The organism is Nocardiopsis flavescens (genome assembly GCF_900141985.1).
In the GTDB taxonomy this organism is placed as follows: Bacteria; Actinomycetota; Actinomycetes; order Streptosporangiales; family Streptosporangiaceae; genus Nocardiopsis; species Nocardiopsis flavescens.
The window spans coordinates 109,802-165,285 of the sequence record NZ_FQZK01000012.1 but is presented as its reverse complement, the minus strand read 5'-3'; the positions used below and the strand labels follow the sequence as shown (position 1 = coordinate 165,285).

The 55,484-nt window shown below is 75.2% G+C and carries 52 protein-coding genes and 1 pseudogene (1 of these 53 cut by a window edge); 28 read left to right on the top strand and 25 right to left on the bottom strand.

Annotated elements, in window-relative coordinates; genetic code table 11:
* On the bottom strand, window positions 1–326 hold the 5' end (the start) of the coding sequence (locus BUE45_RS19755; protein WP_073380838.1) for a hypothetical protein. It extends 841 nt beyond the left edge of the window; only the first 326 of its 1,167 coding nucleotides appear in the window; it begins with the start codon at window positions 324–326; the stop codon falls past the left edge of the window.
* Between the two features lie 126 nt (window positions 327–452).
* Here BUE45_RS19755 and BUE45_RS19750 point away from each other — a divergent pair, with 126 nt between their 5' ends.
* Window positions 453–1,706 (top strand): flavin monoamine oxidase family protein, encoded by a 1,254-nt coding sequence (locus BUE45_RS19750; RefSeq protein WP_073380837.1) that lies wholly within the window; start codon window positions 453–455, stop codon window positions 1,704–1,706.
* Between the two features lie 153 nt (window positions 1,707–1,859).
* Window positions 1,860–2,657 carry a bifunctional hydroxymethylpyrimidine kinase/phosphomethylpyrimidine kinase gene (gene thiD, locus BUE45_RS19745; RefSeq protein WP_073380836.1) on the top strand — a complete coding sequence of 266 codons (798 nt, stop codon included), beginning with the start codon at window positions 1,860–1,862 and terminating at the stop codon, window positions 2,655–2,657.
* Between the two features lie 376 nt (window positions 2,658–3,033).
* On the opposite strand, the gene BUE45_RS19740 is transcribed toward thiD, so the two are convergent.
* Window positions 3,034–5,235, bottom strand: coding sequence for an alpha-galactosidase (locus BUE45_RS19740; RefSeq protein WP_084737522.1), 2,202 nt, complete (start codon window positions 5,233–5,235; stop codon window positions 3,034–3,036).
* A gap of 195 nt (window positions 5,236–5,430) precedes the next feature.
* Between BUE45_RS19740 and BUE45_RS19735 the strand changes: the two genes are divergently transcribed.
* From BUE45_RS19735 to galK, 4 genes are read left to right on the top strand one after another with little or no spacing between them, the layout of a single operon-like run.
* Window positions 5,431–6,264 (top strand): DeoR/GlpR family DNA-binding transcription regulator, encoded by an 834-nt coding sequence (locus BUE45_RS19735; protein ID WP_073380835.1) that lies wholly within the window; start codon window positions 5,431–5,433, stop codon window positions 6,262–6,264.
* Entirely contained in the window at window positions 6,261–7,379 is a 1,119-nt protein-coding gene (gene galT / locus BUE45_RS19730; protein ID WP_073380834.1) for a galactose-1-phosphate uridylyltransferase, read from the top strand. Before BUE45_RS19735 ends, galT begins: the two co-directional genes overlap by 4 nt.
* Window positions 7,376–8,344, top strand: coding sequence for a UDP-glucose 4-epimerase GalE (gene galE, locus BUE45_RS19725; RefSeq protein ID WP_073380833.1), 969 nt, complete (start codon window positions 7,376–7,378; stop codon window positions 8,342–8,344). Before galT ends, galE begins: the two co-directional genes overlap by 4 nt.
* Window positions 8,341–9,468 (top strand): galactokinase, encoded by a 1,128-nt coding sequence (gene galK, locus BUE45_RS19720; protein ID WP_084737520.1) that lies wholly within the window; start codon window positions 8,341–8,343, stop codon window positions 9,466–9,468. Before galE ends, galK begins: the two co-directional genes overlap by 4 nt.
* Window positions 9,469–9,519: 51 nt before the next feature.
* Here galK and BUE45_RS19715 read toward each other — a convergent pair whose 3' ends face one another.
* Window positions 9,520–11,265: a serine/threonine-protein kinase gene (locus BUE45_RS19715; RefSeq protein WP_073380832.1), complete on the bottom strand. Its 1,746-nt coding sequence runs from the start codon at window positions 11,263–11,265 to the stop codon at window positions 9,520–9,522.
* Between the two features lie 165 nt (window positions 11,266–11,430).
* Between BUE45_RS19715 and BUE45_RS19710 the strand changes: the two genes are divergently transcribed.
* Window positions 11,431–12,345, top strand: a complete 915-nt coding sequence (locus BUE45_RS19710; RefSeq protein WP_073380831.1) for a Gfo/Idh/MocA family protein — start codon at window positions 11,431–11,433, stop codon at window positions 12,343–12,345.
* Window positions 12,346–12,377: 32 nt separating this feature from the next.
* On the opposite strand, the gene BUE45_RS19705 is transcribed toward BUE45_RS19710, so the two are convergent.
* Window positions 12,378–12,644 (bottom strand): GlsB/YeaQ/YmgE family stress response membrane protein, encoded by a 267-nt coding sequence (locus BUE45_RS19705; RefSeq protein ID WP_073380830.1) that lies wholly within the window; start codon window positions 12,642–12,644, stop codon window positions 12,378–12,380.
* Between the two features lie 253 nt (window positions 12,645–12,897).
* On the opposite strand from BUE45_RS19705, the gene BUE45_RS19700 reads away from it, so the two are divergent.
* On the top strand, window positions 12,898–13,293 hold the full coding sequence (locus tag BUE45_RS19700) for a helix-turn-helix domain-containing protein (protein ID WP_073380829.1): 396 nt from the start codon (window positions 12,898–12,900) through the stop codon (window positions 13,291–13,293).
* Between the two features lie 49 nt (window positions 13,294–13,342).
* Here the strand turns inward: BUE45_RS19700 and BUE45_RS19695 are convergent, their stop codons facing one another.
* The 3 genes from BUE45_RS19695 to BUE45_RS19685 form a co-directional block, all read right to left on the bottom strand.
* Window positions 13,343–13,948, bottom strand: a complete 606-nt coding sequence (locus tag BUE45_RS19695; RefSeq protein ID WP_073380828.1) for an ATP-dependent Clp protease proteolytic subunit — start codon at window positions 13,946–13,948, stop codon at window positions 13,343–13,345.
* Window positions 13,945–14,607 carry a ClpP family protease gene (locus BUE45_RS19690; protein ID WP_178378589.1) on the bottom strand — a complete coding sequence of 221 codons (663 nt, stop codon included), beginning with the start codon at window positions 14,605–14,607 and terminating at the stop codon, window positions 13,945–13,947. The genes BUE45_RS19695 and BUE45_RS19690 overlap by 4 nt, the downstream gene beginning before the upstream one ends.
* 235 nt (window positions 14,608–14,842) lie before the next feature.
* The gene (locus BUE45_RS19685; RefSeq protein ID WP_073380907.1) at window positions 14,843–15,307 is read right to left on the bottom strand and encodes a MarR family winged helix-turn-helix transcriptional regulator; all 465 of its coding nucleotides are present in this window, start codon (window positions 15,305–15,307) and stop codon (window positions 14,843–14,845) included.
* A 332-nt stretch (window positions 15,308–15,639) separates the two neighbouring features.
* On the opposite strand from BUE45_RS19685, the gene BUE45_RS19680 reads away from it, so the two are divergent.
* From BUE45_RS19680 to mnhG, 6 genes are read left to right on the top strand one after another with little or no spacing between them, the layout of a single operon-like run.
* Window positions 15,640–18,591, top strand: a complete 2,952-nt coding sequence (locus tag BUE45_RS19680; protein WP_073380826.1) for a Na+/H+ antiporter subunit A — start codon at window positions 15,640–15,642, stop codon at window positions 18,589–18,591.
* A complete protein-coding gene (locus tag BUE45_RS19675) occupies window positions 18,588–19,418 on the top strand; it encodes a Na(+)/H(+) antiporter subunit C (protein WP_073380825.1) in 831 nt (276 codons plus the stop codon). Before BUE45_RS19680 ends, BUE45_RS19675 begins: the two co-directional genes overlap by 4 nt.
* Window positions 19,419–19,420: 2 nt before the next feature.
* Complete coding sequence (locus tag BUE45_RS19670; protein WP_178378584.1) at window positions 19,421–21,079, top strand: Na+/H+ antiporter subunit D; 1,659 nt, start codon at window positions 19,421–19,423, stop codon at window positions 21,077–21,079.
* The gene (locus BUE45_RS19665; protein ID WP_073380823.1) at window positions 21,076–21,684 is read left to right on the top strand and encodes a Na+/H+ antiporter subunit E; all 609 of its coding nucleotides are present in this window, start codon (window positions 21,076–21,078) and stop codon (window positions 21,682–21,684) included. The genes BUE45_RS19670 and BUE45_RS19665 overlap by 4 nt, the downstream gene beginning before the upstream one ends.
* The gene (locus BUE45_RS19660; RefSeq protein WP_073380822.1) at window positions 21,681–22,019 is read left to right on the top strand and encodes a monovalent cation/H+ antiporter complex subunit F; all 339 of its coding nucleotides are present in this window, start codon (window positions 21,681–21,683) and stop codon (window positions 22,017–22,019) included. Before BUE45_RS19665 ends, BUE45_RS19660 begins: the two co-directional genes overlap by 4 nt.
* Entirely contained in the window at window positions 22,016–22,402 is a 387-nt protein-coding gene (gene mnhG, locus BUE45_RS19655; RefSeq protein WP_073380821.1) for a monovalent cation/H(+) antiporter subunit G, read from the top strand. The genes BUE45_RS19660 and mnhG overlap by 4 nt, the downstream gene beginning before the upstream one ends.
* Window positions 22,403–22,517: 115 nt before the next feature.
* Here mnhG and BUE45_RS19650 read toward each other — a convergent pair whose 3' ends face one another.
* The 3 genes from BUE45_RS19650 to BUE45_RS19640 all read right to left on the bottom strand — a co-directional run bounded on the left by BUE45_RS19650 (window position 22,518) and on the right by BUE45_RS19640 (window position 25,854).
* Window positions 22,518–22,907 (bottom strand): DUF779 domain-containing protein, encoded by a 390-nt coding sequence (locus tag BUE45_RS19650; protein ID WP_073380820.1) that lies wholly within the window; start codon window positions 22,905–22,907, stop codon window positions 22,518–22,520.
* Window positions 22,907–24,430 (bottom strand): acetaldehyde dehydrogenase ExaC, encoded by a 1,524-nt coding sequence (gene exaC, locus BUE45_RS19645; protein WP_073380819.1) that lies wholly within the window; start codon window positions 24,428–24,430, stop codon window positions 22,907–22,909. The genes BUE45_RS19650 and exaC overlap by 1 nt, the downstream gene beginning before the upstream one ends.
* Window positions 24,431–24,567: 137 nt before the next feature.
* Entirely contained in the window at window positions 24,568–25,854 is a 1,287-nt protein-coding gene (locus tag BUE45_RS19640; RefSeq protein ID WP_073380818.1) for a GAF domain-containing protein, read from the bottom strand.
* Window positions 25,855–26,149: 295 nt separating this feature from the next.
* Between BUE45_RS19640 and BUE45_RS19635 the strand changes: the two genes are divergently transcribed.
* Window positions 26,150–26,764 carry a hypothetical protein gene (locus BUE45_RS19635; protein ID WP_073380817.1) on the top strand — a complete coding sequence of 205 codons (615 nt, stop codon included), beginning with the start codon at window positions 26,150–26,152 and terminating at the stop codon, window positions 26,762–26,764.
* A 19-nt stretch (window positions 26,765–26,783) separates the two neighbouring features.
* Here the strand turns inward: BUE45_RS19635 and BUE45_RS19630 are convergent, their stop codons facing one another.
* On the bottom strand, window positions 26,784–28,313 hold the full coding sequence (locus tag BUE45_RS19630) for a PucR family transcriptional regulator (RefSeq protein ID WP_073380816.1): 1,530 nt from the start codon (window positions 28,311–28,313) through the stop codon (window positions 26,784–26,786).
* Window positions 28,314–28,499: 186 nt separating this feature from the next.
* On the opposite strand from BUE45_RS19630, the gene BUE45_RS19625 reads away from it, so the two are divergent.
* The 4 genes from BUE45_RS19625 (at window position 28,500) to BUE45_RS19610 (ending at window position 32,015) form a co-directional block, all read left to right on the top strand.
* On the top strand, window positions 28,500–28,991 hold the full coding sequence (locus tag BUE45_RS19625; protein WP_073380815.1) for a GreA/GreB family elongation factor: 492 nt from the start codon (window positions 28,500–28,502) through the stop codon (window positions 28,989–28,991).
* A 241-nt stretch (window positions 28,992–29,232) separates the two neighbouring features.
* Window positions 29,233–30,291 (top strand): medium chain dehydrogenase/reductase family protein, encoded by a 1,059-nt coding sequence (locus BUE45_RS19620; RefSeq protein WP_245833359.1) that lies wholly within the window; start codon window positions 29,233–29,235, stop codon window positions 30,289–30,291.
* A 27-nt stretch (window positions 30,292–30,318) separates the two neighbouring features.
* Window positions 30,319–31,410 carry a sensor histidine kinase gene (locus BUE45_RS19615; protein ID WP_073380814.1) on the top strand — a complete coding sequence of 364 codons (1,092 nt, stop codon included), beginning with the start codon at window positions 30,319–30,321 and terminating at the stop codon, window positions 31,408–31,410.
* Window positions 31,407–32,015 (top strand): response regulator transcription factor, encoded by a 609-nt coding sequence (locus BUE45_RS19610; protein WP_073380813.1) that lies wholly within the window; start codon window positions 31,407–31,409, stop codon window positions 32,013–32,015. Before BUE45_RS19615 ends, BUE45_RS19610 begins: the two co-directional genes overlap by 4 nt.
* Before the next feature lie 6 nt (window positions 32,016–32,021).
* Here BUE45_RS19610 and BUE45_RS19605 read toward each other — a convergent pair whose 3' ends face one another.
* The 3 genes from BUE45_RS19605 to BUE45_RS19595 all read right to left on the bottom strand — a co-directional run bounded on the left by BUE45_RS19605 (window position 32,022) and on the right by BUE45_RS19595 (window position 34,547).
* Entirely contained in the window at window positions 32,022–32,744 is a 723-nt protein-coding gene (locus BUE45_RS19605) for a DUF6882 domain-containing protein (RefSeq protein WP_073380812.1), read from the bottom strand.
* Window positions 32,745–32,823: 79 nt separating this feature from the next.
* The gene (locus tag BUE45_RS19600; RefSeq protein ID WP_143173416.1) at window positions 32,824–33,615 is read right to left on the bottom strand and encodes an ABC transporter; all 792 of its coding nucleotides are present in this window, start codon (window positions 33,613–33,615) and stop codon (window positions 32,824–32,826) included.
* A complete protein-coding gene (locus BUE45_RS19595) occupies window positions 33,612–34,547 on the bottom strand; it encodes an ABC transporter ATP-binding protein (RefSeq protein ID WP_073380810.1) in 936 nt (311 codons plus the stop codon). The genes BUE45_RS19600 and BUE45_RS19595 overlap by 4 nt, the downstream gene beginning before the upstream one ends.
* 498 nt (window positions 34,548–35,045) lie before the next feature.
* On the opposite strand from BUE45_RS19595, the gene BUE45_RS19590 reads away from it, so the two are divergent.
* Complete coding sequence (locus BUE45_RS19590; protein WP_073380809.1) at window positions 35,046–36,227, top strand: beta-1,3-glucanase family protein; 1,182 nt, start codon at window positions 35,046–35,048, stop codon at window positions 36,225–36,227.
* A 138-nt stretch (window positions 36,228–36,365) separates the two neighbouring features.
* Here the strand turns inward: BUE45_RS19590 and BUE45_RS19585 are convergent, their stop codons facing one another.
* Both BUE45_RS19585 and BUE45_RS19580 read right to left on the bottom strand, forming a co-directional pair.
* Window positions 36,366–37,442, bottom strand: a complete 1,077-nt coding sequence (locus tag BUE45_RS19585) for an enoyl-CoA hydratase/isomerase family protein (protein ID WP_073380808.1) — start codon at window positions 37,440–37,442, stop codon at window positions 36,366–36,368.
* Between the two features lie 399 nt (window positions 37,443–37,841).
* Complete coding sequence (locus BUE45_RS19580; RefSeq protein WP_245833358.1) at window positions 37,842–38,288, bottom strand: MarR family winged helix-turn-helix transcriptional regulator; 447 nt, start codon at window positions 38,286–38,288, stop codon at window positions 37,842–37,844.
* A 74-nt stretch (window positions 38,289–38,362) separates the two neighbouring features.
* Between BUE45_RS19580 and BUE45_RS19575 the strand changes: the two genes are divergently transcribed.
* Together BUE45_RS19575 and BUE45_RS19570 are read left to right on the top strand one after the other, a co-directional pair.
* On the top strand, window positions 38,363–38,737 hold the full coding sequence (locus BUE45_RS19575) for a nuclear transport factor 2 family protein (RefSeq protein ID WP_073380807.1): 375 nt from the start codon (window positions 38,363–38,365) through the stop codon (window positions 38,735–38,737).
* A gap of 308 nt (window positions 38,738–39,045) precedes the next feature.
* Window positions 39,046–39,564: pseudogene (locus BUE45_RS19570) on the top strand (MFS transporter); the annotation flags it as partial.
* 181 nt (window positions 39,565–39,745) lie between these two features.
* Here the strand turns inward: BUE45_RS19570 and BUE45_RS19565 are convergent.
* Window positions 39,746–40,348, bottom strand: a complete 603-nt coding sequence (locus BUE45_RS19565) for a TetR/AcrR family transcriptional regulator (RefSeq protein WP_073380806.1) — start codon at window positions 40,346–40,348, stop codon at window positions 39,746–39,748.
* A 453-nt stretch (window positions 40,349–40,801) separates the two neighbouring features.
* Between BUE45_RS19565 and BUE45_RS19560 the strand changes: the two genes are divergently transcribed.
* A complete protein-coding gene (locus BUE45_RS19560) occupies window positions 40,802–41,899 on the top strand; it encodes a beta propeller repeat protein (RefSeq protein WP_073380805.1) in 1,098 nt (365 codons plus the stop codon).
* Between the two features lies 1 nt (window position 41,900).
* Window positions 41,901–42,185, top strand: a complete 285-nt coding sequence (locus tag BUE45_RS19555; protein WP_073380804.1) for a ubiquitin-like small modifier protein 1 — start codon at window positions 41,901–41,903, stop codon at window positions 42,183–42,185.
* Between the two features lie 171 nt (window positions 42,186–42,356).
* Here BUE45_RS19555 and BUE45_RS19550 read toward each other — a convergent pair whose 3' ends face one another.
* Window positions 42,357–43,586 carry a DUF418 domain-containing protein gene (locus BUE45_RS19550; protein WP_394328528.1) on the bottom strand — a complete coding sequence of 410 codons (1,230 nt, stop codon included), beginning with the start codon at window positions 43,584–43,586 and terminating at the stop codon, window positions 42,357–42,359.
* Between the two features lie 278 nt (window positions 43,587–43,864).
* Between BUE45_RS19550 and BUE45_RS19545 the strand changes: the two genes are divergently transcribed.
* Both BUE45_RS19545 and BUE45_RS19540 read left to right on the top strand, forming a co-directional pair.
* Entirely contained in the window at window positions 43,865–45,076 is a 1,212-nt protein-coding gene (locus BUE45_RS19545; protein WP_073380803.1) for a sensor histidine kinase, read from the top strand.
* A 21-nt stretch (window positions 45,077–45,097) separates the two neighbouring features.
* Window positions 45,098–45,736 (top strand): response regulator transcription factor, encoded by a 639-nt coding sequence (locus tag BUE45_RS19540; protein WP_073380802.1) that lies wholly within the window; start codon window positions 45,098–45,100, stop codon window positions 45,734–45,736.
* Window positions 45,737–46,005: 269 nt separating this feature from the next.
* On the opposite strand, the gene BUE45_RS19535 is transcribed toward BUE45_RS19540, so the two are convergent.
* On the bottom strand, window positions 46,006–47,463 hold the full coding sequence (locus tag BUE45_RS19535; protein WP_073380801.1) for an SDR family oxidoreductase: 1,458 nt from the start codon (window positions 47,461–47,463) through the stop codon (window positions 46,006–46,008).
* A gap of 137 nt (window positions 47,464–47,600) precedes the next feature.
* Between BUE45_RS19535 and idi the strand changes: the two genes are divergently transcribed.
* Together idi and BUE45_RS19525 are read left to right on the top strand one after the other, a co-directional pair.
* Window positions 47,601–48,137, top strand: coding sequence for an isopentenyl-diphosphate Delta-isomerase (gene idi / locus BUE45_RS19530; RefSeq protein ID WP_073380800.1), 537 nt, complete (start codon window positions 47,601–47,603; stop codon window positions 48,135–48,137).
* A 161-nt stretch (window positions 48,138–48,298) separates the two neighbouring features.
* Window positions 48,299–48,994 carry an HAD family hydrolase gene (locus tag BUE45_RS19525; RefSeq protein ID WP_073380799.1) on the top strand — a complete coding sequence of 232 codons (696 nt, stop codon included), beginning with the start codon at window positions 48,299–48,301 and terminating at the stop codon, window positions 48,992–48,994.
* A gap of 25 nt (window positions 48,995–49,019) precedes the next feature.
* On the opposite strand, the gene BUE45_RS19520 is transcribed toward BUE45_RS19525, so the two are convergent.
* From BUE45_RS19520 to BUE45_RS34095, 6 genes are all read right to left on the bottom strand, one after another.
* Window positions 49,020–49,334 (bottom strand): DUF6221 family protein, encoded by a 315-nt coding sequence (locus tag BUE45_RS19520; protein ID WP_073380798.1) that lies wholly within the window; start codon window positions 49,332–49,334, stop codon window positions 49,020–49,022.
* Window positions 49,335–49,484: 150 nt separating this feature from the next.
* Entirely contained in the window at window positions 49,485–50,330 is an 846-nt protein-coding gene (locus BUE45_RS19515; protein WP_073380797.1) for a glutamate ABC transporter substrate-binding protein, read from the bottom strand.
* Between the two features lie 25 nt (window positions 50,331–50,355).
* The gene (locus BUE45_RS19510) at window positions 50,356–51,909 is read right to left on the bottom strand and encodes a hypothetical protein (RefSeq protein WP_394328527.1); all 1,554 of its coding nucleotides are present in this window, start codon (window positions 51,907–51,909) and stop codon (window positions 50,356–50,358) included.
* Complete coding sequence (locus tag BUE45_RS19505; RefSeq protein ID WP_073380796.1) at window positions 51,869–52,582, bottom strand: FHA domain-containing protein; 714 nt, start codon at window positions 52,580–52,582, stop codon at window positions 51,869–51,871. Before BUE45_RS19505 ends, BUE45_RS19510 begins: the two co-directional genes overlap by 41 nt.
* Window positions 52,583–52,591: 9 nt before the next feature.
* Window positions 52,592–53,938 carry a vWA domain-containing protein gene (locus BUE45_RS19500; RefSeq protein WP_073380901.1) on the bottom strand — a complete coding sequence of 449 codons (1,347 nt, stop codon included), beginning with the start codon at window positions 53,936–53,938 and terminating at the stop codon, window positions 52,592–52,594.
* Window positions 53,922–55,307 carry a PP2C family protein-serine/threonine phosphatase gene (locus BUE45_RS34095; protein ID WP_449406659.1) on the bottom strand — a complete coding sequence of 462 codons (1,386 nt, stop codon included), beginning with the start codon at window positions 55,305–55,307 and terminating at the stop codon, window positions 53,922–53,924. Before BUE45_RS34095 ends, BUE45_RS19500 begins: the two co-directional genes overlap by 17 nt.
* Window positions 55,308–55,484 lie beyond the last annotated feature (177 nt).

The window sequence follows — 55,484 nt, the reverse complement described above, 5'->3', positions numbered from 1 at the left end:
TCGAGCACCGCCAGGAGCGCGCCGCGGGCGTGGTCGGAGGTGCGGGGCGGGTAGTGGGTGCCCAGCGGGACGCCGCGTTCGCGCAGGCCCCGCATCAGGGCGAGGACGACCTGCGCGGCCAGCTCGGGGTACTGCTCGTCGGGGTACTCGCGGGCGCTCCGGACCGCGTCGGCGTAGTCGTTGAGGAAGGGTTCGCCCTGCGGGAGGCCGACCAGGACCTCCGTGGACGAGCGGCGCTCCGCGGAGATCTCCGCGCGGGCGAACTCGTCCACGATCAGGGCGACCAGATCGGGACGGGGACCGTCGGGAACCTGTGTGTCGGACATGCGCTGTGTGACTCCTCGATGACCGGTGTGGTTCGGGCGGCCGGGGCGCTCCGGCCCGGACGCTCCGAGGACCGTACCCCGCCGCGGCCGTGCGCGCGGACCGGCGCGCGTGCTCTCATTACCGGTATGCCCTCCGCCCCCCGCAGCCCCGGCCGGAGCCGCCGCGCCTTCCTGGCGCTGGGCGGCGGCGCCCTGCTGGCCGCCACCGCGTCGTCCCCCGCACGGCCCCCCGAATGGGACGTGGCGGTGGTCGGGGCGGGTCCCGCGGGGCTGGCCGCCGCCCGCAACCTGTACGACCACGGCCTGCGGGTGGTGGTGCTGGAGGCCCGGGACCGAGTGGGCGGCCAGGTGTTCACCGACCGCACCCTGGGCCCGGTGCCGGTGGAGCTGGGCGCCGGGCTGATCCACGGGACGGACGCCTCCACCTGGGAGCTGGTGTCCGAGACCGGGGCGCGGACCGCGCGGATGCGGTCGGACCGGTCGGAGCCGCCGCCCCTGGACCTGCCCCGGGCCCCGCGGGCGGACGAGGACGCCGCCTCCTACCTGCGCAGGCTGGGGGTGCCGGAGTCGCGGTGGCCGCCGGTGCATGTCGACGGGGAGCCCCTGGAGCGGTGGAGCGCCCGGTGGATGCACGGCGCGGGGGTGTTCGACTGGTGGAGCGCGCCGCGGGAGGACTTCCGGGTGCCGGACGGGTACGACCGCCTGCTGGCGCCGCTGGCGGCGGGTCCGGCGGTCGCGCTGCGCAGCCCGGTGCGGCTGGTGCGGCGCGGGCCGTCCGGGGTGGAGGTCGGGGTGGCCGGCCGGGGTCGGCCGGTGCGGGCCCGCCGCTGCGTGCTGGCGCTGCCCGTGGGGGTGCTGCGGTCGGGGGCGGTGCGGTTCGAGCCCGCGTTGCCCGCCGGGCACCGCGCGGCGGTGGCGGCGCTGGAGGCGACCGACGCGGTCAAGCTGGTGTACCGGTTCGACCGGCCGGTGCTGCCCGCCGGCCGGGACACCCTGGAGGCGGACGGCGCCATGGCCTGGAGCGTGTCCCGCTCGCCGGAGACGGTGTCGGTGTGGGCCGCCGGGGAGCGGGCGCGCGACCTGCTGGCCCGGGACCCCGGCGACCGGTTCGCGGAGGGCCTGCGCGTGCTGGCGGGGGCGGTGGGCGGCCCGGTGCCGGAGCCGGCGGGGCGGATCACCCACGACTGGGCGGCGGACGGGTACAGCCGGGGCGCGTACCTGCACGTCCCGCCGGGGGCGCACGACGCGCCCGCGGCGCTGGCCGCGCCGGTGGACCGGACCCTGTTCTTCGCCGGGGAGGCGGTCACGGGGGAGAACACCGTGGACGGCGCCTACGACAGCGGTTACGCCGTGTCCGACGACCTGATGGCCGACCTCTGAGCGGAACCGGGCGGCCCCCTCGGGGCCCGGCCTGTGGACAACGCCCTCTTACCTGCGCTTTGTGGTGGAATTGTCAGGGGCCGCGGAATCGTCCCGCCTTCCCGGGGGTTCCAGGCACCGACCAGAGCACAACGAACACGAGGGGGTTGCCCGATGACCGATCGCGCGTATGTGATCGCGGGCTCGGAGGCCACGGGTGGCGCCGGGATCCAGGCCGACCTGAAGGCGTTCCAGGAGCTGGGCGTCTACGGGATGGGGACGATCACCTGCATCGTCTCCTTCGACCCGGCCAACGGGTGGGGGCACCGGTTCGTGCCCGTCGCCCCGCAGGTCATCGCCGACCAGATCGAGGCGGCCACGGCCTGCCACGACCTGGACGTCGTGAAGATCGGGATGCTCGGCACCCCCGACACCATCGACGTGGTCGCCGAGGGGCTGCGCGCCCACGAGTGGCGGCACGTGGTGCTGGACCCGGTGCTGATCTGCAAGGGCCAGGAGCCGGGCGCGGCGCTGGACACCGACAAGGCGCTCACGGAGAAGGTGCTGCCGCTGGCGACGGTGATCACGCCCAACCACTTCGAGGCGATGACGCTGGCGGGCATGGAGTCCATCGACACCGTCGACGACCTCGTCGAGGCGGCGCGGCGCATCCACGACCTGGGGCCCACGCACGTGGTCGCCAAGGGCGGGGTGGAGCTGCCCGGCCCGGACGCCGTGGACGTGCACTTCGACGGCGAGGAGGTGACCGTGCTGCGCGCCCCCAAGATCGGCGAGGAGCGGGTGAGCGGCGCGGGCTGCACCTTCGCCGCCGCGATCACGGCGGAGCTGGCCAAGGGGGCCGGGGTGGGCGAGGCCGTCGCCACCGCCAAGGCGATGGTGCGCCGGGGCATCGAGGAGCGGCTGACCACGCACGCGCCCTTCGCCTCGGTCACCACCCGCTCCCCGCGCTGACCGGCGGGACGGCCCCGCCCGCGGGAGCGGGCGGGCCGTCCGCGGCGCCCCGGGCCGGAGGCGCACCCCCGCGCCCCGGGGCGGGGGCGGAACGCGCCGACCGAAGGCGGACAGACCACCGGACCCCGGTAAGTGCGGGCGCCCGGACACGGCCCCCGGCACCCCGGGAACAGGAGCGGGGCGGCCCCGCACCGCCCGAGGGCGGACAGACCACCGAACCCCGACACCGTGCGGGCGCCCGGACACGGGCCCGGTCCGCGACCCGCGGCGGCGCGAACGGGAACGGACCCGCGCCGTCCGGCGACGGGCGCGCCCCGGGCCCGGCACGGTGCGGGCAGGGTCCGGCAGGGCCCGCCCGCCCGGCACCGCGGGCCGGTCAGGCGGGGGTGAGGTGCAGCAGGAGCGCCCCGCCCGGGGAGAGGTTGGGCAGGTGCACCCCGGAGTGCTCCAGGACCCTCCCGGAGGCGACCGCCCCGCCGCGGGCAGTCCACCCCGGTGCGGCGCGCTGCACGGCGGCGGGCGCCCCCGCCTCCTCGCGCAGCCGCAGCCGGTAGCGCAGGTCCGGGCGCAGCCCCGGCAGGCGGACCCGGCCCGGGTGGGTGCGGACCGAGGAGACCGGGCGGGCGTAGCGGTAGACGGCCTCCCTCCCGTCGCGGGCGACGACGCCGTCGAGCTGCTCCGCGGGGTCGGGGTCGTCGGCGCGGACGAGGTCGCCCGAGTGCAGCAGCGGCCGCAGCTCCCGGTACAGGGCGGTCCAGCGGGCGAGGGCGTCCAGCTCCTCCTCCGTGCAGCCGGTGATGTCCCACTCGATGCCGGGGTGGCCCAGGAGCGCGGTGAGGCAGCGCGTGGCCAGGTCGGTGACGCGGCCGGTGGTGTGCGACACCGGCCCGCCCACGTGCCCGCCGACCAGCTCCGGGGGGAGCAGCAGCCCGGTCCAGCGCTGGACCGCCAGCCGCTCCAGCGGGTCGTTGACGTCGGAGGCCCACACCCGGTCGGTGCGCTCCAGCACGCCCAGGTCCACCCGGGCCCCGCCGGAGGAGCACGACTCGATCTCCAGGCCGGGGTGGCGGGCACGCAGCCGGTCCAGCAGCGCGTACGCGGCGGCGGTCTGGCGGTGCACGCCCGCGCCGCCGGTCGGCCCGTGCACGGCCTCCAGCAGGTCCCGGTTGTGGTCCCACTTGAGGTGGTCCGGCCGGTACTCGGCGACCAGCGCGTCCAGCCGCTCCAGCAGGTACGCGGCGGCCTCGGGGCGGCCCAGGTCCAGGACGTGCTGGCCGCGCCCGGTGGGCGGTGCGTGGTCCGCGGGCCCCAGGATCCAGTCGGGGTGCTCCCGGAACAGGTCGGAGTCGGGGTTGACCATCTCCGGCTCCACCCAGAGCCCCGTCTGCATGCCCAGCGCGCGTACGTGGTCGAACAGCGGGTGCAGCCCGTCCGGCCACACCCCGGTGTCCACGGTCCAGTCGCCCAGCCCGGCGGTGTCGTCGCGGCGTCCGCGGAACCACCCGTCGTCGAGCACGAAGCGCTCCACCCCGACGCGGGCGGCGGTGTCGGCGAGCCGCTTCAGCTTGTCGAGGTCGTGGTCGAAGTAGACCGCCTCCCAGGTGTTGAGCACCACCGGGCGCGGCGCCGACGGGTGGTGGGGGCGGGCGCGCAGCCAGCGGTGCACGCGCGCCGACATCCCGTCCAGTCCCCGGTCCGACCAGGAGAAGCAGACCCAGGGCGTGGAGTACGACTCCCCCGGTGCCAGCCGCACCTCGCCGGGGTGGAGCAGCTCGCCGCCGCCGAGCACGGCGTCGGCCTGCCCCGCCCCCTCCGGCAGGCGCTCGGCCAGGTGGACGTGGTCGCCGCTCCAGGCGACGTGCACGCCCCACACCTCGCCCCGGCGGAAGCCGAAACCGGGGGTCCCGGCCACCAGGAACAGCGGGGCGTCGTGGCCGGTGCGCCCGCGCCGGGAGGCGCGCAGCAGGGTCCCCTGGGCGAACTCCCGGCGCTGGGGCGCGCGTTCGCGGCACCACCGCCCGGTGGGGTCGAGCACCTCCCCCGCCTCCCGGGGCAGCGGCAGGAACACGTGGAGGGCGGCCGGGGTCCACACGTCCGCACCGGTGTTCGTCACCTCCAGGCGCGTCCGGAGCAGCCCGTCCGCCTCCATCCGCAGCTCGGCGCGCAGCTCCAGGCCCGCGTCCGGCGCGTGGGCGGTGAACACCAGCACCCCGCCGGTCCCCGCGGGGGCGTCCGGCAGCGGGTCGACGACGACCTCGCGGACCCGCCAGCGGGGGTGGGCGGCGCGGCCCTCGCGGTGGCCCGACAGCCCGGGGTGCCCCGACCACCCCTCCCCCTGGCCGGGAAGCAGGGACAGCGGGAACGCGGTGTCGACGGTGTTGTGCGGGACGGCGGGAGCGGACAGCGCGGCCAGCCCCAGCGCGTCGGGCAGGTCGGCGCCCCAGTGCAGCACGTACGGCGGTCCGGACTCGGGCACGCCCACGACCAGCGCGGTCCCGGCCGCGGCCAGCCGGACGGTCGGCACGTCGGGGGCCACGGGGTCGGCGGGGGCGGGCGGTGTTCCCGGCTGCTCGGGCACGGGCGGTCCTCCGGGGGTCGCTGGGACGGCCTCCACATGCTCGGTTCCGGACTCCGCTCCTGTCAACACATCCCAACTTTTCCCAACACACCGGTGGGGCGCGGGGTGTGCCGGGCACCGCTGTTGACACTTCCCCGGGCCATGGTCCACTGTTTCCAACAGGATCGAACATTTTCCACCAGTGGAGGGGAAGCGATGCTGGCCGCCCAGCGGCAGGAGGTGATCCTCGACCGGATCCGGCGCACCGGCGCGGTCCGGGTCGCGGACCTGGTCGAGAGCCTCGCGGTGTCGGACATGACCGTCCGCCGCGACCTGGACGCCCTGGAGGCGCGGGGCGCGCTGCGCAAGGTGCACGGCGGGGCCGTGGCCCGGGCCCGCACCGAGGAGCCCGGGTTCGCCGCCAAGTCCGCTCTCCAGGAGGACGAGAAGCACGCCATCGCCCGCGCCGTCGCCGCGCTCGTGCCCCCGCACGGCGCCGTCGGCCTCTCCGGCGGCACCACCACCGCCCTGGTCGCCGGGTACCTGGTGGACACCCCCGGCCTGACCGTCGTCACCAACTCCCTGCCGGTGGCCGAGGTCTTCCACCGGGCCGCGCGCCCGGACCGGACCGTCGCCCTCACCGGGGGCTTTCGCACCCCCTCGGACGCGCTCGTGGGCCCGCTGGCGCTCGCCTCCATCCGGGGGCTGAACCTGGACCTGCTCGTCCTGGGGGTGCACGGCATCCAGGAGCGCGCCGGGTTCACCACCCCCAACCTCCTGGAGGCCGAGACCGACCAGGCCCTGGTGGAGGCGTCCGGGAGCCTGGTGGTGGCCGCCGACCACAGCAAGTGGGGCACCGTCGGCATCAGCACCATCGTCCCCCTGGACCGCTGCGACGTACTCGTCACCGACGACGGGCTGGACCCGGCCGCCCGCGCGGTGCTCGGCGAGCACGTCGGCCGGCTCGTCCTCGCCGAGGTCGGCGCCGCCGGGCGGCGCCCGGGGGACCCCGGACCGGAGAACACGGAGCAGAGGGAGGACCCGGCATGAGCCGGACCGCCGCGGACGGGGTCCGCACCACCACGGCCCGTCTGGCCGACGGGCGCGAGATCGTCTACTTCGACGAGGGCGGCGGCCCGCCCCGCGTGCCCGTCCCCGACCGGCGCGACCTGCCGCCCTTCTCCGCCGCCTCGGAGCTGCGCTTCGACCCGCTGCTGCGCGAATGGGTGATCGTCGCCTCCCACCGGCAGACACGCACCCACATGCCCGCCGCCGACGCCTGCCCGCTGTGCCCGTCCACGGCCGACCGCACCACCGAGGTCCCCGACGGCGACTACGACGTGGTGGTGTTCGAGAACCGCTTCCCGTCCCTGTCCGCCGCCGGCGGCCCTCCGCCCGACGGTCCCGACGGCCCCGGGGAGGCCGGACCGGACCGGCGGCCCGGCACCGGGCGCTGCGAGGTGGTGGTGTTCGGCCCCGACCACGACGCCTCCTTCGCCGACCTCACCCCCCGGCGGGTGCGCACCGTCCTGGAGGCGTGGACCCAGCGGACCCGGGCGCTGTCCGCGCTGCCCGGCACCGAGCAGGTGTACTGCTTCGAGAACCGGGGCGCCGAGATCGGGGTCACCCTGCCCCACCCGCACGGGCAGGTCTACGCACTGCCCTTCGTCGCCCCGCGCACGCGGCGGGTCCTGGAGTCGGCGCGCGAGCACCGCGAGCGCACCGGCCGCGACCTCTTCTCCGACGTCCTGGACGCCGAGCGGCGATCGGGGCTGCGCTCGGTGGCCGCCGGCGAGCACTGGACGGCGTTCGTCCCCGCGGCGGCCCGCTGGCCGGTGGAGGTGCACGTGTACCCGAACCGGCCGGTACCGGACCTGCCCGCCCTCACCGACGCCGAGCGGGACGACTTCGGCCCGCTGTACCTGGACGTGCTGCGCCGCCTGGACGCGCTGTTCGGCATGCCGCTCCCCTACATCGCGGCCTGGCACCAGGCCCCCGTGCGCACCGGCCGCGACCTGTCCCGGCTGCGCCTGGAGGTCTTCTCCGTGCGCCGCTCCCCCGACCGGCTCAAGTACCTGGCGGGGGCGGAATCGGGCATGGGAGTGTTCATCAACGACGTCCCGCCCGAGACCACCGCCCGCCGCCTCAGGGAGGCAGCACCGTGAAACTGCTCGTCACCGGAGGCGCCGGCTACGTGGGAAGCGTGGTGACCGCCCTGCTGCTGGAGGCGGGGCACGACGTCACCGTGCTCGACGACCTGTCGACCGGCCACCGCGACGCCGTCCCCGCCGGGGCGCGGACCGTCGTCGCCGACGTCCACAACGCCGCCGACGTCCTCACCCCCGACACCGCCGCCGTCCTGCACTTCGCCGCCAAGTCGCTGGTCGGCGAGTCCACCACCGCCCCGGCGGAGTACTGGCGGACCAACGTGGCGGGCACGCTCGCCCTGCTGGAGGCCATGGACCGGCACGGGGTGGACCGGCTGGTGTTCTCCTCCACCGCCGCCGTCTACGGGGAGCCGGCCTCGGCCGCCCCCCTGCGCGAGGACGACCCGCCGGTGCCCACCAACCCCTACGGCGCGGGCAAGCTCGCCGTGGACCGGATGCTGGAGTCGTGGGCGCACGCGTACGGGCTGGGCGCGGTGAGCCTGCGCTACTTCAACGTGGCCGGGGCGCACCGGGGCCTGGGCGAGCGGCACGACCCGGAGACCCACCTGCTGCCGAACCTGCTGCGGGCCGCCCTGGAGGGCACCCCGGCCCGGGTGCACGGCACCGACCACCCGACCCCGGACGGCACCGCGGTCCGCGACTACCTGCACGTCGCCGACCTGGCGCGGGCCCACCTGCTGGCGCTGGAGGCGGCCGTGCCCGGAACGCACCGGGTGTTCAACCTGGGCACCGGCGGCGGCCACAGCGTGCGCGAGGTGGTCGACACCGTCCGCGCCGTCACCGGCCGCCCGGTCGCCGTCCACGACGGCCCCCGCCGCCCCGGCGACCCGTCGGTCCTGGTCGCCTCCAACGAGCGGGCCCGCACCGGGCTGGGCTGGGAGCCCGCGCGCGGCCTCGCCGAGACCGTCGCCGACGCCTGGGAGTTCACCCGGGCCCGCGCCGCCGCCCGGGAGACCGCGTGACCGCCGCGGAGCGGGGGTTCCGCGCGGCGTTCGGGTACGGGCCGGCCGGGGTGTGGCGGGCCCCGGGGCGCATCAACGTCATCGGCGAGCACACCGACTACAACGACGGGTTCGTGCTGCCCGTGGCCCTGCCCCACGCGGTGACCGTCGCCGCCGCGCCCCGGACGGACGGGCGGCTGCGGTTCCGGTCCGCGCAGGCCGCGGAGGCCTTCGAGGCCGACGCACTCCCCCGGCCCGGGACGGTGGCCGGCTGGGCGGCCTACCCCGCGGGCGCCCTGTGGGCGCTGGCGGAGGAGGGGCGGCCCGCGGGCGGCCTGGACCTGTTCGCCGACGGTACGGTCCCCACCGGCGCGGGCCTGTCCTCCTCCGCCGCCCTGGTGTGCGCCACCCTGCTGGCCGCCTCCGGCGACGACCCGCCCGAACCGCGGGAGACGGCCCGGCTGGCCCGGCGGGCCGAGAACGACTTCGTCGGCATGCCCTGCGGGATCATGGACCAGTCGGCGTCGATGCTGTCCCGCGAGGGGCACGCGCTGTTCCTGGACACCCGCACCCTGGTCCCCGAGCACGTGCCCTTCGACCCCGCGGCCCGGGGGCTCACCCTGCTGGTGGTGGACACCCGGGCCCCGCACCGTCTGGTGGACGGCGCCTACGCGGAGCGCCGCCGCACCTGCGAGGAGGCCGCCCGCCTGCTGGGGGTGGCCGCGCTGCGCGACGTCACCGACCTGCCCGGGGCGCTGGCCGCGCTGCCCGACGACCTCACCCGGCGCCGGGTGCGCCACGTGGTCACCGAGAACGCCCGGGTGCTGGAGGCCGTGGAGCTGCTGCGGGCGGGCGCGGTGGACGCGCTCGGGCCGCTGCTCACCGCTTCTCACGCCTCCCTGCGCGACGACTACGAGGTGAGCGTGCCGGAGGTGGACACCGCCGTGGACACGGCCCTGGACGCGGGGTCGCTGGGGGCGCGCATCACCGGCGGCGGGTTCGGCGGCTGCGTGATCGCGCTGGTCGGGACCGACCGGGCCGAGGCCGTCGCCGACGCGGTCCGCCGCGCCTACAAGGAGCGCGGCTTCACCGAGCCCGCCTTCTTCCCCACGGTCCCCTCCGCCGGGGCGCACCGGCTCTCCTGACCGCCCCGGGCACCCGGACGGCGGGGGCGCCGCGCCGGGGCGCGCCCGCCGTCACCCCGGCAGGTCCGCATCGGCCAGCATCTCGTCCAGACCCTCCGTCATGTAGTGGTCCAGGACGAGGATCTCCGACTCGGGCAGCAGCCAGTAGCGCTGCTCGAACCAGGACATGTCCCCCTGCGACCCGTCCGACCCCGAGGGCAGGCAGCCGACCTCCCACACCCGGTGGTAGGCCATCCGCTCCCCCACCGGCGCGAGGGCGTCGGTGACCTCCTCGACCTCGCCCTCCTCGCGGCGGTACTCCTCGCCCACGGGACAGGTGGAGATGCCGCCCTCCAGGTAGGGCCCCGACCCGTCCAGGGGGGACTGGTACATCCGGTACGAGATGGACCCGGGCCCGATCAGCCAGACGCCGGGGCAGAAGAAGGTCCGGTCGTACACGTCGGGCTCGCACGCGGCCTCCTGCCCGGGGGTCCGCAGCGCGATGTCCTCTCCCTCGATGGTCTCCCCGGTCTCCGGGTAGACGAACGAGTACGGCAGCCGGTCGACCACCCAGTCCTCGGGGACGTCGACCGTCATCCCCCGGAACTCCACCGCCCGGGTCGGCTCCGCGGGCTCGGTGGGGGCGGCCTGGACCACCGGGCCCGCCTCGTCCCGCTGCTCCGAGTACCACTGGCCGGCGACCCACGCCCCGGCACCGACGAGCACCGTCAGGGCGGTCCCGGCCGCCACCAGCTTCCCGGTTCCGGCCGCGGTGGCGCTCGCGGTGGCGGTGGCGCCTCCGCTCCCCGCGCCCGTACCGCCGCCCGCCGCGCCCGTGGCGCCGGCCGCCGCGGACCCGGCGGCCGCACCCGGCGGCCCGGCGACCGCGACCCACCCGCCGAGTCCGCGCACCGCCTCGAACCCGGTCCAGGACACGGCGAGCAGCGTGCGCAGCCGCGTCCGCGGGTCCTGCTCCGGCGCGGTCCGGCCGAGCGCCAGCAGCTCCCCGAGCGCCTCGGACGCCGTGGGCCGCGCGTCCGGGTCGGGCGCGAGCGCCCGCAGCACCAGGGGCAGCAGGTCCTCCGGCACGCCCTGCGCGTCCACCTCCCCGCGGCGGGTGCGGGCGAGCAGGGTGGCGGTGTCCCCGTGTCCGAACGGCCCGTGCCCGGTCGCGGCGTGGACCACCAGCCCGCCCCAGGCGAACACGTCCGCCTTGGGGGTGCCGGCCTCCCCCGCCAGGCGTTCGGGCGCGATCCACCCCGGGCTGCCGAACACGCCCTCCTCCGGCGAGGGGTCCTCGGTGAGGCGCGCGATGCCGAAGTCCAGCAGGCGCGGGCCGTCCGGCGAGAGGATGACGTTGGCCGGCTTGACGTCCCGGTGCGTGATCCCGGCCGCGTGCACCGCCGCCAGGGCCTCGACGGTACCCGCGGCGAACGCCACCAGGCGCTCCCCGGTCAGCGGGCCGAGCTGCGCGAGGTGCTCGGTGAGGGTGCGGCCGGTGACGAACCCGGTGGCCATCCACGGGGGCTCCGCCCCGGGGTCCGCCCCCAGGAAGCGCGGGGCGCACTCGGCGGAGACGCGGGACAGCACCGCGGCCTCCTGCGCGAACCGCTCCCGGTACACGGGGTCCGCGGCGTGGCGGTCGCGCACCACCTTGAGGGCGACGTGCGCCCCGTCCCGGTCCAGGGCGCCGTAGACGGTGCCCATGCCGCCCTCGCCGAGCAGGCCGACCAGGCGGAAGGGGCCCACGGACAGGGGGTCCCCGGGGCGCAGGGGACGAAAGCCGGTGGGCAGGGGAGACGGCCGGGAGGGGTTCATCCGCGCGTCCTCCGAGGGGGTGAAGGGGTGTCCGACCACTCATTATGCGCTCGCCCTGGCGCCGGGACACGCCCCTTGCGCTCCCCCGTACCCCGCCCCCGTCCCCGGGGAGCGCCTCCGGCGAGAATGGGCGAACGGCTGCCAAACGGACGAAGGAGCGCGCACATGGGTCTGAGGTTCGGCTTGCTGGGGACCGGCCACTGGGCGGCGGAGACGCAGGGGGCGGCGCTGGCCGCCCACCCGGACGCGGAACTGGTGGGGGTGTGGGGCCGCGACCCGGAGAAGGCGCGGGTGCTCGCGGACCGGTACGGCGCACGGGCCTACGCCGACGTCGACGCCCTCCTGGCGGACGTGGACGCCGTGGCCGTCGCGCTGCCGCCGGACGTGCAGGCGGACCTGGCGCTGCGCGCGGCGCGCGCGGGACGGCACCTGCTGCTGGACAAGCCGCTGGCGCTGTCGGCGTCCGCCGCCGACGCGGTCGTCGCCGAGGTGCGCGAGCGCGGGCTGGCGTCGATGGTGTTCTTCACCAACCGCTTCTCCGACGGGATCGACGCCTTCGTACGCGAGTCCGCGGAGCAGGGCGGCTGGCAGGGGGTGCGGGCGACCCTGTTCGCGTCGATCTTCCGGCCGGGCAACCCGTACGGCGCCTCCCCCTGGCGCAGGGAGAGGGGCGGCCTGTGGGACGTGGGCCCGCACGTGCTGTCGGTGGTGCTGCCGGTGCTCGGTCCGGTGGAGGCGGTCGCCGCGATGGCCGGTCCCAGCGACACCGTGCACCTGCTCACCCGGCACCGGGGCGGCGCCGTCGGCACGTTCTCGGTCAGCCTGGACGCGCCGGAGAAGGCGCTGGGCTTCGAGGTGGTCCTGTTCGGCGAGGCCGGCCGGGTCGCGGTGCCGGACGGCGACAAGTCGCCGGTGGAGGCCTTCCAGGTGGCCGTCGACCGGCTGATCGCCCAGGTGGAGGGGGCCCCGGGCGACCCCCTGGACGTGCGGTTCGGCCGCGAGGTGGTCTCCGTGCTGGAGGCGGCCGAGACCGCCCTGCGCGAGGGCCGGACGGTGGACGTGGAAGAGGCCGCCGGGTAGTCCGGCGGCCTCTGCGAGGTTCGGGGTCGCCCCTAGTGGGCGGCCCCCCTGGCGTTTCGGGCGTACATCCCGTCGGCGAGATAGATGATCCCGGCCGCGACCAGGACCTGGACGATCAGGACGATGAGCCACATCGTCGTGAAGAAGCTGGCGATCCAGCCGCCGATGAAGGCGGCCACGATCCCCAGGATCAGGGTCAGCCAGATGGGCAGGTGCTGCTTCCCCGGGACGATGAGTCTGCCGAGGACTCCGATGATCAGGCCGACGATCACGGCACTGATGATTCCGGTGATCTCCAAGGTCCCTCCCCAAGGTCGGACTGTCCTCACCGTTCCCCCCGCACGGTGAGAAATACGTCCCTGTATCGAGAAGAAAGAACCTTTTAGCAGCATTTGGCGGTAATCCGCCATCCCGCAGAAGGTCGCCGCCCGGCGGCCCGGCACCGTTCTGCCGTCCGCAGAAGGCGGGCCGGGGCCCTGCCCGCCCCGGGACCGCGGGCGTAGGCTTCGGGCAGGACCAGTGCGCATCCCGAGCACGAGACCGGAGGCCCCGATGACCGATGTCCTGCGCTCCCTGGACGAGGCCCGCAGGGGCGCCGACCGGGTGCCCGAGCCCGAACCGCTCATGCGCGACCTCATCGGCGGGCTGCTGCGCCGGACCCGTGTCGGGCAGGGCCGCACCCTGCGCGAGGTGGCCGAGGACGCCCAGGTCTCGCTCCCGTACCTGTCCGAGATCGAGCGCGGCCGCAAGGAGGCGTCCTCGGAGGTACTGGCCGCGGTCTACCGCTCGCTGGGGCTGAGCCTGGCCGACGTGCTGGCCGGGCTCCACCGGGAGACGGTCGCGGCGCCGTCCCGGCCGCTCGGCAACCGCGCCGGCTCCTACGCCCCGGCCCCCGTCCCGCGCGCGGGCGCCCGGGTCTCCGTGCTGTCGGTGTCCCTGGCCGCCTGAACCCGCGGCGCCCCGGTCGGGGCCGCGGCGCGGCCCCGACCGTCCCCGCTCACGCGGGCTGCGCCTGCCGGGTGCGGATGACGTCGTCCACCAGGCCGTACTCCTGTGCCTGCCGCGCGGTGAAGATCTTGTCCCGGTCGGTGTCGGCCCGCAGCCGCTCCACCGTCTGCCCGGTGTGCCGGGCCAGGATCTCCTCCACCTGGGAGCGGATCCGCAGAATCTCCGCGGCCTGGATCTCCAGGTCGGCGGCGACCCCGCGCCCCTCCCCCGAGGGCTGGTGCAGCAGCACCCGCGCGTGCTCCAGGGCCCGGCGCTTGCCCGGCGCGCCCGCGGCGAGCAGCACCGCGGCGGCGGAGGCCGCCTGCCCCATGCACACCGTGGCGACGTCGGCGCGGATGAACCGCATGGTGTCGTAGATGGCGGTGAGGGCGGTGTTGGAGCCGCCCGGGGAGTTGATGTACAGCTGGATGTCGGTGTCCGCGGACTCGTGGTCCAGGTGGAGCATCTGCGCCATCACCACGTTGGCGACGTCGTCGTCGACGGGCGTGCCCAGGAAGATGATCCGCTCCGACAGCAGCCGGCTGAAGACGTCGAAGGACCGCTCGCCCCCGGGCGTGCGCTCGACGACCATGGGAACCGTGTAACGCCCGCTCATCGCACGCCCTCCGCCCCGCCCCGGACGAACCCGGGGGCGCCCGCGCCCAGCCGGATGCCGGTGCCGTTGATCTCCGACAGGGACGTGACCACGCGGTCGACGAACCCGTACTCCCGCGCCTCCTCGGCGGTGAACCAGGCGTCCCGGTGCTGGTCGCGGGCGACGGTCTCCTCGCTCTGCCCGGTGTGCAGCGCGATGAGCCGGACCATCGTCCGCTTGGTGTGCGTCAGGTTCTCCGCCTGGATGGCGATGTCGGCGGCGGTGCCGCCGAGCCCCCCGGAGGGCTGGTGCATCATGATGCGCGCGTGCGGCAGGCTGTACCGCTTGCCGGGGGCGCCGGTACAGGCCAGGAACTGCCCCATGCTCGCCGCGAACCCCATGACCAGGGTGGACACGTCGTTGGGCACAAAGTTCATGGTGTCGTAGATGGCCAGGCCGGCGGAGACCACGCCGCCGGGGCTGTTGACGGCCAGGGTGATGTCCCTGTGCGGGTCCTCGTCGGCGAGCAGCAGGATCTGCGCGCACACCCGGTTGGCGCTGTCCTCGTCGACCTGGGTGCCGAGCAGCACGATGCGGCTGCGCAGCAGGCGGGCGGCCAGCTGGTCGTCGAACGCGCCGCCCTCGGCCTCGTGCGAGGCGGTGACGCTGGTTCGGGTCATCGGCATGGGGTGGCCCCTTCCCTTCCCGGCCGCTGGCGCGGATCCCTCGCCCGCACCGGCCGTGCCACCACACTGCGCGGCGGGGCGGCGCGCGGGCCACTGTTTCGGCCTGCGGCAGATCTGCCCTGGGCAGACCGGAAAGGAGCGGCACGACGGGGAGGGCGGGGGGATAAGGGGACAAGGCGAAAGAGCCGAAAGGGCCGTCCGGATCTCAGCCCGGGGTGGCCGGCGCCCCTCAGGTGTCGTCGACCGCGTCGCGCAGGTCGCGCAGCAGCTCCAGCACGACGGGGCGCAGGGCGGGCCGGATGGCCTCGAAGACGCGCCGCTGCTTGGCCTCCATCGAGCGGCGCCGGTGGGCGAGCACTTTCTCACCCTCCTCCGTGATCGCCACCACGGTGCTCCGTTCGTCCCGCTCCGACCGACGGCGCGCCATCATGCCCTTGCGTTCGAGCTGTTGGATCATGCGAGTGGCGGAGGGGGACGACACCCCCACCACCTGGGCCACCGCGCCCACGCTGGGGTTCTCCATACCGCGGACGGCCTCCATGAGCAGGGCCTGGGTGAGGGTGAGGTCGTCGGCACCCCGGTGCCCGTGTCCGCTGCGGGAGCGGGCGTGGATCGCCGCGTTGATGAGTTCCGTCCAGGCGCGCTGGAATTCCTCCAGGCCGACATTACGCTCGAACCCGGCACCGTTCTCGATTCCGAGGGCGCGCTCGGCCTCGACTCCGCGGTCGGCGGCACGGAGTCGCTCGGCGTTGGGCTCGGGGGTCTCGTCGAACACGAAACGTTCCTCGCAGGCTGGACGGGCGCCGCGGGCCGGGGTGGGCCGCGCGGTGGTTTGACGTTTGTGTAGTCTAGCTATTAAATAGCTTGTACACACAAGTTACGTAGATCCTTGCCCCCTCACGCCGTAGTGACACCCCGTCCACGCATCCGGTTGTGGGCGAATCGGTCTGCTGCTGGGGGCAGCGGACGTCCGCCCGAATCAGACGGGCGGGCCCGGAACGATCCGGGAGGGGCGCATTGACCACAGTGCTGATCGCGCATTTCATCGCAGCGGCGATCGCGCCCTTACTGGTACGCCTGTGGGGCCGTAACGCGTTCCTCGCCCTGGCCGTCGTGCCGGGCGCCTCCACCGTCTGGGCGTTCTTCCAGCTCCCCGCCATCCTCGACGGCGGCGCGCTCTCCGGCTCCGTCGAGTGGGCACCCGCGTTCTCCCTGCGCCTGGGCCTGCACATGGACGCCCTCGGCCTGGTGATGACCCTCATCGCCGCCGGCGTGGGCACCCTGATCCTCGTCTACTGCGCGCGCTACTTCAGCGACTCCGAGCCCGGCCTGGGCCGGTTCGCGGGCGTGTTCGTCGCCTTCGCCGGGGCCATGCTGGGCCTGGTCCTGGCCGACGACCTCATCCAGCTGTTCGTGTACTGGGAGCTGACCACGGTCTTCTCCTACCTGCTCATCGGGCACAGCACGGAGCTGAAGGAGAGCCGCCGCTCGGCCATGACGGCCCTGACCGTCACCACGTTCGGCGGGCTCACCATGCTCGTCGGCATGATCATGCTCGGCGAGACCGCCGGGACCTACGTGATCTCCGAGATCGTCGCCGCCCCCCCGAGCGGCGTCCTCATCGAGGTGGCCCTGGGCCTGATCATGGTCGGCGCGATGTCCAAGTCCGCGCTGATCCCCTTCAGCCTGTGGCTCCCGGCCGCCATGCGCGCCCCCACGCCGGTCTCCGGCTATCTGCACGCGGCGGCGATGGTCAAGGCGGGCGTGTACCTGGTCGCCCGCCTCACCCCGGCCTTCCCCGACTCCGCCGTGTGGACCTGGACGGCCCTGGGCTTCGGCGTGGCCACCATGCTCGCGGGCGGCTGGAAGGCGCTGCGCCAGTACGACCTCAAGCTGGTCCTGGCCTACGGCACCATCAGCCAGCTCGGCTTCCTCATCGCCCTGCTGGGCACCGGCACCCGGGCCGCGGCCCTGGCCGGCATCGCCATGCTCATCGGGCACTCGCTCTTCAAGGCCCCCCTGTTCCTCGTGGTCGGCATCATCGACCACGGCACCGGCACCCGCGACCTGCGCGAGCTCTCCGGGCTGCGCAGGTCCATGCCCGGCACCTTCTGGACCGCGGTCCTGGCGCTGGCCTCCATGGCGGGGCTGCCGCCCATGCTGGGCTTCGCCGCCAAGGAGCTGGCCTTCGGCGCGTACACCCACGGCGGGGCCGCCGACACGGTCGTGCTCGTCGGCATGGTCCTCGGCTCCACACTCACGGTCGCCTACAGCCTGCGCTTCCTGTGGGGCGCGTTCTTCGACAAGCCGGACGTGGCGCCCACCCCGGTGCACGGCCCCGGCCCGCTGTTCCTGGCCCCGGCCGCGCTCCTGGCGGGCCTGAGCCTGGTCGGCGGCCCGCTGTCCGGCCTGCTCGACCCGCTGCTGGCCCGGTACGCCGACACCGTCCCGCTCGCGCCCGGCGCCTACGAGACGCACCTGGCGCTGTGGCACGGCTTCGAGCTGCCGCTGCTGCTGTCCGCGGCCTGCCTCGCCGGCGGCTTCCTGCTGTTCCGCTTCCGCAGCGCGATCGTCTGGATCGGGTCCCGCACCTCGGTGATCGACCCCGACCGCGTCTACCGGCGCATGCTCGCCGCGCTGGAGAACCTGGCGCTCCAGGTCACCGGCAGCACCCAGCGCGGCTCGCTGCCGGTCTACCTCGGCACCATCCTGATCAGCCTGGTCGTGGCGGCCGGGTACTGGATGATCTCCGAGCCCATCTGGGACGGCGACTACCCGCAGGTCCGCCTGTGGGACACGCCGGTCCAGCTCATCCCGGCGGTGATCATCGGCGCCACCGCCCTGCTGACCCTGTTCGTGCGGCGCCGCCTGTTCGCGGTGATCCTCGTGGGCACCGGCGGCTACGGCGTGGCCGCGATGTTCTACCTGCTCGGCGCCCCGGACATCGCCCTCACCCAGTTCCTGGTGGAGACCGTCAGCCTGGTCGTGTTCGTCCTGGTGCTGCGGCGCTTCCCCACCCACTTCTCGGCGCCCGCGCTCAAGGGGCGCCGGATGTGGAACATGGCGATCGGCGGCGCCACCGGCGTGCTGGTCGCCGCCATGACCTGGTTCGCCCTGGCGGGCCGCCAGGAGCCGTCGATCTCCGAGCACTACCCCGCCGCGGCCGAGGAGGCGGGCGGCTACAACATCATCTCGGTGCTGCTGGTGGACGTCCGCGCCTGGGACACGATGGGCGAGATCTCGGTGCTGGCGGCCGCGGCCGCCGGTGTGGCCAGCCTGATGTTCGTGCGCCGCACCCAGCCGCGCAAGGCGCCCGGCGGCGTGATGGCGGTGTCGGTGACCTCGGCCGGGCAGGCGCCCGCCCAGGGCCGGGACCGGATCGACCTGGGCGGTCTGCGGATGGCCCCCGAGAGCCTGCACGTCAAGCCCCAGTGGAACCACACGTGGCTCCCGGGCGCCGACGCGATGCCCACCGAGCGCCGGTCGGTCATCTTCGAGGTCGTCTCGCGCTTCCTGTTCCCGGTGATCATGGTGATCTCCGTGTACCTGCTGCTGACCGGGCACGGCGCGGTCGGCGGCGGCTTCGCGGGCGGCATCGTCGCCGGCGTGGCCTTCATCGTCCGCTACCTGGCGGGCGGCCGGTACGAGCTGTACAACACCGCGTGGGTGCAGCCCGGCGTGCTGATCGGCACCGGCCTGGCGATCGCCACCGGCGTCGCGATCGGCGGGGCGATCTTCGGCAGCGAGGTCCTCGCGGGCGGCGACTTCTACCTCAACCTGTGGATCCTGGGCGAACCGCACATCACGGTGTCCCTCTTCTTCGACATCGGGGTGTACCTGCTGGTCATCGGCCTGGTCCTCGACATCCTGCGCAGTCTCGGCGCCCGTATCGACGAGCAGATCGAACGGGACGCCGCCCGGGCGAGGGCGGCCGCCGGACCCGGCGCCCCCGAGCCCGCAGAGGAGGTCACCTCGTGAACGATTCGCCCAGCCTCACCCTCGTCCTGCTGATCGGGGTGCTCGTCGCGGTCGGCGTGGTGCTCCTGCTGGAGCGCAGCCTCAGCCGGGTGCTGCTCGGCTTCATCGTGATGAGCAACGGCGTCAACCTCATGATCCTGGCCATGGCCGGGACCATGGGCGGCCCGCCCGTGCTGTGGTTCACCGAACCGCAGGACATGACCGACCCGCTGCCGCAGGCGATGATCCTGACGGCCATCGTCATCACCCTGGGCGTGACGGCGTTCCTGCTCGCCATGGCCTACCGGAGCTGGCAGCTGGAGGGCAACGACGAGGTCCAGGACGACGCGGAGGACCTCCGCATCGTCCAGGGCGAGGGGCGCCGCACGCTGCGCCGCCGCTTCGTCCGCGAGCGCCGCCGCCTCAAGGCCGACATCCGGCGCCAGCGGGCGGAGCTCCAGGCGACCATCGCCGCGGCCGACGCCCAGGAGCTGGCCGAACAGGCCCGCATCAAGGCGGAGATCGCCCGCGCCCAGGCCGAGCTGGCCCGCTACGAGGCCGAGGCCGAGGAGAGCGGGATGGACGAGCAGTCCCAGGAGACCATGCGCCGCCTCAGCGACCGCGCGGAGACCATGACCGCCCAGGTGCAGGAGCTGCGCGGGCGGATCCGCCTGGGCCGCAGGCGGCTGCGCGAGCACCGCCGCGCCGACCGGGCCGCCGAACGCGAGCTGTGGCGCGAGCTGCGCCGCCGGGTGCGGGCGCAGCGCCGCCAGGCCGGCCAGACCATGCGGGCCGAGCGCGAGCGGCTCGCCCGCGCCGAGGACAGCGACCTGCAGGGGAGTGACTGAGCATGAGTTGGGACTACTTCGCGGGTCTCCTGCACTACCTCATCCCGCTGCCGGTGGTCGTCCCGCTGTTCGCGGCCGGCGTCAAGCTGGCCATGGGCAGCCGCTGGCCCAAGGTGCAGCAGTGGCTGAGCATCATCGCCCTGACGTTCGTGCTCTTCGTCGGGTTCGTCCTGATGCTCGGCGCGGACGCCCTGGGCCCGCAGGTCGTGCAGGTGGGCGGCTGGGAGGCGCCGTACGGCATCACCCTGGTGGCGGACCGGCTGTCCGCGCTCATGGTGACGGTGTCGTCGGCGATCACCCTGGCCGTGCTGGTGTACTCCATCGGCCAGGGCATGGCCAGCCGGGCCGAGGTGGCGCCGCTGTCGGTGTACCAGCCCACGTACCTGATCCTGGTCGCGGGCGTGTCCAACGCCTTCCTCGCCGGCGACCTCTTCAACCTGTACGTCGGCTTCGAGATCCTGCTGACCGCCAGCTACGTGCTGCTGACCCTGGGCGGCACGCAGTCGCGCATCCGGGCGGGCGCCATCTACGTGGTGGTCTCGCTCGTGTCGTCGGTGCTGTTCCTCATCGCGATCGCGCTGACCTTCGGCGCGACCGGCACCGTCAACATGGCCCAGCTCGCCGAGCGGCTGCCGGAGCTGGACGGCCACCTCAAGATCGTGCTCCAGGTGATGCTGCTCTTCGCGTTCGGCATCAAGGCGGCGGTGTTCCCGCTGGCCGCCTGGCTCCCCGACTCCTACCCGACGGCCCCGGCCCCGGTCACCGCGGTGTTCGCGGGCCTGCTGACCAAGGTCGGCGTGTACGCGATCATCCGCGCGCACACGCTCTTCTTCCCGGGGGACGACCTGAACAACCTGCTCATGTGGGTCGCGCTGGCGACCATGATCATGGGCATCCTGGGCGCCGTGGCGCAGACGGACATCAAGCGACTACTGTCGTTCACCCTGATCAGCCATATCGGGTACATGGTGTTCGGGGTGGCGTTGGGCAGCCAGCTGGGCCTGGCGGGCGCGGTGTTCTACATCGCCCACCACATCACGGTGCAGACGACGCTGTTCCTGATCACGGGTCTGATCGAGCGCCGCGGCGGGTCCACCAACCTGGACGACCTGGGCGGCCTGATCAGGATCGCCCCGCTGCTGGCGGTGCTGTTCTTCATCCCGGCGATGAACCTGGGCGGCATCCCGCCGCTGTCGGGCTTCCTCGGCAAGATCGGCCTGCTCCAGGCCGGCGTCCAGGCGGGCACCCCGCTGGCCTACCTGCTGGTGGGCGCGTCGGTGCTGACCAGCCTGCTGACCCTGTACGTGATCGCCCGGGTGTGGAACTACGCGTTCTGGCGGGCCCCCTCCGAGGGCAAGGTCGCCGACCCCGGCACCGTGCTGGAGGACACCGAGGCGGACGACACCTCGACGGCGGCCCTGGGGCCGGGCGAGGCCGTGGGCCCGTCCTCCCGGCTGGGCGGCACGACCACGGTGTCCACCCCGCTGGTCACGTCGGTCGCCCTGCCCCGGACGATGGTGGGGTCGACCATCGGGCTGGTGGTGTTCGGCCTGGCGCTGACGGTGTTCGCGGGGCCGCTCATCACCTACTCGGCGGACGCCGCCACCGAGCTGCTGGCCCGGACCCCCTACATCGAGGCCGTCCTGGGAGGTGGCCGGTGACCGACCGGAAGACAGCGAAGAAGGCCAAGGCCGCCGCGCTGCGGCGGCGGCTGGGCAAGGTCCAGGTCCCGGTGGCCCTGGGCATGACACTGGTCTGGATGCTGCTGTTCAACGCCTTCCAGCCGCGCTGGGAATCGCTGGGCCTGTTCGTGCTGGGGTTCCTGGTGTCGGTGGCGATCATGCTGGTGTTCCCGCTGCCGCCGATCGTGCCGGGGTTCCGGTTCCACCCGCTGCCGCTGGTGCGCATGGTCCTGCACATCGCCGGGAAGATGTTCACGGCGAGCTTCCGGGTGACCGCGTGGGTGTTCTCGCCCGGCGAGGTGCACAGCTCGGTGATCGCGATGCGGCTGCGCACGCACTCGGACCTGATGCTGGTGTGCACCGCGATCGCCAGCTCGATCATCCCCGGCACCGTCATCGTCGAGGTGTCGCGCGACGAGTGGACCATGTACCTGCACGTCCTGGGCGCCGCCGACGAGAAGGGCATCGAGGACGCGCGCGCGGACGTGATGGAGCTGGAGCGGCTCATCGTGCGGGCCCTGGGCACCCGTGAGGACATCGAGATGCTGGAGGCCGCGTCGCCCTCCGGGAAGGAGAGCGTGTGAACACCCTGTGGACCGTGATCGCCGTCCTGCTCGCCGTCGCGGCCCTGCTGAGCGTCACCCGCCTGCTGCTGGGGCCGAGCATCCTGGACCGGGCGCTGTCGGTGGACGTGCTGCTCGCCTCGGCCCTGGTGGGCCTGGGCGCGTACGCCGCGTTCAACCGCGACCCCACGGTCCTGCCGACCCTGCTGGTGCTGTCCCTGCTGGGTTTCGTGGGGTCGGTCAGCATCGCGAAGTTCGTCGCCCGGCGCCCGGAGGAGCACGTGGCCACCCCGACCGACGTCATCCACCCGGTGCCCGGCCCGTCGCCGGACACCGATGAGGGGGGGCGTCCGTGAGTGAGGGACTCGTCGCCGTCCTCGACTGGATCGCGATCCTGTGCCTGCTGGCCGGCGCCCTGCTGTCGCTGGTGGCCGCGGTGGGCCTGATCCGCTTCCCCGACCTGCTCTCCCGCATGCACACCGCGGCCAAGCCGCAGGTGCTGGGAATGCTGCTGGTGCTCGTGGGGATCGGGTTGCGCCTGATACCCGTGGAGGAGACCAACGTGTTCAACGCGGGCACCCTGCTCCTGGTGGGCCTGTTCCAGGTCGTCACGATCCCGGTGGCCGGGCACATCGCCGCCCGGGTCGGCTACCGCACCGGGCGCATCCGCGCCGACCTGCTCACCCGCGACGAGCTCGCCGAGAGGCTGGAGCGGCGGCGCGGGGAGGAGTCGGGCTGACCCGCGCCGGCGTGCGGGAGCGGACGGGCGGGCCCGGGGATCGACCCCCGGGCCCGCCCCTCTTCCCCTCCCCGGGTCCGGCCCCCGGCGCGCGGGCGCCGGCGGCACCGCGGTCTCACGGGAGGCGCTCGGCCTCCCCGTCGGTCATCAGCCGGGAGCGGATCAGGAACCGGTTGCCCGTCGGGGCCTCCAGCGAGAACCCCGCGCCGCGCCCGGGGACGACGTCGATGGTCAGGTGGGTGTGGCTCCACAGGTCGAACTGGGAGCGGGACATCCACACGGGCACCGGCTCCGGGGTGCCCGCGTCCAGGTCGCCCAGGTGCACGTCCGAGGCCCCGGTGCGGAACTCCCCGGCCGGGTAGCACATGGGCGAGCTGCCGTCGCAGCAGCCGCCGGACTGGTGGAACATCAGGGGCCCGTGCTCGGCGCGCAGCTCGCGGAGGAGGGCGGCGGCCCCCTCGGTGAGGGCCACCCGCTCCGCCGGCACCCCGGTACCGGTGTCCATCAGAACAGCCCCAGCGCCTGGTCGGAGTAGCTGACCAGCAGGTTCTTGGTCTGCTGGTAGTGGTCGAGCATCATCTTGTGGTTCTCGCGGCCGATACCGGACTGCTTGTACCCGCCGAACGCGGCGTGCGCCGGGTAGGCGTGGTAGTTGTTCACCCACACCCGGCCCGCCTGGATGTCGCGGCCCGCCCGGTAGGCGGTGTTGCCGTCGCGGGACCACACCCCCGCGCCGAGGCCGTACAGGGTGTCGTTGGCGGTCTTGATCGCGTCGGCGTACCCCTCGAACCGGGTCACCGACACCACCGGCCCGAAGATCTCCTCCTGGAAGACGCGCATGGTGTTGTCGCCCTCGAACACCGTCGGCTCCACGTAGTAGCCGCCGGACAGGTCCCCTCCGGGGTCGACCCGCCCACCGCCGGTGAGGATCCTCGCGCCCTCCTGCCGGCCGATGTCGATGTAGGACAGGATCTTCTCCAGCTGGTCGTTGCTGGCCTGGGCGCCGACCATGGTCTCGGTGTCCAGCGGGTTCCCCTGCCTGATGCGGCCGACCCTGTCCAGGGCGTCGCCGAGGAAGGAGTCGTAGATGGACGACTGGATCAGGGCACGGGAGGGGCAGGTGCACACCTCGCCCTGGTTGAGGGCGAAGAGCGCGAAGCCCTCCTGGGCCTTGTCGTAGTAGGAGTCCCGGTCCGCGGCCACGTCCTCGAAGAAGATGTTGGGGCTCTTGCCGCCCAGCTCCAGGGTGACCGGGATGAGGTTCTCGGAGGCGTACTGCATGATGAGGCGCCCGGTGGTGGTCTCGCCGGTGAAGGCGACCTTGCGCACCCGGGGGCTGCTCGCCAGCGGCTTGCCCGCCTCCGCGCCGAACCCGTTGACGACGTTGAGCACGCCCGGCGGCAGCAGGTCGGCGATGAGCTCCATCAGGACCAGGATCGACGCCGGGGTCTGCTCGGCCGGCTTGAGGACCACGGCGTTGCCCGCGGCCAGGGCGGGCGCCAGCTTCCAGGTGGCCATGAGCAGCGGGAAGTTCCACGGGATGATCTGGCCGACCACGCCCAGCGGCTCCTGGAAGTGGTAGGCGACGGTGTCCCCGTCGATCTGGGACGAGTGGCCCTCCTGGGCGCGGACGGCCCCCGCGAAGTAGCGGAAGTGGTCGACGGCCAGCGGCAGGTCCGCGGCCAGGCACTCGCGGACGGGCTTGCCGTTCTCCCAGGACTCGGCGACGGCGAGGCGCTCCAGGTTCTCCTCGATGCGGTCGGCGATCCGGTTGAGGACGACGGCGCGCTCGGCCGGCGAGGTGCGCCCCCAGGCGGGTGCGGCCCCGTGGGCGGCGTCCAGGGCGAGGTCGACGTCCTCGGCGGTGCCGCGGGCCACCTCGGTGAAGGTGGCGCCGGTGACGGGCGTGGGGTTCTCGAAGTAGCCGCCCCTGACGGGCTTCACCCAGGCGCCGCCGATCCAGTTCTCGTAGCGCGGGGCGAACTCTATGACGCTTCCGGGCTGTCCGGGGGGCGTGTACACGGCCATGGTGAACCTCCTTCGTGCACCGGGCGGGGGCCCGGCGGCGCGGGGTCGATGGAGGTGACGGTAGTCACACCTACGTTGCGAGCACGTTGCAGCAAGCACGGTGCAGCGGGCACGGTGCGGCCGTGTGCGCGCCAGGGTCACTCCCCCAGCCAGCGCAGCCGCCCGCGCAGGGCGGCGTGGCGGGGCGAGGAGGGGTCGAGGGCGCGCAGCACCGCGCCCAGGGCGCGGGGGTCGTCGCGCCACTCGGGGTGCTCCGCCCAGGCCAGCAGGGTGCCGGGGTCGTCCTCGCCCTCCAGCGCGCCGACCAGCTCGGCGTCCAGCCCCTCGCGGATCTCGACGGCGCCGGGGGCCTCCGAGGAGGGCAGCACCGGCCCCCGGTAGGCGCGCAGGGCGCCCCGCCGGTCGCCGTCGGAGAGCAGTCCGCGCACGGTGTCGAGGTCGGTGGGCAGCGGGCGCAGCAGCCGGTAGGGGCGCGAGGCCAGCAGGCCCGGGCCGACGAGGCGGCGCAGCCGGGACATCTCGGCTCGCACCGTCACCGGGGAGGCGTCGCGCTCGTGCAGCCGGGCGCCCAGGGCGGCGCCGGCCAGGCCGCGCGGGGCCGACGAGAGCAGCAGGAGGATCTCGGAGTGGCGGGCGCTCAGCTCGACGCGGCGCCCGTCCATGGTGAGCCGGGCGCCGTCGCGGCCCAGGACCTCCAGCAGCAGGTGCTCGGGTGCCCGGTCCGGCGCCTGCGCGGCCGGCCGGGGCCCGGGCAGGAGTCCGGCGATGCGGCGGGCGCGCAGTTCCATCTCGGCGGCGGTCGCCGCGGCGCGTACCAGCGCCAGCGCCTGGGGCGAGGCCACCCGGTCCGCGCCGGTGATGTCGAGGACGCCCAGCAGCGCCCCGGTGTCGGGGTCGTGCAGGGGCGCGGCCGAGCAGCTCCACGGCTGGGCGCTGCGGGCGAAGTGCTCGCTGGCGAACACCTGCACCTCGTGGTCGAGCGCGAGCGCGACGCCGGGGGCGTTGGTGCCCGCCGACCGCTCGTGCCAGTTGGCGCCCTCCACGAAGCGCATCTCCTCGGCCCTGCTGCGCAGCCGGTGGTCGCCCTCCACCCACAGCAGCCGTCCCGCGGCGTCGCCGACGGCGACGATCTGCGGTCCCGGCGCGGTGTCCAGCAGCAGCCTGCGCAGCAGCGGCAGGGTGGCGGCCAGCGGGTGGGCGTCGCGGTAGTCGGCGAGGTCCGCCCCGGCCAGCTCGATGCGCGGGGCGACCCCGTCCGGGTCGATGCCCAGGCGGGCGCTGCGCCGCCACGACTCGACGACGACCGGGCGGACGGTGCCGCGCACCCGGCCCGAGCAGGTGAAGTCCTCGTGGGCGAGCGCAACGTCCTTGCGCACGGCGTCGGGATCGGCGTCCCACGGCCAGGCGTTCCACGTCCAGGACATGTGCGACCTCCCCTGTGCGCGAGGCGGTGGCGGACCGCGGCGCGGCCCGGGCCCCGGCTCAGCCCCGTCGAGGTGGGGATCCCCCGATTCAAACCGGGGACGGGCCCCATGACAAGGGGTCGCGCGCAACCGGTGACGGATCGTCCCCGTACATCACCGCATGTCACGAACGCCCGTGTGGCCGCGGTCGGCCGGAACCCGCGGGCCCCCGCCCCCGTCCCACCACGGTGAGCGCCCCCGCCGAGGAGCCGTCCCGCCACGGGACGGGGCGGGCGCGGGAGTCCGGGAGGACGACATGTACGCACAGCAGCCGCCGCCCCCGCCGCGGGTCGCGGCCTCCGAGCTCCGCCCCGGCCGCTTCGGCTACTGGGCGGGGGGCGCCGTCATCGTGCTCGGCGTGGTCGTGGGGATCACGGCCTTCGTGGTGCTCCTGCTGCGCGCGGTGGCGCTGCCGCCGTTCGCCGTCGAGGTGCCCGGGAGCGGCGAGGGGGCCTTCTCGTACACGCCGGGCCCGGAGACGGTGAACATCGCCCTGTACTCCACCTCCGCGTCGGGGTCCACCGGCGACTGCGGTCTGATCACCCCCTCCGGGGAGCCCGTGGGGTTCGCGGACACGTCGTTCACCCACGAGTCGACGGAGTGGACGCTGGTCGGCGCCGCCTCCCCGGGGGAGTCGGGCGAGTACACGCTGGTGTGCGAGGGCGAGCCGGGCGCCTCCTACGCCGCCGCCGCGGTCCCGGCGGACTTCGGCGCGGTCGGCGACATCGTGGGCGCCCTGGCCTCGTTCTTCCTCATCCCGCTGTCCGGGCTGGTCCTGGGCCTGGTGCTCGTCATCTCCACGGCCGTGCGCCGCGGCAACCACAAGAGGCGCCTGACCGCCGAGCGCGGCGGATACCCCTACCGGGGGTGAGGGGCCGGGCCGCCCGCGCTCAGGGATCCCCGGGCAGGGCGGCCAGGGCGACGGTGAGCGCGACCCGCGCCTGGGGTTCGTGCAGCCGCAGGTCGACGACGCCGCGCAGGCGGCGCAGCCGGTAGCGGACCGTGTTGGGGTGCACGCCCAGCAGCTCCGCCGCCGCGGCCGGGTCCCCGTGCGCGTACAGCCAGGCCCGCAGCGTGCGGGTGTACCCGGTCCCGTGGTCGGCGTCGTGGCGGGCCAGCACCGCCACCGGGTTGCGGCCCGGCAGCCGCCCCGCCTCGGCCACCAGCCGCAGGCGGCGCAGCAGGACCTCGTCCCACGCGTCGTCGTAGACCACGGGCACCGCCCCGTCCCCCGCCAGGGTCAGGCACTCGTCGGCCTCCCTGCGGCTGTCGGGCAGGTCCCCCGAGCCGGCGGCACCGCCCACGCCGGCGGCCACCCCCGGGTGGCCGGTCAGGCCGCGCACCGTCGCACGGACCCACTCCAGCGCCGGTGCGGCCTCCCCGTTGCAGGGCAGCACGGTGTAGACGGTCGTCCCCAGCAGGGTGCTGCGGCCCGGCCGCGACCAGCCGAACCCGGTGGTGACGTGCTCGAACAGGTGCAGGACGGCCGCGTCGGGCGCGGCGGCCCGGGCGTGCAGGGCGATGACCCTCAGCCCGTCGGCGGGCAGCCCGATCCGGTCGACGGCCTGCCGGGGGTCCTGCGACCCCTCCAGCAGGTCGATGACCGACTCCGACTCCACCTGCCGCTCCAGGTCGCTGCTGACCCGGGCGCGCAGCATGTGCAGGCCCACCGTGCGGGCGCCCTCGCTGAGCGCGCGGGCCCGCGGGGGGTCCAGGGGCGTGTCGCCCACCGCCCACAGCGAGCCGAGCAGCTCGCGCCCCACCCGGATCGGCACCGCCGTGCGCCCGCCCATGCCGAACTCCGGCAGGCCCGGCACGTACAGCGGCCCGTCGGCGGCGGCCAGCCGGGCGGCGGTCCCCTCGGCCTCCAGGCGGTCGCGGATGCCTGCGGGGGAGCGCCGGGCGATGACGGTGTCCCGGCGGGCGCGGTCGGTGTCCCCCTGGTCGGCGGAGTAGGCGATCAGCCGCCAGGCCCGGTCCTCGATGACGACCGGGGAGCCGACCTCGGCGGCGACGGTGTCGGCCAGGGCGAACAGGTCGCTGGGCCCGCGGCCGGACTCGGTCTCGCGCCCCTCCAGGACGAGCCCGTAGACGATGCCGGAGACCTGGCTCCAGGAGACGGCGGGCTCGACCACGACCATGGCGATGCCGCTCCCGGCCAGGGCGGCGCGCACGTCGGCCCCGGGCCCGGCGGCGTCGCGGACGATGACGACGACGGCCCGGGCCTGCCCGGCCAGCCGCAGGGCGGAGGCGGGGGAGTCGACGCCCACCGCGAGGAAGGCGTCGCCCAGCGGGGGCGCGTCGTCGGTGGGGTCGTGCATGGCGACGCTGCGCAGCTCGCGGCGGCGCAGGCCGCCGTCGCCGACCAGGTGCGCGCCGTAGCCGCCCAGGACGTTGACGAGTCGGTCGAGGGTGATCATCGCACCGCCTTCCCTTTGTCGAAAGACGACAAGAACCGACACCGTGATTGTCGTTTCACGATAACGGGTCGCCCGCCGCCGGTGGACACACTCAAGTCGAGGGGCAGCACCCCCGACCCTCGCGTACTCCCATCCGCGCCACGGACAGCGTCCGTGGCGCTTGTTCGTGAAGAGAAGGAACGTCCCATGCACAAGACCACCGACAGCTGGATGACCCGGGAGGCGTACGAACGGCTCAAGGAGGAGCTGCGGGTGCTGAGCACACTCCCCGAGGACGACACCGGACCGGGTTCCGGGTCGGACGCCGGGGGCGCGGGGGGCATCATCCCCGCGCCCCGCTACATTCACGACCCGGCCGTGCGCCTGGCCCGGGTGCAGACGATCGAGCGGCTGCTGCGCGAGGCCGTGGTCGAGGAGGCCGCGCCCGACGACGGGGTGGCCGCGCCCGGCAAGGTGCTGACCATCCGCTACGACGGCGAGGAGGAGACCGAGGGGTTCCTGCTCGGCGTCCGCGACGCCTCGGTCGCGGACGGGGTGACGGTGTACTCGCCGCAGTCGCCGCTGGGGGCCGCGCTGCTGGGGGCCGAACGCGGCGAGCGGCGCACCTTCACCTCCCCGCGCGGGGCGGTGATCGGGGTGACGCTGGTGGACGCGGCCCCCTACCGCTCGCCGCGCTGACCGCGCGCCGGGGCGGCCGACCGGGCCGCCCCGGCGGGCTTTTCCTCTCCCGGACTTGACTTTCCGCTTTTGTGAGTGTGTACTCACATACATACACCGGACCGGAGCGATGCGACGCGGCGGAGAACCACCGCCCACTCGGGCAATCCCACCTGGGCCGAGGCATCCCGGTCGCCGCCGGGCCTTTTTTCGGCCCTGACAAGTAAGTGATCACTCACAAACCACAGAGAGCAGGAATCCCGTGAACGCCGGAGAGCACGACACCGCCCGCACCGCCCTGGAAGCCGTCCTCCACGGCCCCGGCGCGGCCGAGGAGATCACCCTGCGCCACCGCCCCCTGGGCCCCCTCCCCGCCGGGAGCGCGCTCGTGCGGACGGAGGCGACCGGCGTCTCCTTCGCCGAGCAGCAGATGCGCCGCGGCAAGTACTACGACCAGCCGCCCTTCCCGTTCGTGCCCGGCTACGACCTGGTCGGCCGGGTGGAGGAGGCCGGCCCGGGCGTCGACCCCGCGCTGGTCGGGCGGCGGGTGGCCGCCCTCACCAAGACCGGCGGCTGGGCCGACCGGACCGTCCTGCCCGCCGCCGGCCTGGTCCCGGTCCCCGACGGGGTCGACCCGGCCGCGGCCGAGGCCGCCGTGGTCAACGGGGTGACCGCGTACCGGATGCTGCACCGGACGGCGCGGGTGAAGCGCGGCGACACGGTGGTCGTGCTGGGCGCCAACGGCGGCGTGGGCTCGCTGCTGGTCCAGATGGCCCGCCGCGCCGGCGCCTCCGTCATCGGTACCGCCTCGGCCCGCCACCTGGACGCGGTCCGCGCCCTCGGGGCCCGCGCCGTGGACCGCCGCGACCCGGACATGTACGCGCGCATCCGGGAGCTGTCCCCCGAGGGGGCGGACGCCGTGTTCGACCACGTGGGCGGCCCCGGCCTCGCCGACTCCTTCCGGCTGCTGGCGCCGGGCGGGACCCTGGTGTCCTACGGCACCGCCTCCACCCGCGACGCCGGGGGCGGCGCGCGGACGCCGGTGCTGGCCCTGTTCGCCCGGCTGATCCTGTGGAACACGCTGCCCAACCGGCGCGGCGCCCACTTCTTCGACCTGTGGAAGGGGAGCCGCTCCCCGGACCGGTACCGCCGCCTGCTCGCCGAGGACCTGGGCGCGGTGTTCGCGCTGCTGGCCGAGGGCGCCATCGCCCCACCGGTCGCCGCCCGGGTCCCTTTGGAGGAGATCGGGCGGGCGGTGGCCCTGGCCGAGTCCGGCACCGTCGTCGGCAAGGTCGTCATCGTGCCCGGGGCGCGGGACTGACCCGCCCGCGCGCCGTAGGATGCGGGCATGGGCCAGCAGCAGGGGACGGTGCGCACCGCGTTGCTCGCATTCGGGCTGACCGCGCTCTTCACCGCGCTGCTGTGGCGGGAGTGGGAGCGGGCCGCGGCCGACTCCGCCCTCCCCTGGGGCGCCACCGCGGCCGCCCTGGGCGCCTACCTGGTCGGCTGCGCCGCCCTGCCCGCGGTCGCCCCCCTGCTGGGCCGCGCCGCGCGGACCGGTGCCTGCGCCCTCCTCCTCGTCCTGGGCTGCGGGCTGGTCGCCGCGGCGGGCCCCCAGCACTCCTGGATCACGATGTTCGCGCTGGCCGCCTGCGCCACCGCGCTCCCCCTGGCCCTCTCGCTGGGGGCCACCGCCCTGGTGCTGGCCGGGGTCGGCGCCGCGGCGCTGGCCACCGGCCGGACCGAGGGGCAGCTGGGCGGCCTCGTCGTCATCGCCTCGGTCTCCGTGGCCGTCGCCCTGGCCGTCCGGCTGACGGAGGCCAACGCCGAGCTGCGGCGCGGCCGGGACCAGGCCGCCCAGCTCGCCGTCCTGCGCGAGCGCGAGCGCTTCTCCCGGGACCTGCACGACCTGCTCGGGCACAGCCTCACCACGATCGTGGTCAAGGCGGGGGCGGGGCGCCGCATCCTGGAGGCGACCGGCGACACCGTGCGCGCGGCGGCCGAACTGCGCGAGCTGGAGGACCTGGGGCGGCGCTCGCTGGCGGAGGTCCGCGGGGCCGTGGCCGGGACCCGGCGGGTCACCCTGGCCGGGGAGCTGCTGCGCGCCGGGGCCGCCCTGTCCTCCGCCGGCGTCGGCCTGCGCACGCCCGCGGAGGTCCCCTCCGGCGGCGACGAGGCCCTCGGGTACGCGGTGCGCGAGGCCGTCACCAACGTGGTGCGCCACGCCGGCGCCACCCGGGTCGAGATCTCCACCGGCCCCGGCTGGGTCGAGGTCCGCGACGACGGGTGCGCCGAGGGCGTGGTCCCGGGCACCGGGCTGTCGGGGCTGGAGCGCAGGCTGGCCGAGCGCGGCGGCGCGCTCACCCTCTCCCCCTCCCCCGGCGGCGGGCTCACCGTCCGCGCCGAGGTGCCCCCCGACGAGGACGGGGGCCGTCCGTGATCCGGGTGCTGGTCGCCGACGACCAGGCGATGGTGCGCGGGGCCCTGGCCACCGTGCTCGGCCTGGAGCCGGACATCGAGGTGGTGGCGCAGGCGGGCGACGGCGCGGGGGCGCTGGACCTGGCCCGCCGGACCCGTCCCGACGTCGCCCTGCTGGACGTGCGCATGCCCGGCGGCGACGGGATCGAGGTGTGCGCCGAGCTGACCCGCTCCCTCCCGGGGTGCCGGGTCCTGATGTGCACGACGTTCGGCCGCCCCGGCTACCTGACCCGGGCGCTGCGGGCGGGGGCCGGCGGGTTCGTGGTCAAGGACGCCTCGCCGGAGGACCTGGTGGACGCCGTCCGGCGGGTGCACCGGGGGCTGCGGGTGGTCGACCCCGACCTGGCGGTGGCCTCGCTGACCCACGGCACCAGCCCCCTGACCCCGCGCGAGCGCGAGGTGCTGACCGCGGTGCTGGGCGGCGGGGACGACGTGGCGGCCCTGGCGCGGTCGCTGCGGATGAGCCAGGGGACGCTGCGCAACCACCTGTCCTCGGCCATCGGCAAGACCGGGACCCGCACCCGGGCCGAGGCGGCCCGGGTCGCCGAGGAGCACGGCTGGCTGTGAGCGGCCTCAGGCGCCGGGCGCGGAGAGCGAGGCGTTGATCCCGCCCACCCTGCCGAGGTGGTCGAAGGAGATGTCCGCCTCCAGGCCGGGCAGGGACAGGAGCAGCGTGCCGCGCCCCTCGTCGGTGAACCGCGGGGACAGGCCCCGCAGGCGGCCGTAGGTGTACAGGGCCCGCCGGTGGTCGGACAGCCGCAGGTCCGCCAGCCCCTGCTGCATGACGCGCATGACCCTGGCGGGCTCGGGCTCGGGCAGCCGCAGCTCGGAGTGCTCGATGATGAACGCCACGCGGGTGCCGCCGCCCACCTCGCCGTTGTAGGAGAACCAGCGGCCGGTGAGGAGCTTGGCCGCGTCGGTGAGTTGGCCGACCACCACCGGGACCTCGCGCGGGGCGCCGGGCAGGGCGCCGAAGGCCACCTCGGCCGAGGCCAGCTCGGGGACGTCGTGCTCCCGGCCGAAGTCGCGGACGGCGGCGCTCATGGCCGTCAGGTCGGGAGGGAACCCCGACGGGTTGGCCCAGCCCCACATCCAGGAGCCGGGCCCGGGGGCCGCGCTGCCCATCAGGTGGAAGCGGTCGCAGACCAGGGGGCGCTCGCCGGTGAACTCGAACCGGCCCGCCTGGAGGTCCGCGTTCCAGCTGTGCTCGCCGAGGAACTCCTGGAGGTGCAGCTGGTGCTCGAAGGACATCAGGGCGGCGTCGTCGAGCATGTCGACGAGAGTGTGTGCGGTCATTTCGCGATGCTATGCACCGCCTCCGACACGGCCGGGGACCGGGTCCGGGCGGTGCCCGGACCCGGTGCGCGGCACGGCCTCAGACGTCCCGGCCGCGGACGGCCCGGTCCGCCGCCGCCAGCGCCAGCGCGCTCCAGGCGGCGAGCACGAGCACGGCCGCCGCGGGGTGGGGCCCCTCGGGGCCGGCGATCCCGGCCAGGGAGTGCAGGGCCTCGCCCGGCAGCAGCGGCAGTACCGCGGCTCCGCCGGGGACCCACCCGGCCAGGGTCGGCGCCACCAGGAGCGCCAGGGCGGCGACCACCCCGCCCGCGGTGGAGCGGGACCACAGCGCCCCCGCCGTGGCCACCAGCGCGTGGAAGGGCGCCATGAGCGCGGCCCCCGCGACCGCCCGCCACACCGCCGGGTCGGCCGCGTCCCAGAGCGGGAGCCCCGCCCCGGCCAGCACCACCAGCGAGACGAGGGCGGCGCCGACCGCCGCGACCAGCGAGACCGCCCCGGCCGCCGCGACCACGGTGACGGCCCGGGCGAGGACCACCCGGCCCCGCCTCGGGGTGGCGGTGAAGGTGGTCCGGACCATGCCGGTGGTGTACTCGCCGCCCACCGCGGCGGCGGCCAGCACGGTCAGCACCAGCGCCGCGGCGTCCGCTCCCAGCAGGGACGCGGTCAGCACGTCGAAGGCGGGCTGGTCGGCCAGCGCCACACCGGTCGTCGGACCGATGGTGAGGCAGAAGACGGCGGCGACGGCGAGCGCCAGGACGACGGCGCCCGCGGCGGCGCGGCGGGCGCGCCCCGTACCGGTCAGCTTGGTCCACTCCGCGGCCACCGCCGCGCCCGCTCCCGCTCCCGAAAGGTCACGCGTCGACGCGGTCATCGCACCCACTCCCCTTCTCCGGCCGTCCCCGCGTCCCGCACGGGGGTCCGCCCACCGTCCCCAGTGAGCCGGATGAACGCGTCCTCCAGGCGGGCGCGCACCGGCACCAGCGCGTGCAGGACGACGCCGTGCGCGGCGGCCAGCTCCCCCACCCGGGCGGCGTCCATGCCGGTCACCACCAGCCGACCGTCCGCGGCGGCCGACGGCGCGGCGCCCGCGCGGGCCAGCAGGGCGGCCAGCCCGGCCGGGTCCGGCGAGGCCACCTCGACGCGCTCGCGCGCCCCGGCGGCCAGTTCGGCGACGCCGACGTCGGCGACCAGCCGGCCCCGGGAGACCACCAGCACGTGGTCGGCGGTGGCCTCCATCTCGTTCATCAGGTGGCTGGACACCAGGACGGTGCGGCCCTCCCGGGCGAAGCCGCGCAGCAGGCGGCGCACCCACACGATGCCCTCGGGGTCCAGCCCGTTGAGGGGCTCGTCCAGGATGAGCACCCCGGGGTCGCCCAGCAGCGCCCCCGCGATGCCCAGCCGCTGGCGCATCCCCAGGGACAGGTGGCGGATGGCGTGCCCGCCCCTGCCCTCCAGCCCCACCAGGCCCAGCACCTCGTCCACCCGGGCCCGGCCGATGCCGGCGGCGCGGGCCTGCCACAGCAGGTGTCCGTGTGCGGTGCGCCCGGGGTCCACCGCGCCGGGGTCGAGCAGCGCGCCGACCCGCCGGGTGGGCGAGGGCAGGTCGCGGTAGGGCGCCCCGTCGACGGTGGCGGTCCCGGAGGTGGGGACGTCCAGCCCCAGGACCATCCGCAGGGTGGTGCTCTTGCCCGCCCCGTTGGGCCCCAGGAACCCGGTCACCCGGCCGGGTTCCACTGCGAAGGTCAGCCCGTCCACGGCGACGGTGTCCCCGTACCGCTTGACGAGTTCCCTGACGGCGATCATCGCTCCTCCTCCTGTCGGCGGGTCTGCCTCCAGCCTGGCCCGCCGGGGCGCGGCGGGCCCGGGCCGTCCGTCAGGGCGCTCCCGTGACAGCCGTCACGGGTGCCCCGGGCGGGGAGCCGTCTCCGGGGCCGCCGGGGCGTGTGCGCCGGCGGGCCCGGAGGCACCCCGGGCGGGCCAGCGGTGCGCAGGGGGCGGGGCCCGTCGGAGGCCCCGTCGGGGAAGGGGCGCCCGGCAGCGGGACCCCCTCGACGCCGCCGTGGCCCCACGGCCGCCGGGGTGGAGCGCGGACACCCGGACGGGCCGCGCGGACGGCCCGGGCCGGACACGCTTGCCGGAAAAGGCACTCGCTAAAACGTGATCTGAGTCACAGCACCCCTCTCTCACCACGGACAACGCACGCCCCACACGAACACCGACGGTTACCGGGGTTGACCGATCCGTTGCCGAATGATCGTTTAGTGCCAGTTCTCCGCACCCGCTACCTCTGGGGAGAAATCCATGATCGACCGCAGGCTCTTCCTCGGCGGCCTCGGGGCCGCCGCCACCGTCCCCCTCCTGGGGACCGTCGGCTGCGCCCCCCGGGAGGCGACGGCCGACCTCTCCGCCTCCTCTGACGCGGCCAACCCGGGAGCGCTCCCAGTCAGCTTCACGAACGAGACCGGGAGGTTCTCCGACGGCGAGATCCTCGCCTACGTCATCGGCACCGACCTGACCACCGGACAGCACAGCAGGGTGAGCGCCGACGGCGTCTCCCACCCCGTGAGCCTGGACGACAACGGACCGGACGGGTACACCGACTACTCGATCCCGTTCGCCGACCTGGCCGGGCTGACCCTGCCGTACATGTCCGGGCGGATCTACCTCTCCCTCGGCGGCCCGCTGCACATCCGCATCGTCGCCGACGGGAACGGCAACCCCGCGCCGCAGCTGCCCGCCGGGTGGGTGGAGGGGTCCCCCGGGTTCGACGTGCTGCACGACACCGTCGAGTTCACCCACAACGACGCCGGGATGTTCTGCAACACCAGCATGGTGGACCAGTTCAGCGTGCCCATCGGCATCCGCCTGCTCGGCGACGCCGACCAGAGCACCGGGTTCTTCCGCCCCGGCGGGCGCGACGCGGTGTTCCAGGCCCTGGCCGCCGACCCCGTGTTCTCCGCCCTGGTGTACGACGACCTGCGGGTCATCGCCCCCGGACACGCGCTGGACGCCGGGCTCTTCCCGGCCGACTACTTCGACCCGTACATCGACCGGGTGTGGTCGCACTACGCGAGCAACGACCTGACCGTCACCACCAACGCCGGGACCTTCACCGGCCGGGTGCAGGGCGGACGGTTCACGTTCGACGGCGGGGTGCGCGCCTTCGACCGCCCCTCCACCCGCGACGTGCTGTTCTGCGACGGGGCGCTGGCGGCGCCCAACGACGGGATCAGCGGCCCGGTCGCCGCGATCCTGGGCGCGGCCCTGAACCGGTCCACCCTGCTCACCTCGGCGAACCAGCCCACCGACGACCCGTCCGGCTTCTACCTGGACGAGGTCACCAACAAGTACGCGTCGGTCTTCCACGAGAACACCGAGGACGGCAAGGCCTACGGGTTCGCGTTCGACGACGTGGCGGACTTCGCGTCCTACATCCAGGACCACGGCCCGGAGCGGCTGGAGGTCACCCTCACCACCCTCTAGGGCCCCGCCCCGGAAAGCCCCGGGAGCCGCCGGTGCCGGCCGGCGGGTCCCGGGCCGGGCGGGCGTCCGCCGCGATGCCGGTCGCGGCGGGCGCCCGCCGCCCCGGTCACCGGTACCGCGGGCCCGGCCCCCGCCCGGTCACGGCGCGCCTGAGACGGCGGGGCCGGCCAGGCCCAGCGGGCCGTCGGGGGCCGGGAGGAAGTGGCGGGCCACGTCCCCGTCGGAGACCCCGGCCAGGGTGTCGGGCACCCACTTGGGGCTCCGGTCCTTGTCGATCACCCGGGCGCGGATGCCCTCGACCAGGTCGGCGGAGTCCAGCGCGGCGCAGGAGACCCGGTACTCCTGCTCCAGGACCGCCGCCAGATCCGGCAGGCCGCGGGCCCGGCGCAGCGCCTCCAGCGCGACCTTCACCGAGGTGGGGGACTTGGCCAGGACCGCGGCGGCGGCGGTGGCCGCCGCCGGGTCGCCGTGGCCGCGCAGCCGCTCCACGACCTCCTCGGCGGTGGCGGCGGAGTAGCAGGCGTCGATCCAGTCCGCGCCGGCCAGGACGGGGGCCGGCGCCTCCCCGGCGAACCGGTCCACCGCCGCGGCCACGTCGACGGCCCCCGCGGCCCCCGCCAGGGCGGCGGCCAGGTCGGCCAGCCGGTCGGCGGGCACGTAGTGGTCGGCCAGGCCCAGGGCGAGGGCGTCTCCCGCGCCCACGGAGGCGCCGGTCAGCGCCAGGTGGGTCCCCGCCTCCCCCGGGGCTCGGGACAGCAGGTACGTGCCGCCCACGTCGGGGACGAACCCGATGGTGGTCTCGGGCATGCCCACGGCCGAGCGCTCGGTGACGACGCGCACCGACCCGTGCGCGGACACCCCGACGCCGCCGCCCATGACCACCCCGTCCATGAAGGCGACGTAGGGCTTGGGGTAGCGGGCGATGTAGGCGTTGAGCAGGTACTCGTCCCGCCAGAACGCGGCCGCGGCGCCGTCGCGGGCGCGGGCACTGGCGGAGATCGCGCGGATGTCGCCGCCCGCGCACAGGCCCCGCTCCCCCGCGCCGTCGATGAGCACCGCGGCGACGGAGTCGTCGTGCTCCCAGGCGGTCAGGGCCGTCCGCAGCGCGGTGACCATGGCGTGGTCCAGGGCGTTGATGGCGCGCGGACGGTTGAGCGTGAGCCGCCCCAGGCGGCCCTCGACGCGGACCAGGACCTTCTCCTCGTGGGCGGGCATCAGGCGGCCCCGGCCGGTCCGCGTGCGACGGTCGGTCTCATGGTGTCGTCGGCCCCTTCCAGGATTCTGTGCACCCTCGGATCGTGGACGATCCTCTCAGGGCGGCGTCACGCGAGGTGGGAGCGCCCCCGTGCGGCCACGCCGTCCGCTCGGCGGTGCTCCGCACCGGGGTCCCCCGCGTCCCGGTCGGCGGCAGTCCCCATCGCCCGTGAACGCAGCGCCCTGACGCCCGGACGGGGGTAAGCACGGCCGGGAACGCGGGCCCACCACCCCGGGGGCGCGGACGCCCCCCGCCCACCAAGGGTGCGGCTCCCGGGCACCGGCCGGCCGCCCGGGACGACGGCGAAGGCGTCCGGGGCCCGGTTCACGGCGACGGGGAACCCCGGACCCGGCGCCCCGTCACCGCCGGGCCGCCCCGGACCCGCGCGGGTGGCGCTCCACGAGCGAGGCCATCAGCCGCCGGAAGGTGCGCACGTCCTCCTCCGGCCAGCCCCGGGCCAACTCGGCGAAGACCGCCTCCTGCCAGCCCCGGGCGGACCGGAGCAGGTCGTCCCCCTGCTCCGTCACCACCAGGACGCGGGCGCGGCGGTCCCCGGGGGAGGGCTCCTTGCGCAGGTGCCCGCGCTCGACGGCCCCCGCCACCATCCGGCTCGCCCCCGACTGGTCGATGCCCAGCTCCTCGGCCACGGCGGTGACCGTCGCCCGGTCCGCCAGGTCGGCGACCGCCTCGACCACCATCACGTCGCGGCCGTTCGCGTCGCCGCCGTCGGTGCCGTTCCACCCCCGCGCCCAGTGGCGCACGAACCGGAAGAGCGTCCGGCCGGGGCCGTCCTCGTTCTCCGCCACGCTTCCCCTCCATTTCCATGCGTTTCGCATACAGTAGTGGACGATCACGCCGACGACGCACACAGGAGGCGCACATGGACCCGCTGCCCGAACCCCTCGACCGCTGGCACCGGGCGGTCAACGCGCGCGACCTGGACGCGGTCCGCGCGGTCACCGCCTCCGACGTGGAGGTCGGCGGTCCCCGGGGCACGGCCAGGGGCCTGGACGCGTGCGTGGAGTGGGTCGGCTCCTCCGGAATCCGGCTGGAGCCGACGAGGGCGCACTCCGTGGACGGGCGGCACACCGTGGTCGCCCAGGACGCCACCTGGCCCGGCCGCCCCGACCACGTCCCCGGGACCGCCCCGGTCGCCACCGCCACCCTCTTCGAGGTCCGCGACGGCCGGGTCTCCCGGATCCTGCGCTTCGACGAGGGGTTCGAGGCCGCGCTGGCCGCCGCCCGCGAGCTCTAGGTGTACTGACCACAGAGGTTGGTAACACCCACCCCGCCCGACACACACGAAGAGGGCCTCCGGTATCGGTGTGGATTGCGACGTCCCACCGGCCACCAGGAGGCCCTCGATGCCCCACACTACCCACGCCAACGCCCGCCTCACACCCGACGGGCGCCTGGCCCTGGCCCGCCGGACGGGCCAGGAGGCGGAAAACGGCGGTGACCTGGGACGCCGTCCGTCGGGCGGGGGCGGTCACGGAGTGTTCCGATCGGGAACTCAAGGTGTCCGCGAGGCCCGTGGCCGTGTCCGTCACGGCCCTGGTGCGCATGCGCGGCGCGGACGGGGACCGGCCCGCACGGGAGGCCGGGCGGAGCGGACCGCGGGGCGTGGGCGCGGACCTCGCCGAGGGCGTCCGGGCGATCACCCGGCAGCCGCTGCTGCGCCTGGTCGCGGGCATCGCCCTGGCCGTCAACGGGTGCTATGCCACCGCCCTGTCCACCCAGGTGCTGTTCATGCGGGACGTGCTGGGCCTGGGTCCGGTCGGGTTCGGGCTCGTCATGGCGTTCGCCGCGATCGGCGGGGTCGTCGGCGGCCAGACGGTGGCCCTGCTGCGGTCGGTCCTGCCGCACGGCACCCTGCCCGTCGTCTGCCTGACCGCCACCGGCCTGGTCTACTGCGTGGTCGCGGCGCTACCGCTCACGCCCGTGGTCGCCGTCGGCTACCTGCTGGCCGGCGGTCTCATCCTCGGCTACGCGGTGGCGATGACCTCCCTCCGCCAGCGCATCACCCCCGACCGGCTGCTGGGGAGGGTCAACGCCGCCATGCGCACGGTGAGCTGGGGTATCAGCGCCCTGGGCATGGCGGCGGGCGGGGTGATGGTCGCCGCCCTCACCCCGCTGACGGGGCACGAGGGCGCTCTGCGCGCCCCCTATGCCCTCATCGGTGCGGTCGGGCTGCTCGTCGTCGTGTTCTTCGGCCGCAGGCTCACGCGCCTGGTCCGCGAACACGACGTCCGAGCCCCCCGGCTCAGCCGGGCCCACCGCCCAGCGACCCCAGCAGCTCGTAGGCCTCGTCCATACGGTCGGGGAAGACGTCCGGGCTCTGGGCGAGCCGCATGGCGGTCAGTTCGCAGGCCATGGCGATGTGCGAGGCCAGGACGGCCACGTTCTCCGGGGCACCGACCTCCATGAGCGCCCCGGCCAGCCGGGTGGCCCGCTGTTGGCGGGTGAGCAGGTAGCGGGAGCGCAGGTCGGTGCTCTCCCGGAGCAGGCGCACCAGGACCACCGAGTGCGCCGGGGAGAGTGCGGCGTGCGGACGGGCGGCGACGCAGGCCTCCCTCAGCAGCTCGACGGCGGCGCCCAGGTCGTCGCCGAGCGGACGGGGGGCCTTGTCCCGTACATAGGTGCACAGGCGCTCGACCTCCGCTCCCTCGTCGGCGAAGAGCACCTGCTGCTTGTCGCCGAAGTAGCGGAAGAAGGTCGTCCGGCCGACCTCTGCTCGCTCGGCGATGGCGGCGACCGTGACGTTGTCGAATCCGTGCTCGGCGAAGAGCTGGAAGGCGGCTGACACGATCATGGCCCGGGCCTTGCGTCGTTTGCGGGCGTGAAGTGTGTCGGGGGGGTGGTGCATGAGGCGGACCCTATCGAGTGGACCCGGTTCTACCTGGGGCGTGGGACCATTGGGACGGTAGTCCCGAAACGCCCCTTGAGTGCCGGGAGAGCGGGAAGTCGTCTGGACCTGATGGGGGTTTTGGAACGCATCCGCACGGGCTCAGGCCCTGTCCCGTACGGTGACGCCGGTTGGGCCGGAATTTTATTGCAGAGCGCCCCTGGTCTGACAACCGCAGTACCCCGGTTACATGAATCCCCTAGCCGATACGCTTTCCGACCACGTGGAGGTTATGGGCTCCTCGGGGCCGCATTTCCCGGCGGGGCCAATTCGCCACCCACGGTAAATCGTTCGGGTTCCTTACTATTGAAGGCTCATAGATGACCGGAACCCGACGTGCTCCCGGAGCCCCTCACCGTTTGTCGCGAAGACGTGCGAGAGTGGTGTGATCCGCTTCACGATACGGAGCCGAACATGACGTACTTACTGGTCATAGGCACGCGCAAGGGTCTCTTCACCGCCCGCGGCGAGGACCGGGGCACCTGGGAGGTACGCGGTCCGCACCGGCTCGACAGCGCCGACCACGCGAGCATGAGCGCCGTGTACGCGGTCGGGATCGACCCGCACGGCGAACGCATCCTGGTCGGTGCCGAGAGCTCGCATTTCGGCCCGAGCGTCTGGTACAGCGACGACGCCGGGGACAGCTGGCACGAACCGGAGTCCGCGCCGCTGGTCTTCCCCGAGGACACCGGTGCCTCGCTCACCCGCGTGTGGCAGTTCGCGTTCGGGGACGTGCCGGGGGTCGTCCACGCCGGTGTGGAGCCGCACGCCCTGTTCCGGTCGGCGGACGGCGGACAGAGCTTCGAGCTGGTCCGCGCGCTGTGGGACCACCCGCACCGGGCCGACTGGTTCCCCGGCGCGGGCGGCGGGGCGGTGCACACGATCCTGCCCGGGGTGCTGGGCGGCGGCGACCGCTCGCCCGAGGCGATGACCGTGGCCATGTCCACAGGCGGCGTTTACCAGACCCGGGACGACGGCAGGAGCTGGTCCCCGGCCAACCGGGGCATCTCCGCGGTGTTCCTGCCCGAGGAGGAGCCCGAGTACGGCCAGTGCGTGCACAAGGTGGCGCTGGCCTCGGACGGGTCGATGTACGCCCAGAACCACCACGGCGTCTACCGGTCCGGGCACCCGGCCCGGGAGGGGTGGCGGGCCGTCGAGGCGGGCCTGCCCACCGACTTCGGGTTCGCGATGGTCGCGCACCCGCACCTGCCCGGCACGGCGCTGAACTTCCCGGTGGTCAGCCAGGAGGTCCACCTGCCGCCGGGGCACCGGCTGGGTGTGTACCGCACCGACGACGGCGGCGGGCGGTGGGTGCCGGCCGGCGAGGGGCTCCCCGAGGAGCCCTACTTCGGCATCGTGCTGCGCGACGCCGCCTGCACCGACGGCGCCGACGACCCGGGCTTCTACTTCGGCACCCGCGGCGGGGACGTGTTCGCGGCCGACGGCGGGCCCTGGCGGCAGGTGGCGGCCCACCTGCCCGACGTCCTGTGCGTGCGGGCGACGGAGGTGTGAGATGAGTGTGACGGTCCACCTTCCCGGTCTGCTGCGGGCGGACGCCGGGGACGCCGCCCACCTGCCCGTGGACGTCGGCCCGGCCGCGGTGCTGCGCGACGTGCTGGACCGGCTGGTGTCCGAGCACCCCGGCCTGGACCGGCGCATCCGCGACGAGCAGGGCCGCCTGCGCCGGTACGTCAACGTGTTCGTGGACGCCGAGGAGTGCCGGGCCCTCGACGGGCTGGACACCCCGGTGCCCGCGGGCTCCGACATCCGCATCCTGCCCTCCGTGGCCGGGGGCTGACCCCGGCGCACCGGTACCGCGGACACGCAGCGGCTCCGACCCGCGCGGTCCGCCGCGCCCGCCCGCGGGTCCGGCGGGCCACGGGCGGGTGCCCCGCCGCCGCGGACGGCGGCAGCGGCAGCGGCAGCGGCAGCGGCAGCGGCCGAGCGTGAACCCGGGGCGAACCCGTGGTCAGGGCACCGTGTCCGGTCCGGCGGGTGCGCCGGCCCGGACCGCTCGTGGTCGGCGGCGCAGGGGCAGGGGACGCAGGTGGACGAGCATGCGCCACACCCACTCCAGCGGACCGTAGCGGAACCGGGCCGACCACAGGCGGGCGAACACCAGCATCACCGCGAAGTACACGGCGGCCAGCGCGTACTGGGCGAGCATGGGGACCTGTGTCTCCCAGGGGCCCATGACCAGCAGGAACACCGCCGTACTGCCCAGGTACACGGTGAGCGTCATCCGCCCCAGCGGGGCGAGCCCGCCCAGGACCCGCGCGGCACCGCGCCTCCTGCGCATCAGCCACCACACCAGTCCCAGGTAGAACAGGGCCCCGCCGAGGCCCGACAGGGTCGCGAAGACCGAGGTGAGCAGTTCGGCCCCGGGCGCCGTCACGGGCGTCCCGTCGGGACCCAGCACCGGCACACCGTCGGGACCGAACTCCCGGGGGAACAGCAGGTCCGAGGCGAACAGCGCGGCGATCCCCAGGACCTGCCCGATCAGGCCGGTCCAGACCATGGCCGCGGGAAGCCGTGAGGGCTCCCCGTCCCGGCCGGGGTCCAGCTCGGGCCGCCGCGCCAGCCAGACGCCCGCGCAGAAGAACCCGAGGGTCTGCGGCACCAGGAGGAGCAGGGCGGACCACTCGCCCGGCACCGGCACCGCGTACTCGACGAACGGCGCCGCCGCGAAGCAGGCCGCCGCGACCGCGAGCGGCCTCCACCGGCCCCCGGACAGCAGCACCGGCATCAGCGGGGCGAGCACCAGGGCGGTGATGGAGTAGTGCGTGAGGATGTCCCCGGAGAACACCAGCAGGTGCGGCAGGCCGAACAGCAGGCCGAGGGCGGCGTACCGGCGCAGCATCAGGGCGAACGGCCGCTCCCCGCGCCCGTCCGCCGCCCGCCACGCCAGGACCGCCCCGATGCCGAGCAGCACCATGAGCATGGCCCTGGCCTTGCCCGACATGAGCAGCGACAGGGCGCCGTCGACGACCGACACCGCGGTGTCCATCGGCCGCGTCCCGGCACTCTCGGCCGAGAAGACGACGGCGGTGACGTTCATCAGGACCACGCCGACCATCGCCAGCGCCCGCGCGACGTCGAGGAACTCCACCCTCCGCCGCGCCGCGGGCGGGCCCCCCGCCGCGGCGGGCGCCCGCACCTCCCCGGCCCGCACCGTCTCCGCCATCGGCTCCCCCGCCATCGGATCCCCCTCGTCGCCGTTCCGGACCGCCGCACCCGCGCGGGGTGCCGGTGGTGGTGCCGCCGCGCCCGGCGGCCGTGTCCCGGGGCCGCCCGTCCACGGGGGGCGCCCGAGCGCCCGGTCCCGTCCGGCGCGGCGGTGTCCGTCGGCGCACAGCGCGCCGACCCTTTCCAGGGTGGCCGCCGGGGGCTTCGCCGGTATCGGCTGAAAGGCCGGTCCGCGGCCTCGTCCTTTCGGGGGAGGGATAAGCGGAGGAGCGCGGCCTAGGGTTGAGGCCCATGGGGCTGAACAGGATCGTCGAGGCGCTCAGCGGACCTCCGGGGGAGCGGATCCTCTGGGGAGGCGCGGCACTCGCGTTCGCGCTGGCCGTGGCCGGGGACCTGCTGACCGTGCGCAGCGGGCGGGCCGCCGCGGCGTGGCCGGGGCCGCCGCACGGGCCGTGGGACTGGCTGCCCGCCGCCTCGGGGGCGGCGGCGGGGGCGCTGGTGCTGCTGGCGCTGCACCCGCGGGCCCGGACCGCGGCCACCGGGGCGGCGGCGCTGGCCGCGCCGCTGGTGGTGGCGGCCTCCTCACTGGCGCTGTGGCCGCTGCCCAAGGGGATCTTCGGCTACCCCGTGGCGGTCTCCGAGGCCTGCGCCCTGGCGCTCGCCCTGGCCGTGACCGCGCTGCGCTGCGACGCCCGGTGGATCGGGGCGGTGTCGGCGGCGGCCTTCCTGGCCGCCGCCTCCGACCCGCTGCGGGAGGGGGTGGGCCAGTCCCTCACCCCGGCCCTGCTGCTGCTCGCGGTGGGCCTGGCCCCCGGGTTCTACCTGCGGTGGCGCCGCCACCAGCGCGAGTACCACGTGGAACGGGCGCGCGCCCAGGAGCGGCTGGCGGTCGCCCGCGACCTGCACGACGTGGTGGCCCACGAGGTCACGGGCATCGTCGTGCAGGCGCAGGCGCTGCGCCGGATCGCCGACACGCGTCCCGAGGCGGCGGTCCGCGCGCTGCCGGAGATCGAGGCGGCCGGGGCGCGCGCCCTGGAGGCCATGCGCTCCCTGGTGTCGCGGCTGAGGGAGCCGGACGAGGCGCCGCCGGAGTCCGACGCCCGGGAGGGCCTGGCCCGGCTCGCGGGCGCCTCGGGCGGCCTGGAGGTGGCCGTGCGGGTGGAGGGCTCCCTGTCCGGGCTGGCGCCCGAGGTGGGCACCGCCCTGGTGCGGATCGCCCAGGAGGCGGTCACCAACGCCCGGCGCCACGCGCGCGGCGCCACCCGGGTCTCGGTGGAGGTCGAGTCCGCGGCCGGGGAGGGCGTGCGCATGTCGGTGCTCGACGACGGCCGCGGGTCGGCCGGCTCGGGCGGCTACGGGCTGGTGGGCATGGAGGAGCGGGCCCGGCTGCTCGGCGGGGAGCTGGCGGCGGGTCCGGGCGCCGACGGCTGGGAGGTGCGCGTCCGCCTCCCGGAAAAGCCCTGTGGACAACCTCCCGGCCGCCCCCGGACCGGGCACAGTTGAGGGTGGGAACGGGGGTGCCGAATGGCGATCAGGGTCCTGCTGGCCGATGACCAGCAGATGGTGCGGACGGGGTTCCGCTACATGTTGGAGGCCGAGGGCGACATCGAGGTGGTCGGCGAGACCGGGGACGGCCTGGAGGCGGTGCGGCTCGCCCGGGAGCTGCGCCCCGACGTCGTCCTCATGGACATCCGCATGCCGGGGATCGACGGTCTGGAGGCCACCCGGCGGCTGGCCGCCGACCCGGTCAGGGTGGTCGTGGTGACCACGTTCGACCTGGACGAGTACGTCAACGCGGCGCTGTCCTCGGGCGCCGTCGGCTTCCTACTCAAGGACGCCGGGGCCGCGCTGCTGGTGGAGGCGGTGCGGGCCGCGGTCCGGGGGGACGCGCTGATATCCCCGGAGATCACCGTCCGGCTGATCCGGCACTTCGCCTCCGGGGGCCGCCCGGTGCGGGTCCCGGAGGACGGCGGGCTGACCCCCCGGGAGCTGGAGATCGCCCGGACGGTGGCGCTGGGCCGGACCAACACCGAGATCGCCGCGGCACTGCACGTCACGGTGAGCACGGTCAAGACCCACCTGGCGAGCATCCAGACCAAGCTGGGCACCCGCAACCGCACCGAGCTGGTCGCCTGGGCCTTCCGCAACGGCCACGTGCGGTGAACCCGCCCGAGGCCGACGGACGGCGCGGGCCCGGGTGCCGGGCCCACAGGCGGGCACCGCACCCCGGACGGACACCCGACCGGGCGCCACGCGGGACGCGCCCGGTCACCAGCCGGAACGGGCCGGGGATCATGCGCCACGTAGGACGGGCCCGGGCGGGCGCGGCGCGCCGCCCGAGGCCGACGGACGGCGCGGGCCCGGGTGCCGGGCCCACAGGCGGGCCGTGCCCCGGACGGACACCGGACCATGTGCCGCGCGGGGCGGCCAGGTCACCAGTTGGCGGGGGCGTAGTCCTTGAGGAAGCAGCCGTACAGGTCCTCGCCGTCCTCACCGCGGACGATGGGGTCGTACACGCGCGCCGCCCCGTCCTCCAGGTCCAGGGGCGCGTGGAAGCCCTCCTCGGCCATCCTCTCCTTGTCCGGGTGGGGCCGCTCGTCGGTGATCCACCCGGTGTCCACACTGGTCATGAGGATGCCGTCGGTCTCCAGCATCTCCTCCGCGCTGGTCCGGGTGAGCATGTTGAGCGCGGCCTTGGCCATGTTGGTGTGCGGGTGGCCGGGCCCCTTGTAGCCGCGGCCGAACACCCCCTCCATGGCGGACACGTTGACGATGTAGGTGCGCCGCGCGGGCGAGGCCGCCAGCGCCGGGCGCAGCCGGTCCACCAGCATGAACGGCGCGGTCACGTTGCACAGCTGCACTTCGAGCATCTCGACGGGCTCGATGGCGCCGACCCGGTCCGTCCAGCTGTTGTCCGCGGCCAGGTCGGGCAGCAGCCCCCCGGCGTCGACGGCGGTGCCCGCCCGGACCCGCTCCAGCGACGCGGACCCGGTGGTCAGCGCCAGCGAGGTGAGCATCTCCGGGGTGAGGGCGTTGCGGTCCAGGGCGTCGGAGGCCTCCAGGGCCAGCGACCCCACCCCGCCCAGGACCAGCGGGCGCGGCAGCCGGTCGCCGGTCAGCGGGTGCGCCTCGGCCTCGATGAGCGGGCCGTAGGAGGCCGGGGACCGGCGCACCGTCTGGGCGGCGTTGTTGATGAGGATGTCGAGCGGCCCGGCGGAGGCCACCTCGTCGGCCAGGCGCAGCACCTGGGCGGGGTCGCGCAGGTCGATCCCGACGACCCGGAGCCGGTGCATCCAGTCGCCGCTGTCGGGCATCGCGGCGAAGCGGCGGACGGCGTCGTTGGGGAAGCGGGTGGTGACGGTGGTGTGCGCCCCGTCGCGCAGCAGCCGCAGCGCGATGTACATGCCGATCTTGGCCCGGCCGCCGGTGAGCAGGGCGCGCCTTCCGGAGAGGTCGGTGCGGGCGTGGCGGCGCTCCCTGTTGAATGCGGCGCAGCCCGGGCACAGCTGGTGGTAGAACGCGTCGACCTCGCGGTACCTCTGCTTGCAGATGTAGCACGCGCGCGCCTTGCGCAGTACCCCGGCCAGCTCGCCGGTGGAGGTGCTGGTGAGCATCCGCCCGTTGGTCTCGTCGTCGATGCGGTCGGGCGCCGCGGTGGCGGTCGCGGCGAACACGGCGTCGTCGTGCTCCCGGCGGGCCCTGCGGCGCTCCCGGCGGCGGTTCTCCTTGACGGCCTTGAACAGCTTGGCGCTGGCCCGCTGGAGGACACGGGAATCGGGGTGGTCCCCGGGCAGGGACCCGACCCTGGCGATCACGTCCAGGCACACCCGCATCTGCTCGGGGTCGATGGACCCGGTCTCCTCGGCGGCCACCGTGTTCGTCTCCGTCATCCGCTCACTCCACTGGACGTCCTGCCGGGCGCGACTCTTCGCCCAGAGGAACCTTATGCGCACGAAACGGTGCCCGGTACGGGTGACCATGGAAGGACACAGGTGAAGCGGGGTGTCCCGCGGGTAGGGGGAGTCCAGTGATACGACCGACGGCCACCGGGCGCGAGTTCGTGGTCCTGCTCGACGACGACCACCGGCCGGTGGGCACGGCGGACAAGGCGGAGGTGCACACGGCCGACACCCCGTTGCACCTGGCGTTCTCCTGCTACGTCCGGGACGGTGCGGGGCGCGTCCTGCTCACCCGCCGCGCCCTGGGCAAGACGACCTGGCCGGGGGTGTGGACGAACAGCTGCTGCGGCCACCCGGCCCCGGGCGAGGGCCTGGAGGAGGCGGTGCGCCGCCGGGCGGAGCAGGAGCTGGGCCTGTCCCTGTCCGAGGTGCGCCCGGCACTGCCGGACTTCCGGTACCGGGCGGTGTCGGCCGAGGGCGTCGTGGAGAACGAGTTCTGCCCGGTGTTCTGGGCCCGCGCCGAGGGCGTCCCGGAGCCGGACCCGGCGGAGGTCGCCGAGTACGCATGGGCGGAGTGGGAGGACCTGGTGGCGGTGGCCGCACGCACCCCGTGGCTGCTCAGCCCGTGGGCGGTGGAGCAGGTCCCCCTCCTCGACCGGCTCTGAGCCGGTCCCCGGTCCGGACGGCCGTCGCCCCCTCCGGCGCCGGGCCGGTCCCGACCGGCCGGGTCCGGCCGCGACCGGCCCCGGCCGACGGCGCGAGGGGACCGCGGGAACGGGGTAGGACTCCGGGCGGCACGTCCCTCCTCCCCCCTGGAGTCGCACCGATGTCCCCTGTCCCCCCGGGCCGGGCCGCGCGTCCGGCCGTGGTCGCCTTCGACGTCCTCGACACCCTGTTCCCCCTGGCCCCGCTGGAGTGGCGGTTCCGGGAGGCGGGCATCCCCCGGGTCCTGATGGGCCGCTGGGCCGACCACCTGGCGCGGGACGTGTTCGCCCTGGCGCTGGTGGGGGGCGGGCGGTCCTTCGAGGACGCGGTGCGCGGCGCGCTGCGCGACGTCACCGGCCACCAGATCGCCCCGGCCGCGGAGGACACGATCGTGGACGGGCTGTCGGAGCTGGAGCCGCGCCGGGAGGCGTCCGCGGCGCTGGCGGCGGTGCGCACGGCGGGATCGCGGGCGGTGCTGTTCGGCAACGCGGGACCGGCGGCCACCCTGGAGCTGGTGGAGCGGGCCGGGCTGGGGGGCCTGGTGGACGGCGTCCTGGGCGGCGGTCCGGGCCGGGCGTGGAAGCCGTCCCCGGAGGCCTACCGGGCGGCGGCCCGCTCCCTGGGCGTGGTCCCGGGGCGGCTCGCCCTGGTGACGGCGCACGGCTGGGACGTGGCGGGGGCGGCCAGGGCGGGCCTGGTCACGGGGTGGTCGGCGCACCTGGAGGGGCGCTTCCCCGAGGTGTTCGGCGCCCCCGACGCGGCGGGGGCCGACCTGGTGGAGGCCGTGGCGGCGCTGCCGGGTCTGGCGCCGTCCTGACGGCGCGCGGCCCCGGCCCCGCCGCTCAGTCCTCCCAGGAGCGGTCGTACTGGGGGTGGGCCCGGTAGACGGCGGCGAGGTACTTGACGGCCAGCCGCCAGGCCAGCAGCTCGGACCAGGGGTCCTCGCCCTGCCGGGTGGGCCCCGGGGCGGCCCCGGCGAGCGTGGGCTGGAGGCTGCGCATGCTGGCGTGGTGCGCCCGGGTGTACCCCTCGACGATCTTGCGCTTGGCGGAGACCTCGGCCAGCGCCCGGTCCCGGCCGCGTGCTCCCACGGGTACGGCCTTCGACGCGCGTTCGTCCTCGTCCAGGCGCGCGCTCAGGAACTCGACGATGGTCAACGGACAACTCCCATCCTGGACCCCCATTGCCTTACATAGGGGTCAGTATCTGCCATATCCCCCCGGCGGGCCACCACCGGACGACCGCCGCCGAGTCCCGCGGACACACCGGTGGGAGCGGCACCGCCGCTCCCACCGGGCCCGCGGGGATCAGTCGCACCCCTCGAACTGGGGCACGCTGTACACCATCTCCAGGTCGGTCTCACCGAACCAGCGGTCGAGCATCTCGGTGGCGTCGCCCTCCTGGTACATGCGGCTGATCGCGTTGTTGACCGCCTCGCAGGCCTCGATGTCCCCGTAGGGCAGCCCCACACCGTACTTCTCGTCGGTGAACGGGTTGTTGACGAAGCGGAACGCCCCGGGGCTCTGGGCCAGGAACCCGGCCAGGATCAGGTTGTCGGTGGAGACGGCGTCGACGCGGCCCGAGCTGAGCCGCTCGATGCAGTCGCTGTAGGTCTCCCCCTCCACCTCCTCCACCGGGATCCCCAGGCCCTCGGTGATGCGGGCCGCCGAGTTGGAGCCCGCCCCCTGGCACACCGACAGGCCCTCCAGGTCGCGCACGCCCTGGATGCCGGTGGCGTCGGCGCGCACCAGCACGTCCTGCTTGGCCACGTAGTAGGGGCCGCCGAACGTCACCTGGGTCCTTCGCGCGGGGGTGATGGAGTAGGTCGCCACGACCATGTCCACCTCGCCGCTGATCAGCTTCTCCTCGCGCTCGGCCGAGGTGACCGCCACGAAATCGACGTTCTCCGGGGCCACCCCGAGCCGCTCCGCGATGTACAGGGCCACGTCGACGTCGAAGCCCTCGAACTCGCCGCTGCCCGCCTCCGTCTCCAGCCCCAGGCCGGGCTGGTCGGACTTGACTCCCACGGTGAGCGAGTCGGCGTCGACCAGCGACTCCTCCCCGCCCAGCACCGCCGAGCAGGCGGGCAGCCCGAACACCGCGGCGGCGGCCAGCGCTGCCGCCGCGGCGACGCGGCGGTGTCGAAACCTCATCGGCCTTGTCCTTCTCTCTCGGGGGTCAGCGGTACTCGGCCAGGCGGGGGCGCACGCCCAGGGCGACCAGCAGGAGCAGCAGCAGGGCGCCGGCCGGGAGCAGCCACGTCCACGCGGACAGCGCCGCGTCCCCGCGCCGGATGCCCTCGTCGAACGCCTCCCGGTGCACCTCGGTGAGTCCGCCCAGCGCCTCCTCGTAGGCGGCGAAGGTGCCGTCCCCGGAGTGCGCGACGTTCATCCGGACGTCGATGGCCTCCCCGGTGTCGCCGTCCCGCACCGCCTCGCGCAGCCGCCGGTCCTGCGTCTGGAGTTCGTTGTAGGCCTCCAGCACCTGCGCCAGCCGCTCCTCCTGCCCGGGCAGCAGCGCTTCGTGGGCCCGCTCCCCCAGGTAGCCGAGGGTGCCCGGGTCGCCGTCTCCGCCCCCGGGGAGCTCCGGGTAGGAGGCGGCCACCTCGTCGATGGCGGTGTAGTAGTCGGCCAGGTTGCTCACCGGGCGGAACAGCACCTGCTGGGACCGCTCCAGGTACACCTGCTGGTAGTTGTCGGCCTGGTCCGGGTCCAGCAGGTAGCGGCTCTGGTCCGCCTGCATGTCGGTGGCGATCGCCCCGCCGCGGGCGAGCGACATCGCCGCGTCCAGGCCCTCGTCCTTGGCCGCGCTCTGGTGTCCGCTGCTGCTCACCAGCGCCAGCACCACACCGGCGGTGAGGACCACGGTGACCGCGGAGGCGCCGATCAGCGGCAGGTTGAACCGGCGGCGGAACCTCAGCCGCAGGTACACCTGGAGGCCGAACAGCGACAGCAGCACGGCCGCGCCGACGCCGCCCACCCACAGCAGGCCCAGCGTGACGGCGGCCTGCCCCTCCTCGTGGTTGGCGCGCACGATCGCGGAGGAGTCCAGCCCGACGTTGAACGCCTTGGGCAGCAGCTCGGTGTGCATCATCCGGGTGGCCCCCCGGTACGCCTCCAGCGCCCCCGCGTCCACCTCACCGGGGGCGGCGCCGGCCTCGTCGTTGCGCAGCAGGGCCTCGGTGGCGAGCCGCTCGTAGGCGCCCAGCCCGTCCAGGACCTCCTCGACGTTGCGCTGCTGCACGCCCTCGCCCTCGGTGAGCGACGCCGCCTGGAGCAGCGCCTCGTTGGCCCGCTCCCGGCTGGCCTCGTACTGGCCGAGGGCGTCCTCGCGCCCCGAACCGAGGTCGTGGTCGGTGCCCATGAGCAGGACGTCGGCGATGCGGGCGTCCATGTCGGCCAGGGACAGGTACAGCTCGGTCGTGGCCATGGCCTGGGGCCCCGCGCCGCGGCCGAGCACGTCCAGGCCGCTGCGCGCCTGGTCGAGGGTGTGCGCGGCGGAGGCGAACAGGCCGATGACCGCCGCGCAGCTCACCACGGTCAGCAGCCACACCCGGGCGGGGGTCGTGGCCAGCCGGTGGCGCAGCCGGGGCCGGCCGTCACGGGCGCGGGACCCGGTGCGGCCGGGCACCGCCGGCGCGGTGGAGCGGGTCGGCTCCGGCGGGGTGCTGGAGGAGGGAATCAACGGGGGCTCACCCCTTCTGGAGGATGATGACGGTCCATGCGCCCACATAGATCCGGTCGTTGTCGTTCAGGGGGACCTCCACATGGGGGGCCACGGGGTTGTCGGTCCCGTTGACCGTGGTCCCGTTGGTCGACCCGGGGTCGACCAGGACCCAGGCGCCGCCGGGGCGCGAGACCAGGATGGCGTGGATGTGGGAGATCGCGGGGTCCCCGCCGGAACCGCCGAGGTCGATCTCCGGGGTGAACCCGCGCGAGGCGCTGGCCCGCCCGATGTGCACCCGCTCGCCGGACAGCTCCACCCGGCGCGGCTTGATGTACGACGGGAAGGGGATGCGCTCGGGGTCGAGCATCCCCTGGTTCACCATGTACTGGTAGTAGGCGGGGTCGGCGGTGACGGTGGCCCGCCAGGCCGCTCCCTCGTCGCCGGGCTCCCGGCGCTGCTGGGAGGCGAAGTCGTACCCGCACTCCTCGCAGAACCGCCCGGTCCTGGGGGTCGAGCACTCCGGGCAGGGGCCTCCCCTGGGCGCGCCGGGGGGCCGCCGCGGCGGGGACTCCCGCGGCGGCCGGTTCGGCTGGGGCACGTGGGCCGTCGGCGGGGTGTGGACGGCCGACGGCCCCTGCGACCAGGCGGGGGGTGCGGGGTCGTACGCCTGGAGTCGCAGTCCGCAGACATCGCAGAAGTCGGCCGCCGTGGAGTGGTGCCCGGAGGGGCAGCTCGGCATGGGTCCCTCCTACCCGGGTCCGGGGGCTCCGCCGCCCGGTCCCGAGGGGCGGGGCCGGGTCCGGACGGTACGGGTCGAGTTGGTGTCCAGTGTCATCTCGTCGATCTTTTCGACGCCGGCGCGGAGCCGGACGGTTCCGGTGACCGGGTCGAGGACGTCGACGACCTTCCCGAGGAGCCGGGCGGTCTCCTCGTCCCCGGATCCGTGCGCGAGCGCGACGGCCCGGCCCAGCCGTGTCGTCGCGGTGTCGTCGTCCCCGGAGCGGCGGGCCGCCAGTCCGTCCTGAATCGCCTGGGCCAGTTCCACCTGGCCCGTGTAGTGGGCCACCCGGGGGTCGATCTCGGTGGCCCTGTTCTCGTCCGCGGTCCACTCCGCGAGGATGTTCCCCGAGGCCGCCACCTCGTCCGGGGCGCCACCGGAGCCGGGCAGGACCACACGCACCCATCCGGCGCGCAGCTGGCGGCCGGGGTCGCCCGGGGGGACCTCCACGCAGATGTGGTAGTCGCGGTTCTCCGTACCCCAGGAACCGGTGGGGTAGTCCCGGGACTGGGGGGCGCGCTCCACTCCGCGGCCGGTCAGGTCCTGGACGGTGGGGGCGACCTGCTTCACGTACCGCACCACGGCGTGCCGCGGCGTCCACAGGCGCAGCGCCACGTCGGCGACGGCCTTGCCCATGGAGGCCCGCGTCATCGCCCGGAAGTCGGCGGCCATGCCGGCGGGGTCGGCGATGATCCCCGGCCCACCGCCGAGCAGCGCGGCGTCGATCTTGCGCAGCTCCTCGACCTTCCAGTCGGTGCCCACCCCGCGGCAGTCGCAGACGAAGGTCCCGGCGAGCCGGGCCAGGGTCCGGTCGAAGTCGGCGGCCACCTCGTTGTTCTGCCCGTCGGTGAGCAGGATGGCGTGCTTGACACCGCCGTCGACGGTGGCGAACAGCTCGGCCGCCCGGGTGAGCCAGGCGCCCATCCGGGTACCGCCGTCGGCGCGCAGGCGGCCCACGGCCTCCATCGCCTCGGACCGGGTGGAGGCGTCGACCACGGCCGGCGTGTTCGACGCGGGGTAGATCGTCTCCGCCCGGCTGTGCCCGGCGATGACGGCGAAGCGCACGCCCTCGCGCAGGGCCGCGACGGCGGCGCGGGCCGCCTGCTTGGCGGCGATGATCTTCTCCCCGTACATGGAGCCGGACGTGTCGATGACGATGATCTCCGTCGCCCGCACGTCCGCGCCCACGACCGGGGGCCCGGTGGAGGAGACTCCGACGACGGCGTGCACCTCCCGTCCGCCCAGGGGGAGGAACCGGTTCTGGTCGACCTCCACCCGGAACCGCGGCCCGGCGGTGCCCTCAGCCCTGTTCGGCACGGGCGGCACCCCCTGCGGGCACGGGGATGACGACGACGGTGATGTTGTCCCTGCCGCCCCCTTCGAGGGCGAGGCGGACGTAGGTGCGGGCCGCCTCCACGGGGCGGGTGCCCGCGGCGGGCACCGCCTCGGTCAGGGCCCGGGCCTCGGGGTAGTAGTTCCACAGGCCGTCGCTGCACAGCAGGACGGCGCCGGGTCCGGTGGGCGTGACCGTGGAGATGTGCGCGTCGATCTCGCCGGAGTCGGCGCCCATCCACGCGATGAGGGCGTGCGCGTTGGCGGAGCGCATCGCCTCCTCCCGGGACAGCGCACCCATCTGCACCATCGCCTCGCTCCAGGAGTCGTCCCTGGTGAGCAGGGCCGAACCGCTGGAGGCCGGTCCGCCGGAGAGCCAGTAGGCGCGGCTGTCGCCGACCCAGCCGACGGTGACGGTGCCCGCGCCGGGGTCCACGACGGCCGAGACGAAGGTGCAGGCCGGGGCCGAGCTGGGGGAGTCGGCGATGGCGGCGACGGCCTCGGCCGCCCGGGTCATGGCGACGCCGGTGGCCTCGCGGGCGTCGACGCCGCGCCGCATCTGCTCGGCCAGGACGGTCGCGCCGGTCTCGGCGGTGACCCGGGACGCCTCGTCGGAGCGGGGTGAGCTGGAAACGCCGTCGCAGACCACGGCGCACACCACCCCCGCGGCGTGCGGAGCGTCGTCGGGGACGACCCGGACGGCCATGGCGTCCTCGTTGCGCCGGTGTCTGAGCCCGCGGTCGCTGACCCCGACGACGGAGTCGGTGCGCACCTCGACGTGGTCGCGGCCGGTGGGCTGGAGGAACCCGCACTGCTCGCAGTAGCCGTCCACGACCCGCCCCGGGCACCACACGCACAGGCCGGGATCGGCGGGCCGGACGGGGCCGGAGGCGGCGGGCGGGAGCCAGTCGGGGGCGACCCGCTCAGGGGCGGGCCGCGCGGGCCGCGGGTCGCGGCGGACGGGCTGGGTCGCCAGCGAGTCGATGGCGTCCCAGTCGTCGTCCACGGACAGGCTGTCGTTGAGGGAGCGGCCGGGGCCGCGGGGCGCCCCGGCAGGGGGCGCTCCGGGCACCGGCGCGCCCGAGGGCGGAACGGCGCCGGAGGGCGCCGTGGAGCCCGACGGGGCGCCGGGCGGGCGCGCGGGTCCCTTGGGGGCGCCGGAGGGCGCCGTGGAGCCCGACGGGGCGCCGGGTCGGCGCGCGGGGTCCGACGGGGCCGCGCCCGAGGACCGGGCGGTCGCCTCCGAGGGGATGACCCCCGCGACCGTGACGTCGGCCGGGTTGACGGTGCGGTAGACGCCCTGGGGGTGGGGTTCCTCCCGGGCGGTCGAGCCCGAGGGGGTCGGCCCCGACACCGCGTCCTCGGCGGCCTCCTCCCGCCCCTCGTACCGGTCGGCGCCGTACAGGCTCACCTGCGGGGCCGTGGGCCCGCCGTCCGCGGGGACCAGGTCGGGCGCGGCCGGCGCGGCCGGATCCGCTCCGGCCCCGGCCGTGTCCCGCGCCGGGTCGCGGCGCACCTCTTCGGTCAGGGA

Bases quoted from the DNA above. Each gene is read 5' to 3' on its own strand.
- BUE45_RS19750 (WP_073380837.1), top strand. From the start codon at position 453: ATGCCCTCCGCCCCCCGCAGCCCCGGCCGGAGCCGCCGCGCCTTCCTG.
- BUE45_RS19710 (WP_073380831.1), top strand. From the start codon at position 11,431: ATGGGTCTGAGGTTCGGCTTGCTGGGGACCGGCCACTGGGCGGCGGAG.
- BUE45_RS19540 (WP_073380802.1), top strand. From the start codon at position 45,098: ATGGCGATCAGGGTCCTGCTGGCCGATGACCAGCAGATGGTGCGGACG.
- BUE45_RS19615 (WP_073380814.1), top strand. From the start codon at position 30,319: ATGGGCCAGCAGCAGGGGACGGTGCGCACCGCGTTGCTCGCATTCGGG.
- BUE45_RS19535 (WP_073380801.1), bottom strand. From the start codon at position 47,463: ATGACGGAGACGAACACGGTGGCCGCCGAGGAGACCGGGTCCATCGAC.
- BUE45_RS19515 (WP_073380797.1), bottom strand. From the start codon at position 50,330: ATGAGGTTTCGACACCGCCGCGTCGCCGCGGCGGCAGCGCTGGCCGCC.
- BUE45_RS19605 (WP_073380812.1), bottom strand. From the start codon at position 32,744: ATGACCGCACACACTCTCGTCGACATGCTCGACGACGCCGCCCTGATG.
- BUE45_RS19560 (WP_073380805.1), top strand. From the start codon at position 40,802: ATGACGTACTTACTGGTCATAGGCACGCGCAAGGGTCTCTTCACCGCC.
- BUE45_RS19550 (WP_394328528.1), bottom strand. From the start codon at position 43,586: ATGGCGGGGGAGCCGATGGCGGAGACGGTGCGGGCCGGGGAGGTGCGG.
- BUE45_RS19735 (WP_073380835.1), top strand. From the start codon at position 5,431: ATGCTGGCCGCCCAGCGGCAGGAGGTGATCCTCGACCGGATCCGGCGC.
- BUE45_RS19600 (WP_143173416.1), bottom strand. From the start codon at position 33,615: ATGACCGCGTCGACGCGTGACCTTTCGGGAGCGGGAGCGGGCGCGGCG.
- BUE45_RS19505 (WP_073380796.1), bottom strand. From the start codon at position 52,582: ATGCCGAGCTGCCCCTCCGGGCACCACTCCACGGCGGCCGACTTCTGC.
- BUE45_RS19525 (WP_073380799.1), top strand. From the start codon at position 48,299: ATGTCCCCTGTCCCCCCGGGCCGGGCCGCGCGTCCGGCCGTGGTCGCC.
- BUE45_RS19670 (WP_178378584.1), top strand. From the start codon at position 19,421: ATGAGTTGGGACTACTTCGCGGGTCTCCTGCACTACCTCATCCCGCTG.
- BUE45_RS19625 (WP_073380815.1), top strand. From the start codon at position 28,500: ATGCACAAGACCACCGACAGCTGGATGACCCGGGAGGCGTACGAACGG.
- BUE45_RS19700 (WP_073380829.1), top strand. From the start codon at position 12,898: ATGACCGATGTCCTGCGCTCCCTGGACGAGGCCCGCAGGGGCGCCGAC.
- BUE45_RS19545 (WP_073380803.1), top strand. From the start codon at position 43,865: ATGGGGCTGAACAGGATCGTCGAGGCGCTCAGCGGACCTCCGGGGGAG.
- BUE45_RS19555 (WP_073380804.1), top strand. From the start codon at position 41,901: ATGAGTGTGACGGTCCACCTTCCCGGTCTGCTGCGGGCGGACGCCGGG.
- BUE45_RS19575 (WP_073380807.1), top strand. From the start codon at position 38,363: ATGGACCCGCTGCCCGAACCCCTCGACCGCTGGCACCGGGCGGTCAAC.
- BUE45_RS19690 (WP_178378589.1), bottom strand. From the start codon at position 14,607: ATGACCCGAACCAGCGTCACCGCCTCGCACGAGGCCGAGGGCGGCGCG.
- BUE45_RS19650 (WP_073380820.1), bottom strand. From the start codon at position 22,907: ATGGACACCGGTACCGGGGTGCCGGCGGAGCGGGTGGCCCTCACCGAG.
- BUE45_RS19640 (WP_073380818.1), bottom strand. From the start codon at position 25,854: ATGTCCTGGACGTGGAACGCCTGGCCGTGGGACGCCGATCCCGACGCC.
- thiD (WP_073380836.1), top strand. From the start codon at position 1,860: ATGACCGATCGCGCGTATGTGATCGCGGGCTCGGAGGCCACGGGTGGC.
- galT (WP_073380834.1), top strand. From the start codon at position 6,261: ATGAGCCGGACCGCCGCGGACGGGGTCCGCACCACCACGGCCCGTCTG.
- BUE45_RS19695 (WP_073380828.1), bottom strand. From the start codon at position 13,948: ATGAGCGGGCGTTACACGGTTCCCATGGTCGTCGAGCGCACGCCCGGG.
- BUE45_RS19590 (WP_073380809.1), top strand. From the start codon at position 35,046: ATGATCGACCGCAGGCTCTTCCTCGGCGGCCTCGGGGCCGCCGCCACC.
- BUE45_RS19630 (WP_073380816.1), bottom strand. From the start codon at position 28,313: ATGATCACCCTCGACCGACTCGTCAACGTCCTGGGCGGCTACGGCGCG.
- BUE45_RS19635 (WP_073380817.1), top strand. From the start codon at position 26,150: ATGTACGCACAGCAGCCGCCGCCCCCGCCGCGGGTCGCGGCCTCCGAG.
- BUE45_RS19565 (WP_073380806.1), bottom strand. From the start codon at position 40,348: ATGCACCACCCCCCCGACACACTTCACGCCCGCAAACGACGCAAGGCC.
- BUE45_RS19585 (WP_073380808.1), bottom strand. From the start codon at position 37,442: ATGCCCGCCCACGAGGAGAAGGTCCTGGTCCGCGTCGAGGGCCGCCTG.
- BUE45_RS19715 (WP_073380832.1), bottom strand. From the start codon at position 11,265: ATGAACCCCTCCCGGCCGTCTCCCCTGCCCACCGGCTTTCGTCCCCTG.
- exaC (WP_073380819.1), bottom strand. From the start codon at position 24,430: ATGGCCGTGTACACGCCCCCCGGACAGCCCGGAAGCGTCATAGAGTTC.
- BUE45_RS19510 (WP_394328527.1), bottom strand. From the start codon at position 51,909: ATGTGGGCGCATGGACCGTCATCATCCTCCAGAAGGGGTGAGCCCCCG.
- BUE45_RS19595 (WP_073380810.1), bottom strand. From the start codon at position 34,547: ATGATCGCCGTCAGGGAACTCGTCAAGCGGTACGGGGACACCGTCGCC.